The 57671-nt window shown below is 44.3% G+C and carries 57 protein-coding genes, 1 tRNA gene and 1 pseudogene (1 of these 59 running past the window's edge); 9 read left to right on the top strand and 50 right to left on the bottom strand.

Features of this window, described 5'->3' with window-relative positions; translation table 11 throughout:
* A protein-coding gene (locus O3A65_05555; protein MDA1331936.1) for an NAD(P)H-hydrate dehydratase crosses the window boundary here: on the top strand, nt 1–663 show its end. It extends 867 nt beyond the left edge of the window; the window shows 663 of its 1530 coding nt (coding positions 868–1530); the start codon falls outside the window, past its left edge; the stop codon is at nt 661–663.
* Nucleotides 664–674: 11 nt separating this feature from the next.
* A complete protein-coding gene (locus tag O3A65_05550; GenBank protein ID MDA1331935.1) occupies nt 675–2366 on the top strand; it encodes an NAD(P)/FAD-dependent oxidoreductase in 1692 nt (563 codons plus the stop codon).
* Nucleotides 2367–2396: 30 nt separating this feature from the next.
* Here O3A65_05550 and crcB read toward each other — a convergent pair whose 3' ends face one another.
* The 7 genes from crcB to moaD all read right to left on the bottom strand — a co-directional run bounded on the left by crcB (nt 2397) and on the right by moaD (nt 6324).
* On the bottom strand, nt 2397–2777 hold the full coding sequence (gene crcB / locus O3A65_05545) for a fluoride efflux transporter CrcB (GenBank protein MDA1331934.1): 381 nt from the start codon (nt 2775–2777) through the stop codon (nt 2397–2399).
* A 55-nt stretch (nt 2778–2832) separates the two neighbouring features.
* On the bottom strand, nt 2833–3603 hold the full coding sequence (gene modA, locus O3A65_05540) for a molybdate ABC transporter substrate-binding protein (protein MDA1331933.1): 771 nt from the start codon (nt 3601–3603) through the stop codon (nt 2833–2835).
* Nucleotides 3596–4363 (bottom strand): ATP-binding cassette domain-containing protein, encoded by a 768-nt coding sequence (locus O3A65_05535; protein MDA1331932.1) that lies wholly within the window; start codon nt 4361–4363, stop codon nt 3596–3598. The genes modA and O3A65_05535 overlap by 8 nt, the downstream gene beginning before the upstream one ends.
* 6 nt (nt 4364–4369) lie before the next feature.
* Entirely contained in the window at nt 4370–5029 is a 660-nt protein-coding gene (gene modB, locus O3A65_05530) for a molybdate ABC transporter permease subunit (protein MDA1331931.1), read from the bottom strand.
* Between the two features lie 212 nt (nt 5030–5241).
* On the bottom strand, nt 5242–5586 hold the full coding sequence (locus O3A65_05525; protein MDA1331930.1) for a LysR family transcriptional regulator: 345 nt from the start codon (nt 5584–5586) through the stop codon (nt 5242–5244).
* Nucleotides 5587–5597: 11 nt separating this feature from the next.
* On the bottom strand, nt 5598–6062 hold the full coding sequence (gene moaE / locus O3A65_05520) for a molybdopterin synthase catalytic subunit MoaE (protein MDA1331929.1): 465 nt from the start codon (nt 6060–6062) through the stop codon (nt 5598–5600).
* Nucleotides 6063–6066: 4 nt separating this feature from the next.
* A complete protein-coding gene (gene moaD, locus O3A65_05515) occupies nt 6067–6324 on the bottom strand; it encodes a molybdopterin converting factor subunit 1 (protein MDA1331928.1) in 258 nt (85 codons plus the stop codon).
* A 160-nt stretch (nt 6325–6484) separates the two neighbouring features.
* On the opposite strand from moaD, the gene moaA reads away from it, so the two are divergent.
* From moaA to msrB, 3 genes are read left to right on the top strand one after another with little or no spacing between them, the layout of a single operon-like run.
* On the top strand, nt 6485–7519 hold the full coding sequence (moaA, locus tag O3A65_05510; protein MDA1331927.1) for a GTP 3',8-cyclase MoaA: 1035 nt from the start codon (nt 6485–6487) through the stop codon (nt 7517–7519).
* 28 nt (nt 7520–7547) lie between these two features.
* Nucleotides 7548–8822 carry a molybdopterin molybdotransferase MoeA gene (locus O3A65_05505; protein ID MDA1331926.1) on the top strand — a complete coding sequence of 425 codons (1275 nt, stop codon included), beginning with the start codon at nt 7548–7550 and terminating at the stop codon, nt 8820–8822.
* Nucleotides 8819–9211, top strand: a complete 393-nt coding sequence (msrB, locus tag O3A65_05500; GenBank protein ID MDA1331925.1) for a peptide-methionine (R)-S-oxide reductase MsrB — start codon at nt 8819–8821, stop codon at nt 9209–9211. The genes O3A65_05505 and msrB overlap by 4 nt, the downstream gene beginning before the upstream one ends.
* 6 nt (nt 9212–9217) lie before the next feature.
* On the opposite strand, the gene O3A65_05495 is transcribed toward msrB, so the two are convergent.
* The 5 genes and pseudogenes from O3A65_05495 to O3A65_05475 form a co-directional block, all read right to left on the bottom strand.
* Complete coding sequence (locus O3A65_05495; protein MDA1331924.1) at nt 9218–9442, bottom strand: formate dehydrogenase subunit delta; 225 nt, start codon at nt 9440–9442, stop codon at nt 9218–9220.
* Nucleotides 9439–10257, bottom strand: coding sequence for a formate dehydrogenase accessory sulfurtransferase FdhD (gene fdhD, locus O3A65_05490; protein MDA1331923.1), 819 nt, complete (start codon nt 10255–10257; stop codon nt 9439–9441). Before fdhD ends, O3A65_05495 begins: the two co-directional genes overlap by 4 nt.
* Nucleotides 10258–10267: 10 nt before the next feature.
* A pseudogene (fdhF, locus tag O3A65_05485) lies at nt 10268–13099 on the bottom strand (formate dehydrogenase subunit alpha).
* A 38-nt stretch (nt 13100–13137) separates the two neighbouring features.
* On the bottom strand, nt 13138–14697 hold the full coding sequence (locus tag O3A65_05480) for a formate dehydrogenase (protein MDA1331922.1): 1560 nt from the start codon (nt 14695–14697) through the stop codon (nt 13138–13140).
* The gene (locus tag O3A65_05475) at nt 14687–15169 is read right to left on the bottom strand and encodes a formate dehydrogenase subunit gamma (protein ID MDA1331921.1); all 483 of its coding nucleotides are present in this window, start codon (nt 15167–15169) and stop codon (nt 14687–14689) included. Before O3A65_05475 ends, O3A65_05480 begins: the two co-directional genes overlap by 11 nt.
* Before the next feature lie 184 nt (nt 15170–15353).
* Between O3A65_05475 and O3A65_05470 the strand changes: the two genes are divergently transcribed.
* A complete protein-coding gene (locus tag O3A65_05470; protein ID MDA1331920.1) occupies nt 15354–16445 on the top strand; it encodes a LysR family transcriptional regulator in 1092 nt (363 codons plus the stop codon).
* Nucleotides 16446–16484: 39 nt separating this feature from the next.
* Here the strand turns inward: O3A65_05470 and O3A65_05465 are convergent, their stop codons facing one another.
* Together O3A65_05465 and O3A65_05460 are read right to left on the bottom strand one after the other, a co-directional pair.
* The gene (locus O3A65_05465; GenBank protein ID MDA1331919.1) at nt 16485–16610 is read right to left on the bottom strand and encodes a hypothetical protein; all 126 of its coding nucleotides are present in this window, start codon (nt 16608–16610) and stop codon (nt 16485–16487) included.
* A gap of 14 nt (nt 16611–16624) precedes the next feature.
* Nucleotides 16625–17962, bottom strand: coding sequence for an OFA family MFS transporter (locus O3A65_05460; protein MDA1331918.1), 1338 nt, complete (start codon nt 17960–17962; stop codon nt 16625–16627).
* Nucleotides 17963–18179: 217 nt separating this feature from the next.
* Here O3A65_05460 and mobA point away from each other — a divergent pair, with 217 nt between their 5' ends.
* Nucleotides 18180–18767, top strand: a complete 588-nt coding sequence (gene mobA, locus O3A65_05455) for a molybdenum cofactor guanylyltransferase (protein MDA1331917.1) — start codon at nt 18180–18182, stop codon at nt 18765–18767.
* A 51-nt stretch (nt 18768–18818) separates the two neighbouring features.
* Here mobA and O3A65_05450 read toward each other — a convergent pair whose 3' ends face one another.
* From O3A65_05450 to ppsA, 5 genes are all read right to left on the bottom strand, one after another.
* Nucleotides 18819–19112 carry a septum formation initiator family protein gene (locus tag O3A65_05450; GenBank protein ID MDA1331916.1) on the bottom strand — a complete coding sequence of 98 codons (294 nt, stop codon included), beginning with the start codon at nt 19110–19112 and terminating at the stop codon, nt 18819–18821.
* Entirely contained in the window at nt 19113–20396 is a 1284-nt protein-coding gene (gene eno, locus O3A65_05445) for a phosphopyruvate hydratase (protein ID MDA1331915.1), read from the bottom strand.
* A gap of 21 nt (nt 20397–20417) precedes the next feature.
* On the bottom strand, nt 20418–21269 hold the full coding sequence (gene kdsA, locus O3A65_05440) for a 3-deoxy-8-phosphooctulonate synthase (GenBank protein ID MDA1331914.1): 852 nt from the start codon (nt 21267–21269) through the stop codon (nt 20418–20420).
* A 55-nt stretch (nt 21270–21324) separates the two neighbouring features.
* Nucleotides 21325–22953 carry a CTP synthase gene (locus O3A65_05435; GenBank protein MDA1331913.1) on the bottom strand — a complete coding sequence of 543 codons (1629 nt, stop codon included), beginning with the start codon at nt 22951–22953 and terminating at the stop codon, nt 21325–21327.
* A gap of 115 nt (nt 22954–23068) precedes the next feature.
* A complete protein-coding gene (ppsA, locus tag O3A65_05430; protein ID MDA1331912.1) occupies nt 23069–25480 on the bottom strand; it encodes a phosphoenolpyruvate synthase in 2412 nt (803 codons plus the stop codon).
* A gap of 82 nt (nt 25481–25562) precedes the next feature.
* On the opposite strand from ppsA, the gene O3A65_05425 reads away from it, so the two are divergent.
* Nucleotides 25563–26387, top strand: a complete 825-nt coding sequence (locus tag O3A65_05425) for a kinase/pyrophosphorylase (GenBank protein MDA1331911.1) — start codon at nt 25563–25565, stop codon at nt 26385–26387.
* Nucleotides 26388–26396: 9 nt separating this feature from the next.
* On the opposite strand, the gene rnhB is transcribed toward O3A65_05425, so the two are convergent.
* The 17 genes from rnhB to rnr form a co-directional block, all read right to left on the bottom strand.
* Entirely contained in the window at nt 26397–26975 is a 579-nt protein-coding gene (gene rnhB, locus O3A65_05420) for a ribonuclease HII (protein MDA1331910.1), read from the bottom strand.
* Nucleotides 26968–28131 (bottom strand): lipid-A-disaccharide synthase, encoded by a 1164-nt coding sequence (lpxB, locus tag O3A65_05415; protein MDA1331909.1) that lies wholly within the window; start codon nt 28129–28131, stop codon nt 26968–26970. Before lpxB ends, rnhB begins: the two co-directional genes overlap by 8 nt.
* Entirely contained in the window at nt 28131–28904 is a 774-nt protein-coding gene (gene lpxA / locus O3A65_05410; GenBank protein ID MDA1331908.1) for an acyl-ACP--UDP-N-acetylglucosamine O-acyltransferase, read from the bottom strand. The genes lpxB and lpxA overlap by 1 nt, the downstream gene beginning before the upstream one ends.
* On the bottom strand, nt 28901–29335 hold the full coding sequence (gene fabZ / locus O3A65_05405) for a 3-hydroxyacyl-ACP dehydratase FabZ (protein ID MDA1331907.1): 435 nt from the start codon (nt 29333–29335) through the stop codon (nt 28901–28903). Before fabZ ends, lpxA begins: the two co-directional genes overlap by 4 nt.
* Nucleotides 29336–29372: 37 nt before the next feature.
* Nucleotides 29373–30425 (bottom strand): UDP-3-O-(3-hydroxymyristoyl)glucosamine N-acyltransferase, encoded by a 1053-nt coding sequence (gene lpxD, locus O3A65_05400; protein ID MDA1331906.1) that lies wholly within the window; start codon nt 30423–30425, stop codon nt 29373–29375.
* Nucleotides 30426–30452: 27 nt separating this feature from the next.
* A complete protein-coding gene (locus O3A65_05395; GenBank protein MDA1331905.1) occupies nt 30453–30962 on the bottom strand; it encodes an OmpH family outer membrane protein in 510 nt (169 codons plus the stop codon).
* 24 nt (nt 30963–30986) lie between these two features.
* Nucleotides 30987–33266, bottom strand: coding sequence for an outer membrane protein assembly factor BamA (bamA, locus tag O3A65_05390; protein MDA1331904.1), 2280 nt, complete (start codon nt 33264–33266; stop codon nt 30987–30989).
* A gap of 15 nt (nt 33267–33281) precedes the next feature.
* The gene (gene rseP / locus O3A65_05385) at nt 33282–34619 is read right to left on the bottom strand and encodes an RIP metalloprotease RseP (protein ID MDA1331903.1); all 1338 of its coding nucleotides are present in this window, start codon (nt 34617–34619) and stop codon (nt 33282–33284) included.
* Nucleotides 34620–34622: 3 nt separating this feature from the next.
* Nucleotides 34623–35843, bottom strand: a complete 1221-nt coding sequence (dxr, locus tag O3A65_05380) for a 1-deoxy-D-xylulose-5-phosphate reductoisomerase (protein MDA1331902.1) — start codon at nt 35841–35843, stop codon at nt 34623–34625.
* Nucleotides 35843–36670 carry a phosphatidate cytidylyltransferase gene (locus O3A65_05375; GenBank protein MDA1331901.1) on the bottom strand — a complete coding sequence of 276 codons (828 nt, stop codon included), beginning with the start codon at nt 36668–36670 and terminating at the stop codon, nt 35843–35845. Before O3A65_05375 ends, dxr begins: the two co-directional genes overlap by 1 nt.
* Nucleotides 36667–37428 (bottom strand): polyprenyl diphosphate synthase, encoded by a 762-nt coding sequence (uppS, locus tag O3A65_05370; GenBank protein MDA1331900.1) that lies wholly within the window; start codon nt 37426–37428, stop codon nt 36667–36669. Before uppS ends, O3A65_05375 begins: the two co-directional genes overlap by 4 nt.
* A 5-nt stretch (nt 37429–37433) precedes the next feature.
* Nucleotides 37434–37964, bottom strand: a complete 531-nt coding sequence (frr, locus tag O3A65_05365) for a ribosome recycling factor (protein MDA1331899.1) — start codon at nt 37962–37964, stop codon at nt 37434–37436.
* Nucleotides 37965–38015: 51 nt separating this feature from the next.
* On the bottom strand, nt 38016–38729 hold the full coding sequence (gene pyrH, locus O3A65_05360; protein ID MDA1331898.1) for a UMP kinase: 714 nt from the start codon (nt 38727–38729) through the stop codon (nt 38016–38018).
* Nucleotides 38730–38749: 20 nt separating this feature from the next.
* On the bottom strand, nt 38750–39634 hold the full coding sequence (gene tsf, locus O3A65_05355) for a translation elongation factor Ts (GenBank protein ID MDA1331897.1): 885 nt from the start codon (nt 39632–39634) through the stop codon (nt 38750–38752).
* 135 nt (nt 39635–39769) lie between these two features.
* Nucleotides 39770–40516 (bottom strand): 30S ribosomal protein S2, encoded by a 747-nt coding sequence (gene rpsB / locus O3A65_05350; protein MDA1331896.1) that lies wholly within the window; start codon nt 40514–40516, stop codon nt 39770–39772.
* Between the two features lie 181 nt (nt 40517–40697).
* The gene (gene rlmB, locus O3A65_05345; GenBank protein MDA1331895.1) at nt 40698–41438 is read right to left on the bottom strand and encodes a 23S rRNA (guanosine(2251)-2'-O)-methyltransferase RlmB; all 741 of its coding nucleotides are present in this window, start codon (nt 41436–41438) and stop codon (nt 40698–40700) included.
* Nucleotides 41428–43662, bottom strand: a complete 2235-nt coding sequence (gene rnr / locus O3A65_05340; GenBank protein ID MDA1331894.1) for a ribonuclease R — start codon at nt 43660–43662, stop codon at nt 41428–41430. The genes rlmB and rnr overlap by 11 nt, the downstream gene beginning before the upstream one ends.
* 67 nt (nt 43663–43729) lie before the next feature.
* Here rnr and O3A65_05335 point away from each other — a divergent pair.
* A tRNA-Leu gene (locus O3A65_05335) sits at nt 43730–43816 on the top strand.
* Nucleotides 43817–43853: 37 nt separating this feature from the next.
* On the opposite strand, the gene O3A65_05330 is transcribed toward O3A65_05335, so the two are convergent.
* From O3A65_05330 to ndk, 14 genes are all read right to left on the bottom strand, one after another.
* A complete protein-coding gene (locus O3A65_05330; GenBank protein MDA1331893.1) occupies nt 43854–45149 on the bottom strand; it encodes an adenylosuccinate synthase in 1296 nt (431 codons plus the stop codon).
* 36 nt (nt 45150–45185) lie between these two features.
* On the bottom strand, nt 45186–46367 hold the full coding sequence (locus O3A65_05325) for an ATP phosphoribosyltransferase regulatory subunit (GenBank protein MDA1331892.1): 1182 nt from the start codon (nt 46365–46367) through the stop codon (nt 45186–45188).
* Between the two features lie 45 nt (nt 46368–46412).
* Nucleotides 46413–46601: a DUF2065 domain-containing protein gene (locus tag O3A65_05320; GenBank protein MDA1331891.1), complete on the bottom strand. Its 189-nt coding sequence runs from the start codon at nt 46599–46601 to the stop codon at nt 46413–46415.
* Nucleotides 46602–46660: 59 nt separating this feature from the next.
* Nucleotides 46661–47518, bottom strand: coding sequence for a protease modulator HflC (gene hflC, locus O3A65_05315; protein MDA1331890.1), 858 nt, complete (start codon nt 47516–47518; stop codon nt 46661–46663).
* Entirely contained in the window at nt 47515–48690 is a 1176-nt protein-coding gene (hflK, locus tag O3A65_05310; protein ID MDA1331889.1) for an FtsH protease activity modulator HflK, read from the bottom strand. Before hflK ends, hflC begins: the two co-directional genes overlap by 4 nt.
* Nucleotides 48691–48738: 48 nt before the next feature.
* On the bottom strand, nt 48739–49851 hold the full coding sequence (gene hflX / locus O3A65_05305) for a GTPase HflX (GenBank protein ID MDA1331888.1): 1113 nt from the start codon (nt 49849–49851) through the stop codon (nt 48739–48741).
* Between the two features lie 101 nt (nt 49852–49952).
* A complete protein-coding gene (hfq, locus tag O3A65_05300; protein MDA1331887.1) occupies nt 49953–50186 on the bottom strand; it encodes an RNA chaperone Hfq in 234 nt (77 codons plus the stop codon).
* A gap of 105 nt (nt 50187–50291) precedes the next feature.
* Nucleotides 50292–51653 carry a ribosome biogenesis GTPase Der gene (gene der, locus O3A65_05295; protein ID MDA1331886.1) on the bottom strand — a complete coding sequence of 454 codons (1362 nt, stop codon included), beginning with the start codon at nt 51651–51653 and terminating at the stop codon, nt 50292–50294.
* A gap of 38 nt (nt 51654–51691) precedes the next feature.
* Nucleotides 51692–52822 (bottom strand): outer membrane protein assembly factor BamB, encoded by a 1131-nt coding sequence (gene bamB / locus O3A65_05290; GenBank protein ID MDA1331885.1) that lies wholly within the window; start codon nt 52820–52822, stop codon nt 51692–51694.
* Nucleotides 52819–53454 carry a tetratricopeptide repeat protein gene (locus O3A65_05285; protein MDA1331884.1) on the bottom strand — a complete coding sequence of 212 codons (636 nt, stop codon included), beginning with the start codon at nt 53452–53454 and terminating at the stop codon, nt 52819–52821. Before O3A65_05285 ends, bamB begins: the two co-directional genes overlap by 4 nt.
* 27 nt (nt 53455–53481) lie before the next feature.
* On the bottom strand, nt 53482–54768 hold the full coding sequence (hisS, locus tag O3A65_05280; GenBank protein MDA1331883.1) for a histidine--tRNA ligase: 1287 nt from the start codon (nt 54766–54768) through the stop codon (nt 53482–53484).
* 63 nt (nt 54769–54831) lie between these two features.
* Nucleotides 54832–56049: a flavodoxin-dependent (E)-4-hydroxy-3-methylbut-2-enyl-diphosphate synthase gene (gene ispG / locus O3A65_05275; protein ID MDA1331882.1), complete on the bottom strand. Its 1218-nt coding sequence runs from the start codon at nt 56047–56049 to the stop codon at nt 54832–54834.
* A 32-nt stretch (nt 56050–56081) separates the two neighbouring features.
* Complete coding sequence (gene rlmN, locus O3A65_05270; protein MDA1331881.1) at nt 56082–57251, bottom strand: 23S rRNA (adenine(2503)-C(2))-methyltransferase RlmN; 1170 nt, start codon at nt 57249–57251, stop codon at nt 56082–56084.
* Nucleotides 57252–57255: 4 nt separating this feature from the next.
* Nucleotides 57256–57671 (bottom strand): nucleoside-diphosphate kinase (gene ndk, locus O3A65_05265; protein MDA1331880.1); only part of this gene is annotated, 416 nt, incomplete at its 5' end.

Genomic DNA, 57671 nt, shown 5'->3' with positions numbered 1-57671 from the left:
CTCATGATGAGAAACGCTTCTGACCTCATTCAACTTGATAACACATCATGTATCGCCATCGGACCCGGTCTTGGCACTGAAAAGGTCGCGTACGATATTTTGTCACAGGTCTTGATCCTACCCATACCAATTGTATTGGATGCCGATGCGCTAAATCTTATTGCTCAGCGCCCCGGACTCGCAGCACTGATTAATAAAAGGAACAACTCCACTGTACTCACGCCACACCCAGGTGAAGCCTCTAGACTATTGCACTGTTCTATTAAGGAAATCCAAGCAGATAGAGTACAGGCAACACTAACCCTGGCAAATAAATTTAATGCAGAAGTGGTGCTTAAGGGCGTCGGTAGCGTGTGCGCGTTTCCCGATGGCAATTGGTTCATCAATACAACCGGGAACCCTGGAATGGCCAGTGCAGGCATGGGGGACGTCTTGACCGGTATTATCGGTGCGTTTGTGGCTCAAGGGGCCTATAGCCACACGGCTTTGTTAGCCGCAGTGCATCTGCACGGACTTGCTGCAGATAAATTATTAAACGATGGCTGTGGCCCAATTGGAATGACCGCCTCAGAAACAATTGATGCCGCAAGAATGATACTCAACAAACAAAAACAATCTAACGCTACACACTACTTATATACTGGTCAGCGACATAAAATCTAAAGGATATATAAATGCCAGAGCACAGTAACGCAGTCGATGCCATTATTATCGGCGCAGGATTCTCAGGACTGTATCAATTACATACCCTTCGAGATCAACTAAACCTTAGCACGATAGTATTAGAGGCCGGCGCAGATCTAGGGGGTACCTGGTTTTGGAATCGCTACCCTGGGGCGCGCTGTGATTCAGAGAGCCATTCCTATTGCTATATGTTTTCTGAAGAAATTTATAAAGAGTGGAATTGGTCAGAACGCTATCCGGGCCCTCAGGAAATTCGTAGCTATCTTGGTTTCGTTGCCCAAAAACTCAAGCTCAGAAGTCATATTAAGTTCAACACCCTTGTCAGCAGTGCGCACTTCATCGAAGAAGCGAATCAATGGGAGCTAACAACTAAAGGTGGAGACACCTACCGAGCGACCTATTTAATTACTGGAATTGGCTGCATTTCTTCTGCAAATATTCCAAATATCCCTGGCCTGAAAGATTTCAAAGGCGAGTGGTATCACACTGGTAATTGGCCACACGAGGAAGTCTCATTTAAAAATAAACGAATTGGGCAAATTGGAACTGGTTGTACCGGGATACAAGCCGCTCCCATAATCGCAGAAACTGCTGGCCATCTTCACATCTTTCAACGAACACCAAACTATAGTGTTCCGGCTCGCAACGCGCCACTCACTGATGAATGGAAGCAGAGTATCAATAAAAAATTTGAAGAAATCAAACAAATTATCCAATCGACTCCAAATGGACACCCATTTCGGATCTCAACAACCAACGTGTTTGAACATTCAGAGGATGAAAGACAAGCAGCCTATGAAAAAGCTTGGGAAAAGGGTGGTCTTCAATTTAGAGCGACCTATCAGGATCTAACGATAAACAAAGAGGCGAATGACACCGCAGCTGAATTTCTGAAGAAAAAAATTAGAATGGTAGTACAAGATGAAGAGACGGCCGCAGCACTTTCTACTATTGATTATCCCTATGCCGGGAAACGCCCACCTATCGATACAAACTATTTTGAAACATTTAATAAAGATAATGTGTCACTTGTTAATCTAAAGAAAGAAAGCATCGTCAAAATTTCAGAGGATGGAATACAAACTACGAAGCGACATATCCCGTTAGATATGATTGTCTTTGCGACAGGATATGATGCCATCACTGGAAAATTCTTTGAAATGGACATCAGAGGACGAAATGGACTCTCATTAAAAGAAGCCTGGAGAGAAGGACCTAAAACCTATCTGGGCTTGCAAACACCAGGCTTTCCTAACCTCTTCACCATCACTGGACCAGGAAGCCCATCCGTATTGTGTAATATGCCTGTAGCTATCGAACAGCACGTCGAATGGATTACTCAATGCGTTGAATATATGAGACGTCATGAGATTGATACGTGCGAGGCAAGTCAGGAGGCTGCTAACGAATGGGTGGAACATGTAAATGGGGCTGCGAATGCCACGCTACTAGTTACCGTCCCGCATTCTTGGTACTTAGGTGCAAACGTCGATGGTAAACCTCGTATATTTATGCCGTATGCAGGCGGCATGACGCGATACAGGGTGTTATGCGAGGATGTCGTTGAAAATCAGTATGCCGGCTTCATTATGACCTCTAAAACCGCCTTAAATCGTTCTACAAACAACCCAAACAATTATAATTTTGATGCAGCTAAAAAAATTACGACACCGGGCATTTGAACCGAGTTCACAAAGACAAAATTGAATCTACTAAGTCATAAAGGATTTACACAAACTCAGGCCCAGCACAGTCATTAGAATTGATCCAAAAACATGAATGCCGATCAGGATTACAGCCCAACCTACTCGACCACTTTGAATAAGCTGCACTGACTCAATCGAGAAAGTAGAAAACGTAGTCAGGCTACCCAGGAAACCAGTAATGGCCAACAACTTCCATTCTGGTGACAACTGAGTGTTATGAGAAAAAAACTCAACAGCCACGCCAATCAAAAAACCTCCAACCAAGTTGGCTAAGAAAGTTCCCAATGGAACGTTTTTAAGTGTGGCGTTAAAGATAAGCCCTAAAACCCATCGGATCCAGGCGCCTCCGACGGCACCCAGTCCAATCGCAACAAGTTTCGTGAACACGTGTCGCCCCCTACTTTTTAAAAATCTCTGTTCAAAAAAACATTTTACCCTAACGTCATGGCCCTAAAACCTTTACGAACCCAAGTGACTCGAGGATGCTTGTAACTTTAGTCGTTTTAAGGAATTCCAAGAAGCGTTGACTCTCTTTCAAGTGTTTCGTGCTATTCACAACGCCGAGTGGATACACTATTGTGGATGGTGAACCCAAAGTCAATAATCCATTCACACCGTCTCGCGGTATCCGAATATCGGTCACATACACGAACGCCAGATCCACTTCTCCACGAGCAACGTAATCAAGACACTGACGCACATTCTGCGTAAAAATTAATTTAGGAGACACACGGTCCCACAGATCTTCATCTATAAGTAAAGCTCGAGCATATCGCCCAGCTGGAACACTATCCGGATTGCCAATAGCAATACGTTTGACTTTCGAGCTCACGATATCAGAGATACGCGAGACCCTAAATGACAAATCATCCCGACCAACAAGAATAAGTCGATTTCTGGCAACGTGGTATACCGAGTCTTTATAAATTAATCCCTTACTTATTGCTTCTTGCATCGTTATCTGATCCGCTGATAAAAATAAATCGACCGGTGCTCCTCGCTCAATTTGCCTTAATAAAGTCCCCGATCCGGCAAAGTTAGTTGCTACTTTTATATCAGGATATATAGACTCAAATTCGACGATAATTTCTTGCAGCGCAGCTGTCATACTCGATGCAGCTGAAATCAGTAGTTCTGTCTTCGCAGCATAACCAGACCGACACATCACAAAGCACAACAAAGTGAAAGTCGCAATTTTTTTGAAACTAAACATCCGTAATTCCTGCCGCACTCCACAATATCTTTCTGATTTCTGGTCGCACGGGAGCGCCTAAAGAATCTCTGTAGGGTGCCCCACAAAGATCAACAGAATCTGTGACTAAACCCTGAGTGATAAGAATCAACCTTTGTCCTAATTCAGCAACATCCTGCGGGTCGTGCGTGATCAATAAAATCGGAATCCCGAAAATTAATTGAATTTTCTTAAGTTCTGCTCTCATCTGTATTCTTAATAATGGATCAAGCGCGGAGAAAGGCTCATCGAGAAGAAGAATCTCTGGTCGCTGTAATAGCGCTCGAGCAACTCCAACGCGCTGCCTCTGCCCTCCTGAAATTTCAGATGGATATTTTTTTGAGAAATCCTTAATTTGAAATATTTCGAGTAATTCTTCCACCCGATCCAAATCAATTCCATTCAATCTTTTTGAGAATATGGAACGTCGCGAAAATCCAATATTCTCAGCCACTGTCATGTGAGGAAATAATGCATAGTCTTGGAACAAATAGCCCACGTTACGATACCGTGATGCAATCTCTACGCCTTTCCCAGAATCAAATAGAACTCGATCATTAATCACGACCTTCCCAGATCTGACACTTTGCAAGCCTGCAATTATTTTTAGCAATAGACTTTTACCAGCCCCGGACTGCCCGAACAGCACCGTAATATCCTCATCGCAACTGAATCGAATATTTAAATCGAAGTCGTGTCCACCGGACCGAAATAGCTGCTGAACGTCTACGTCGACTCTCATCTCAGTTTAAGTCACACGATATTTAGGTCGGAGAAAATAGTTCGAGGCAAGCAACACGACAATGCAAACAATAGACGTAATAATCACCAGAAAATTAGCTATCTGATCATGACCTGCCTGCACTGCCTCATACACAGCAATTGAGAGAGTTTGAGTTCTCCCAGGTAAACTTCCAGCCACCATCAACGTGGCACCAAACTCTCCGAGCGCTCTCGCAAATGCCAACATCGCCCCTGCCAATATTCCTCGAACTGCGAGGGGAAAGGTCACCAGAGCGAAGACTTGCATCTCACTTTTACCTAAGACTCGCGAAGCATCCTCCAACTGTCGTGAGACACCCTCAAACGCTGATCGAGCAGATTTATACACCAAAGGGAAGGCAACTATCGAGGCAGCAATCACGGCCCCCTGCCATGTAAATATTAAATTGATACCAAATTCAGATTGCAACCAAGATCCTATAGGCCCGCGGCGCCCCAAAAGTACGAGCAGGTAATAGCCTAATACGGTGGGAGGTAGAACCACTGGTAAGGTCAGCACGGCATCCAAAAATTCCTTCCCCCAAAACTCGCGCTTAGCTACAAGCCATGCGACTGAAACTCCCGCGATTGTCGCAACAATAGTTGCCAGGCCCGCCACTTTTAGGCTTAAAAGTAGTGGAATCATCACAGCTTCAAGAGTTATTGGAAATGAAAACAAAATTTACAAAAGAACGTTAGCTTATATTCATAAATATTTGTTTTAAAATGAATTTTGGCGCCTTTATGGCGCCAAAACTAGACTTACTTTAAAGTGGTTTTTTAACATAGTCAGACCTGCAAACTTATGTTTCATTGTATTTAACTAGATATAACGCTGCATGTCAAGAATATTACGTGCTAACGCATGTATTCAGCGAATTCCGACATCTCAGCTCTGACGCTATTTGTCGCCTTACGCTCCATGGCTCGATAGCGCAAAAGTACCTCTTTACCAAAGTCGGTAACCTGAGCACCTCCCCCCCGAGTTCCACCAGTCAACGTTTCAACGAGCGCGGCAGCGAAACATTGATTCATAGTGTCAACGAGTATCCATGCCCTCCGATAAGACATTCCAAGCTCGCGCGCCGCCGCGGAAATAGACCCATTTTTTTTAATCGCGTCAAGTAAAGCGGCCTTACCAGGACCCATAGCAATAGACTTACGGAAACTAACTTTTAATTGTGGTTGTAGCGTATCAGACATATTCAATCAAACTACTTATTCTGGGCTCGAGCCCAACGCTCAGCTGCCTCAGTATCACTCGGCCGCGTCTCTACCCACCGCTCTCCTGAAGACGTTTGTTCTTTTTTCCAGAAAGGCGCTCGAGTTTTTAGATAATCCATTAAAAACTCACAAGCCTTAAATGACTCGCCACGATGCGCACTCGTCACAATGACTAGCACAATCTGATCTAACGGCTGAAGCTTACCTACTCGATGAATAATCAATGCATCATAAATATCCCAACGAGCTTTCGCCTCATTGACAATAAGCTCAAGTGACCGCTCCGTCATACCTGGATAATGCTCTAGTTCAAGCGTAGAAACATCTTCCCAATCATTTAAATCACGAACAACACCGACAAAGCTGGCTACAGCGCCGACTTTAGGATTCACTTTCCTCAAGGCCAACATTTCCTGGCTCACATCGAAATCTTCTGTCTGTACGCGCACACTCATGATGTCATCCGCCTGTGACCGGTGGAAAGAGAGCCATCTCATCAGCCTCATTTAAAAATACGTCGTCCGATACCATCTCCTGATTAACTGCGATACGGAAGGATTTTCTTTCGTCCAGTTCACGCCTCCAAACGTCACCTCTTTGACGCAACAAGTTAAGCACATCTGATACCTTGTTCTCAACATCCGCTAAGACAATAACTTCTTGACTTACCTTGAAGGTCTCTCGAAGTTTCGCAAAAAACAAAATTTTTATTTCCATATTAATCGACTCAATTGATGTGTTGGCCTTATTCTACATCTCTTGTAAATCACTCGTTTACTAACACGTCACTTTACGCAACAAAGAGAAAAAGATCGTTGTGTTCAATCGTATATAATGGGCAAGTATTACATAAAATAAAGAATATTAAGCTATACACATGAATTCAACTAATCCATTGATCATTGATACACCAGTTCAAGATACAAGACAGAGACATCTGCGAGACTTGCGCATCTCTGTAACGGATCGGTGTAACTTCAGATGCACCTATTGCATGCCTAAAAGCGTGTATGACAGAGATTTTAAATTTCTAGAGCGCGCGCAGTTGCTGTCATTTGACGAAATTAATCGGCTAGTCGGCGTTTTCAAAGATCAGGGCGTAGAAAAGGTACGCATCACAGGTGGCGAACCGTTGTTGCGGAAACAACTTGAAAAGCTAATTGCAATGATTTCCTCTTCGCATCAAGTCGACCTGACACTCACCACAAATGCTACGTTGCTTAAACAAAAAGCCGTCATCCTTCAGGATGCTGGACTACAACGGATCACGGTCAGCCTGGATTCACTGAACGATGGCACCTTTCAGATGATGAACGATATGAACTTTCCTGTTTCAAAGGTTTTAGAAGGAATCGAAGAAGCCGACAGAGTCGGCTTCAAACCAATCAAAATCAACATGGTTGTGAAACAAGGAGTTAATGACCATGACGTTTTAGAGATGGCCAAACACTTTAAAGGCACCGGACACATTGTTCGCTTCATTGAATTTATGGATGTAGGCTCAACCAATGGTTGGAAAATGAGTCACGTCGTATCATCACAAACCTTAGTAGATCGTATCAATGTAATCTTCCCAATCGAACCAATCGAACCCAATTATCTTGGGGAGGTTGCCGAGCGCTGGAGGTATACTGATGGCTCAGGGGAAATCGGGTTTATTTCATCAGTCTCACAAGCTTTTTGCCAATCGTGCACGAGAGCTAGATTGTCAGCAGAAGGATCGATTTACACCTGCCTGTTTGCCACGCACGGTACAGACCTTCGCATGCTACTTAGAACAGGAGCATCCGACAAAACAATCTCAAACGTCATCACTAAGCTTTGGCAGGCTAGAACCGATAATTATTCTGAAATAAGGACATCTGAGACTGCTAAATCACGAAAAATAGAGATGTCATATATTGGTGGATGAATATCTCAAAGTTCAAAACGTTAAACTCATGACCAAACAAAATAAATTAGAAATTATTACCCAAGATAATGACTACGACCCTAACTCAATGCCCGTAGATAAAGCCCGAAGCTATATAGGAGGATTCTTGGATCCTGTCACTAGCTCAGAGCGAGTGTTCATTCGTGATGCACTCGGGCGAATTTTGTCACAAGATGTAATCTCACCAGTAAATGTGCCTCAGCATGACAATTCAGCGATGGACGGGTATGCAGTTAGAGGCGTTGACCTAGAGGAAGGCAAGAAGATAGAACTGACTGTAGTTGGTACTGCCTTTGCAGGACAACCCTTCGAAGGAGCAATAAAAAAAGGTGAGTCAATTCGAATTATGACTGGTGCAGTTATACCCGACGGTGCTGACACAGTAATTATGCAGGAGCGCGCAGAGAGGGCGGCCAGCGTTGTCACTGTAGATTTCCTACCAACAGGATCGAACACGCGGAAGACCGGCGAAGATCTAAAACTTGGATCCGTAGCCTTACATAAAGGGCACAAAGTCAGGCCGGCTGATCTTGGACTTATTGCATCACTTGGGATACCCGAGATTAGCGTTTATCGAAAACTTCGCGTCGCCTTCTTTTCCACCGGTGATGAACTGGTTGGTATTGGAAATACACTCGGAGAAGGAGAAATTTACGACAGTAATCGTTATACGATTTTTGGAATGCTTACGGAACTCGGCTGCGAACTCATTGATATGGGTGTCATCAAGGACACACCTGAAGCTGTTGAAGTAGCGTTTAGGGATGCAACAAGCATTGCTGATGTAGTCATTACCAGTGGTGGTGTTTCCGTAGGTGAGGCAGATTTTGTAAAACCAATACTGAATCTACTCGGCGAGGTTCTATTTTGGAAAATAGCGATGAAACCAGGTCGTCCTTTAGCATTCGGCAAAGTAGGTCGATCGCATTTCTTTGGGTTACCCGGTAATCCAGTAGCGGTTATGGTAACTTTCTACCAGTTCGTGCAATCAGCTCTTAAAACACTCCAAGGACAAGTAATGCGAACACCATCACCCACGTTCAAGGCGCGTTGCACCGAGCCGCTTAAAAAAACACCTGGCCGCACTGAATTTCAGCGAGGAATTTTTAGCCAAACACTCACTGGTGAATGGACAGTCAAGCCGACAGGGGACCAAGGATCAGGAATCTTATCTTCGATGAGTCAGGCACACTGCTTTATTGTTCTCCCAACGGATATGGGCAAAGTTGATGCTGGCGAAATTGTTGATGTGCAGCTTATTAGAGGTCTAATTGATTCATGAGAAAACTTAGTAAAACAGATGAGCAATGGCGTGCGGACTTAGCACCTGAGGAATATCAAATTCTCAGAAAAGAGGGAACGGAGCGTAGCTTCAGTCATCCACTGAATCAGGAACAGCGCAAAGGAACCTTCGTTTGCATCGGTTGCGAGACACCTCTATTTACGTCAGATATGAAGTTTGATAGTGGTACGGGATGGCCTAGTTTTTTTACGCACATCCACGATGCATTCATCACCAAAGTCGATAAGAAGCTGTTTATGCCACGTACAGAGTACCGATGTGCAACTTGTGATGGTCACCATGGACACGTATTTCCCGATGGACCTCAACCCTCGGGACTACGCTATTGTAATAATGGTACAGCGCTGAAATTTATACCTGACGAATGAGGCAATCTAGGCCCGAGGCTTCTCTAAAGTTAAAATTGCCTCCCGGGATAAATCACTTAAACCCTCGCCTCCGTCATTAACCAAATACTCGATAATTTCCCTTCTCATTCTAGGATCCCAGAATCGAGTCATATGTCCGGCAACTCCGGTGATCGCTTCATTTTTGTCCTCTTCAGAAACAAAAAAATTAGAAATATCGTTAACCATCTTGACCAAATGAGACACATTCATAGCGCATTTCCTTCTGAAAAAATCCGCTCTTCGTGTGTATAAATCGTCTGACGTCCATTACGTGCGAAACCAACTAAAGTCACATCACTATTGGTCGCTGTCTTTATCGCCAGAGAAGTAGGACCTGATACGGCTACCAATAGACCAACATTAGCTCTAGCGACCTTTGTAACCATTTCATAACTTGCCCGACTCGTAATCAAAACAAACCCTGGATGTGCATATTCCGGACTTAGCAAAAGCGCCCCGATCAATTTGTCTAAGGCGTTATGCCGACCGACATCCTCTCTAATCAAGCTAATATTTCCATCTTTATCCGACCAAGCTGCTCCGTGTAGCGTGCCGACCTCATGATTCATAGTCTGCAACGTCTCAAGTGATTGAAGTGCTCGCTGTATCGCTTTTGTTTCAAACGAATCTGGAGCATTCACTTTAGACACTAACCGCATAGCAGCCTCAAGCGTTTCTTCACCACAGAGACCACAGCCAGTTCGACCGACTACATTCTTTTTACGTTTCCTCAAATCATCGCCTATACTTCTCGATACGCTTATATAAGCCGTAATTCCCTTCTCACTCTGAGTAAATTCAATGCCGTCTATCTCGCTGGCATTAGAGATTAAATCCTCAGTGAATGAAAAACCAACCACAAAATCAGTCAAATCTGAAGGACTCACCATCATCACGGCAAAAGACTCACCGTTAAAGACCAAAGCTAGAGGAACTTCCTCCGCGATTGAATTAAGCTCTAGCTTCGCTCCGCCATTGAGCGTCCATTTGAGCGCTTCATGCTCCATGATGGCGTTACCGGTCACGGATATATCTCTAAACCCGCTCAGGCTCAGCAGCCTTTACTAATAATTCAAGCTGTTGCTTATTAAACTGCACGAATTTCTGCTGCCACTGTGCTGGCTGCGTTACAGGCTCCACCTGCACAGCGGTAACTTTAAATTCTGGACAATTCGTCGCCCAATCAGAATTATCTGTCGTAATGACATTAGCGCCTGATTCCGGGAAATGGAACGTAGTATAAACAACACCCGGCTGAACCTTATCAGTCACATGCGCCCGAAGTACCGTCTCCCCTGCTCGACTGCGGATCCCAACCCACTCGCCTGTTTTAACACCACGTAATTCAGCGTCACTCGGATGAATCTCAAGTCGATCCTCGTCAAACCACACAATATTGTCAGTTCTCCGTGTTTGCACTCCGACATTGTATTGAGACAAAATTCTTCCAGTCGTTAAAATTAAAGGATATTTTCGCGTCGTTCGCTCACTAGTTGGGACGTATTCTGTAACCACGAATCGTCCCTTACCCCGCACAAACTTTGAGATATGCATGATTGGCGTACCGTCTGGCGCATCCTGATTACATGGCCACTGGATACTGCCTTCTTTATCTAGCTTCTCATAGTTCACCCCCTTGAACGTCGGGGTCAATCGTGCGATCTCATCCATGATTTCTGATGGATGCTTGTAATCCATTGGATAACCAAGCGCCTCAGAAAGCATGATAGTAGCCTCCCAATCTGCCTTACCTCCGAGTGGTTCCATAACTTTACGAATTCTAGAAATACGGCGCTCGGCATTAGTAAATGTGCCATCTTTCTCTAGAAAGGAAGCTCCCGGCAAAAAGACGTGTGCAAATTTAGCAGTCTCGTTAAGAAAAATATCTTGAACCACCACACACTCCATAGCTTCAAGCGCAGAGGTTACGTGTTGCGTATTGGGGTCGGACTGAGCAATATCTTCGCCTTGGATATAAATTCCCTTAAACTCATCTGAATGTGCCGCATCGAGCATATTAGGAATTCTAAGGCCCGGCTCAGAATCAAGCGATACATTCCATTCGCGCTCAAACATCTCTCGAGTCACAGTATCCGACACGTGACGATAACCAGGAAGCTCATGCGGGAACGATCCCATATCGCAGGCCCCTTGAACATTGTTCTGCCCTCGAAGTGGGTTTACACCAACACCAGATCGACCAATATTCCCCGTCAACATCGCGAGATTTGCGATACCCAGAACCATCGTTGATCCTTGGCTGTGCTCTGTAACGCCTAAGCCATAGTAAATTGCCCCATTACCTCCGGTCGCATATAACCTTGCTGCCTCGCGCAGATCAACTGCCGGCACACCTATAACCGCCTCCAAATCTTCTGGTGAATTTCTCTCTTGTGATATAAAAGCCACCCATTTCTTAAAATTTACCTCTTCACATCGCTCCTTAACGAACGCCTGATCATGTAACCCTTCAGTATAAATAACGTGCGCCAATGCATTAACAAGAGCGACGTTCGTTCCTGGTAATAACTTCAAGTGATAATTGGCTTTAACATGAGGTCCATCAACGAGATCAATTTTTCTCGGATCTGCAACAATAAGTTTTGCACCTTGTCTTAGTCGTTTTTTTAGCCGAGAAGCAAAAACAGGATGTCCGTCAGTGGGATTAGCGCCAATAACAACAACAACATCCGCATCTTCAACTGAATCGAAATCTTGCGTGCCCGCTGACTCGCCAAGTGTAGTCTTAAGACCATACCCTGTAGGAGAGTGACAAACTCGCGCACATGTGTCCACGTTATTGTTACCAAAAGCAGCCCGTACGAGTTTTTGTACAAGATAAGTCTCTTCATTCGTACATCTAGAAGAGGTAATGCCTCCGATAGAACCTTGACCGTAACGCTCCTGGATTCGCTTGAATTCGGATGCGGCGTAGATCATTGCCTCTTCCCAACTTACTTCATTCCAAGCATCTGTAATTTTTTTCCGAATCATTGGTTTCGTAATGCGATCTTTATGAGTGGCATACCCGAACGCGAACCGGCCTTTAACACAAGAGTGTCCATGATTGGCTTTGCCGTTGAAGTCAGGCACCATCCGAACAACATCGTTACCTTTGACTTCAGCCTTAAACGAACAACCAACACCACAATACGCACATGTAGTAATCACACTTCTGTTAGGCTGACCTTGCTTTATTACAGACTTCTCCATGAGCGTCGCTGTTGGACAAGCTGCAACGCAGGCACCACAACTCACACACTCCGAATCAAAAAATGATTCCTTTTGACCAGCTGAAACCGTTGAACCGAAACCACGCCCATCAATAGTTAAGGCAAAAGTACCTTGAGTCTCTTCACAAGCTCGGACACATCGAGAACACACGATGCATTTTGACGCATCAAAAGTAAAATACGGATTGGACTCATCTTTGGCCGCTTCTAAATGATTCTCTCCTTCGAACCCATAGCGAACTTCTCTTAATCCGACAGTTCCTGCCATATCCTGCAACTCACAATCACCGTTAGCAGAACAGGTTAAACAGTCTAAAGGATGGTCTGAAATGTATAACTCCATTACCTCTCGTCTTAATTTCGCTAACTTTTCAGTCTGTGTACGCACAACCATTCCCGACTCAGCGGGAGTGGTGCACGATGCTGGATAACCTTTCCTGCCTTCTATCTCAACCAAGCACAAGCGACATGAACCAAAGGCCTCGAGACTCTCTGTCGCACACAACTTGGGAATCGACAAGCCGGCTAGAGATGCAGCGCGTAATAATGAAGTGCCCACTGGAACAGAAACCGGCACACCATCGACCAAGAGATCAACACAACTCTCTGATTTACGCTCAGGAGTTCCTAGATCTTTCCATACTATCTTGCTCATAATTTTTCTCCAAAAATTTAAGCTGCTACCTTATTATCATGCGGTTCGAGGCAAAAGTCCTCAGGGAAGTGCTTCATTGCACTCAGAACAGGAAACGGAATCATTCCACCTAACGCACACAATGACCCATGTAACATCGTGTCACATAAACTTTTAATAAGATCGGCATTCGCAGATCTATCCTTACCAGCAATAATTTTGTCAATAGTCTCCATACCTCGAGTCGACCCAATACGACATGGAGTACATTTTCCACAGGATTCAATGGCACAAAACTCCATTGCAAAACGCGCCATAGACGCCATATTCACCGTTTGATCAAAAACAACGATACCACCATGACCAATCATAGCCCCCACAGCGGCGAATGCTTCGTAGTCCAATTTCAAATCAAAATCTTTTTCAGGAATGTATGCGCCTAGAGGCCCACCAATCTGAACAGTTCTAATGGGTTTTCCGGAAGCAGATCCTCCACCAAAGTCATACAAAATTTCATTTAGATTAACCCCAAAGGCCTTTTCAACAAGGCCACCACGCTTAATATTACCTGCCAGCTGTATAGGCAAAGTTCCCATAGAGCGACCTACACCATAGTCTTTATACGCCAACGCGCCATTAGCTAAAATAAATGGTACCGAGGAAAAGGTAATCACGTTATTCACTACCGTCGGCTGACCGAATAATCCGGAAATTGCAGGCAGTGGCGGTTTAGCTCTAACCAATCCTCGCTTACCTTCGAGACTTTCTAAAAGAGAAGTCTCTTCACCGCAAATATAAGCACCGGCTGCCCGCCGCAATTCAATATCGAAAGAACATTTGCTACCACAAACATTCTCGCCAAGATATCTGTGAGCACGCGCAATCAATAATGCTTCATTAAAAATCTCTTCGGCATGTGGGTACTCAGATCGCAAATACACGTAGCCCTTCGTAGCACCAACAGCTAAGGCCGCAATTGTCATACCCTCTATCAAGACAAACGGGTCTCCCTCGATAGTCATACGGTCAGAAAACGTACCAGAATCTCCTTCATCCGCATTACATACGATGTACTTCTGATTCGCAGGACAATTAAGAACGGTATTCCATTTGATACCCGTAGGAAATGCTGCCCCACCCCTTCCTCGTAACCCCGATTGAGTAACGATCTCTACTATCGATTTGCCATCCAAGCTGAGCGCTACCTTAAGACCCTTAAACCCATCATTACCTAAATAGTCCTCAATTGAGGTCGGGTCTGTTATGCCATTTCGAGCAAAACACAAACGCTCTTGATTCTTTAAGTAAGGAATCTCCTCAACAAGCCCCACACCCTTCTCATGATCACCACCATCGGTCAACACTTTTTTAAACAAACTTTCCACATCATCACTGGTGATGTTGGCATACCCTTCACGGCCAGCCTCCGTTTCCACCTCGACAAGAGGCTCCATCCAAATTAAACCGCGAGAACCATTTCTAACCACCTGGACATCAGCTTTAGTAGATTGCGCAACGCGAGTCAACGCTTCAGCAACCTTATTCGCGCCTAAACCTATTGCAGATGAATCACGAGGTACGAATATTTTAGTCGTCATGATTCGTGGCCCTTAATTCATTAAGGAGACTCTCAACCTGATCTGATGTCATTTTCGCCCTCGGCTCACCATTGACCATAAGAGCCGGTGCACACGCACAGTGCCCTAAACAATAAATCGGCTCGAGCGTAATCTGACCATCTAAGGTAGATTCATGAAAATCGATGCCAAGTGATAGCTTCAGCTTATCGATTATCTTCTCAGAACCTACTGCCTGACAGGCTTCTGATCGGCAAACTTGAATGATGTGACGACCTGGTTTCTGGGTTCTGAAGTGGTGATAAAAGGAAACTACTCCATGCACTTCCGCCCGTGACCGGTTAATACTCTTACCAATAACGTCAATGGCATCCGTAGGTATATAACCAAGCACATCTTGTATTTCATGCAGAATTGGCAACAAGGCCCCATTGGTACTTGCATGTTTTTCAAGTGCCGCACTAATTACGGCCTTATGATCCGTGTTTCCCAAAATAAAACCTCCCTGTGCGACAGGCCTCTCACCTACTTTATGCCGCAATTTCTGCTAGCAATTCAAATATGTACACATTTACATATTTATTAATAGACTTATAATAAGCAAACAAACAAGCTAGTCCAGTTTTAGCAACAATACAATATGTTCGATAGTTCATATGTTAGATAGTTCATATATTATGAGTAAAATCAAGCTGTCACCCTCCTGGTCCCTTTTGAACGAAGCTAATGAAACCTTAGGTGCAGAACTATTCGGGCTATTGAACTTGATTCACCGCGCTGGCACGCTGGCTGAGGCTGCTAAGCAAATGGGCATTTCTTACCGACATGCCTGGAATATAGTCAAGCACTGGAAAAACTTCTTTGGATCTGACCTTGTAAACTTCACTCGTGGCAAGGGAGCATCACTGACTGACCTTGGAGAAAAGCTTCTTTGGGCCGAACAAAGGGTTTCAGCGAGAGTTGGGTTACAGCTTGACTCCTTAGCCTCTGAAATCAATCGAGAAATTAACCGCGCACTGACATCAGCTAAAACCTCTCTGACCATTCATGCAACTTTTGGTTACGCCGTGGCCCATCTGCCAGGACTTTTCCTAAAAATGGCGCCTGATTTTCAGGTCGACCTGAGATACATTAGTGCAGCGGAAGCACTCGCCTCTCTTAATCGTGGCGATTGCGATCTTGCTGGATTCCATCTACCTACTGACGGAAATGGTCAAACCGTAATAGACAGTCTCGCCCCCCTATGGACTCCAAATAAGCATCGATTCATCCACCTAGTCACCCGTACACAAGGCCTCTTTGTCTTGCCTAATAATCCATTGCGTATTTCATGCATTAAGGATTTAGTAAAAAAAGACGTCAAATTTGTGAATAGACAAATTGGGTCAGGGACCCGAATGTTATTTGATCAACTTTTAACCAAAGATAACGTCCTTTCAACTGACATTAAAGGCTATCAATCCGAGGAATTTACGCACGCAGCAGTTGCGGCATTTGTTGCCTCCGGGATGGCGGACGCGGGCTTCGGCGTACAGCCGGCCGCAACCCAATTTGGCTTAGACTTCATCCCCTTAGCAAGAGAGAACTATATGTTTGCCTGCCAAAGCAAAGCAGTACACAAAAAAGAAATACTCGAATTAATCAAATTACTCAAGAGCGAGGCGTTTGCTAATTACGTGCTTAAGTTACCGGGATACTCTGCTCCTGAGGCTGGAAAAATTTTGACTTTAAAGCAAGCGCTATCGCAATCGAACACGAAATCCCACTGATTGCAGAAATTGAACAATCAGCAGGGACGCATGATCTACTTAAACAAATATCTGCATTGCTTTCTCAATGGTCTGCATTAGCCCCCAAACCAATGGAATGCCCACGAAACCCCAGGCCAACAACAGATGTAAACCGCTTGTTTTATCTTCGTTATTACCAGACATAATCTATTTCCCCCTTATTCCGCTAAGTGGTGACGTGAATCTACCGCTTTAATCAACGAATTAGCGATCAATCCAATGACCAATAAGCCAGAGATAATGTACATCGTTGTGTTATAAGCCTGAGCCTTAGGAATACCACTGTCTATTTGATATTGACGAATATAATTCACAAGTACTGGGCCTAAGATACCTGCAACTGACCAAGCAGTCAGTAGCCTTCCGTGAATTGCACCAACATACTTCGTTCCGAACATATCCTTAAGATACGCAGGCACCGTAGCAAAACCACCACCGTACATCGTCATGATGACCGCTGTGCAAATTACAAAAAGCGCCAAACTACCTAGAGATCCGGTTTGCGGTACTAATGAGTAGAGGCCGATGCCTAAAATGAAAAAACAAAAATAGGTGTTTTTTCTTCCGATCCAGTCGGACAATGAAGCCCAGAAAAAACGACCTAACATATTCGACAAACTCATAATACCAACAATACCTCCAGCTACCGCAGCCGTTACCCCAAACATTTCTTGGCTCATTGCAGAGGCCTGACCAAGGACACCAATTCCCGCCGTCACATTCATGCAAAGAACAGTCCAAATACACCAGAATTGCGGGGTCTTCCAAGCCTCATTAACATGCACGTTAGCAGAAGTCATTAACTTCTTAGGTTGTACCGGAGGCTCCCAGCCAGCTGGCTTCCAACCCTGAGCAGGAACGCGAACGAAAGCAGCACCCGCCATCATAAATACAAAATAGATCAACCCAAGACAAACAAACGTTTCAGCAACACCAACGTGCGTGCTCGAACTGAACATTTCCATTAGAGATACTGACAAGGGAGAAGCAATGAACGCACCGCCACCAAATCCCATAATCGCCATACCTGTCGCCATGCCTGGACGATCAGGGAACCATTTGATCAACGTCGATACAGGAGAAATATAACCCAGACCCAAACCGATACCGCCCAAAACACCATAACCAAGGTATACAAGCCAAATATTGTGTAGGTGCGTCCCTAGGGCCGAAACTAAAAACCCGCCAGACCAACAGAGCGCAGCAGCAAACATTGCTCTACGAGGCCCCCCCTCTTCAACCCAGCGTCCGAATACGGCAGCTGAAAGACCTAAGAAGACAATAGCTATGGAGAAAATCCAACCAAGTTGTGTCAGTAACCAATCCTCTGGAGCCGACTCTGTAATTCCAATGAGTTTAGTCATCGGCAGGTTGAATACACTCAAGGCATAGGCTTGACCAATACAAAGGTGAATACAGAGCGCTGCTGGCGGTACCATCCAGCGATTAAACCCAGGAGGTGCGACAGTTCTTTCCCGCGCTAAAAATCCAAACATACTTTCTGCCTCCTTTTCATGTTTACTTTCGGAATTATAATTTTTATCGTACATATTAGACGCGATTTATGCTTATTTGTCTAAAATCAGTTCCCACAATGTAAAAACCACCTCTCCCTTGAAGTACTTGATAGCATGTAACCAGATGGTATACGTGAGGTAAGCTTATTTCTATGGTCAAACAATATTTGCTATGTTTATTTTGAAAGAAGACAAAATGCCAATAAACGGGGTAACTTGTATCATCTTAGCTGGAGGGCAAGGTAAGCGAATGGGCGGTAGTAACAAGGCATTGATCCCATTCAAAAATCACACTCTAATTGAGCATTTAATAGAAGTCATGCGGCCTCAGGTTGACGAAATCATCATCAGCGCAAATCAAGATTTAGCGTACCTCAAAAAATTAGGTTATCCGGTCATAGAGGATAAGCTTAAGGATCAAGGACCTTTAATCGGCATTGTGTCTGTCGCCGATGAGATCAAAACTAATACGGTAGTAGTCACGCCCTGTGATGTAATCAACATCCCTATTGATTACGTAGAAAAACTAATCGCCAACATTAACACCAACGAATCAGACATCACGATTGCCAAAACCAGTAATGGCATACAATATTTAAACTGTGCACTAAGAGTACAAACGATTAATGATTTGAAAATAAAAATAGCACTGGGCACTCGAAAGGTTTCGGATTGGCAATCCCAGCTAAAGACTTCTTATGTTGAATTTAATGCTCGCGACGGGAGAACGCCTTTCATGAATCTAAATCAACCACGAGATTTTGTAAACTTAACTACTTTGTAATAGCACTGCGAAAAGTATATTTGAAGAGGTGTAATCATCAAGCTCACGCATTTAATTCGACTCATCGCTAGCCGGACTATCCAGTGTTTTAAAAAATACCTCGCCCTCTTTTATCATTCCTAGATCAGATCGGGCGCTCTCCGCATTCTCGTCTAACCCCGTCTTAAGGTCTGCGATTTCAGCCGCGATTTGAGAATTGCCAGATCGACCTGCTTCATTATGTTCAACTTGCTCATTTAGTACCTGGCGATAATCCAAAACATCACGCCAGCCACCTTTTCCGATCCAAAGTGGATACTGGAGTAAAAGTATTAGAACACCTAAAGCAATGATTACAATTTTCATTTAACTTAAATTATAGAATGCCCCACGCCCGGCATAGACTGCTCGATCTCCAAGCTCCTCTTCTATTCTAAGTAACTGATTGTATTTTGCTAAACGATCAGACCGAGAAAGCGAACCCGTTTTTATTTGTCCAGCATTCGAGCCGACAGATAAGTCAGCGATAAAAGTATCCTCAGTTTCACCAGAACGATGAGAAACTACAGCAGTATAGCGAGCCCGTTTTGCCATCTCAATAGCTGCCATCGTTTCGCTGAGCGTGCCAATTTGGTTGATTTTAATCAAAATAGAGTTGGCAATAGATTCATCAATCCCACGTTTTAGTATTTTTGTGTTGGTCACAAACAAATCGTCACCAACCAACTGAACCTTAGATCCTAAGCGTTTGGTTAGCATCCCCCAACCTTCCCAATCATCTTCTGACATTCCGTCCTCAATCGAGATAATCGGATATTTGCTAACCAACGTTGCAAGATAGTCACAGAATTCCGAAGAGGACAATAGAAGCCCCTCAGATTTCAGGGCGTACTTTCCGTCCTTATAAAATTCAGAGCTCGCACAATCTAGTCCAAGTGCTACCTGACCCCCAACCTCGTAACCCGCAGTACTTATCGCCTTGAGAATGAAATCAAGCGCTTCTTCATTTCCACAAAAATTGGGAGCAAAGCCACCCTCATCACCAACCGTAGTAGGCATGCCAGCAGCATCAACGTGTTGGCGCAATGTATGAAAAATCTCTATACCACACCTTAGCGCTTCACAAAAAGTATCGAACCCCAAAGGAATAATCATGAACTCTTGGATATTGAGACTATTATTCGCGTGCGCACCTCCATTGACGACATTCATCATTGGCACTGGCAACTCTGCATCACCTGCTCCACCCAAATAGCGGTATAGGGGAAGTCCTACGCTCAAAGAAGCCGCTTTTGCAGTTGCAAGCGACACAGCAAGAATTGCATTAGCACCTAATCGCGATTTAGTTTCAGTGCCATCTAACGCAATTAATGTTTGATCAATTAACGATTGGTCTGTCGAATCTAAACCAATTATAGCCTCACAAATCTCGGAGTTAACACCCTCAACCGCTTTCAAAACTCCTTTACCGAAATATCGACCCTTGTCTCCATCTCTAAGTTCAACAGCCTCTCTAACTCCCGTTGAGGCTCCGGAAGGTACTGCGGCCCTACCAAAAATACCCGTATCTAAATGAACATCAACTTCGACCGTTGGATTACCACGTGAGTCGATGACCTCTCTCGCCATTACATCAATTATTGAACTCATAATAGTCTGCCAATCTTTCCTTTAAATATTTAGAAGGCTCTTATCCATTTCATCAAATGTGCTAGATTTTACAAGATCATCAATTTTCTTCAGGTGTTTGAGTAATTTTTCCATTCGATTTAATGGCCATGCATTTGGGCCGTCTGATAATGCCTTTTCTGGATTTGGATGCGTCTCCATAAAAATTCCACTGACACCCGCAGCTACAGCAGCTCGAGCAAGAACTGGGACAAATTCTCTTTGCCCACCACTTGCATGTCCCTTCGCACCCGGCAATTGAACTGAGTGAGTTGCATCAAACACAACAGGGCAATCGGTATTACGCATAATCGCTAGAGAGCGCATATCTGCGACCAAATTGTTATAACCAAAACTCGAACCACGCTCACACACAAGAATGTTGTCTTGACCACTCGCGTCCTTTGCTTTTTTGACAACTTCCTTCATCTCATTCGGAGACAAAAATTGGCCTTTTTTGATATTAACCGGCAGACCTGTTGAAGCAACCGACCGGATAAAGTCAGTTTGTCGACACAAAAATGCGGGCGTTTGCAACACATCAACGACTGCAGCCACCTTTTCGATCTCATCAATTGAATGGATATCCGTCAATACCGGTAATCCAACTTGCGATTTTACTAATGAGAGCACGTCCAAGCCACGCTCAAGCCCGATACCACGATAAGAATCATTGGATGACCGATTCGCCTTATCATAAGACGCTTTGAAGATAATTGGTATTGATAGAGCTTGGCCAATATCTTTGAGCGCCTGCGCGATATCAAGCGTCATCTTTTCGGATTCAATCACACATGGCCCTGCAATTAAAAAGAGCGGGGCATCAAGGCCTACGGAAAATCCAGCTATCTTCACAGTACCCGCCCAAAGAGTAAATTTGATAATTCAAGCATGTAAATTAATTTGGCGCTCACTTAGTCTCTACATTATTTAGAGCTGCCGCCACAAACCCATTAAACAGAGGATGCCCCCTCCTAGGAGTAGACGTGAACTCAGGATGAAATTGACAAGCTAAAAACCAGGGATGATTCTCTAATTCAACCACTTCACACAATCCTTCGTTTTCAGATGTCGCAGAAACAATCAAGCCATGCGACTGAATTTTATCGAGATATTGATTATTAACCTCATAACGATGACGGTGACGTTCGCCAACGGATGAAGCACCGTAAATCTGCTCAACTCTAGATCCCGACTTAAGCAACGCTTTCTGTTCCCCGAGCCTCATTGTTCCCCCAAGATCAGAATCAATATTTCGTTTTTCCAATTCGCCCTCAGCGGTCATCCATTCCACAATAAGACCTACAACGGGATATTTTGTTGTGCTATCAAACTCAGTACTATGTGCCCCTGTCCACCCAATAACATTTCGAGCAAACTCTATGACAGCCAACTGCATACCCAAACAAATACCCAAATAGGGAACCTTATTCTCTCGAGCATACTTGATTGCTTGAATTTTCCCCTCAACACCACGATTACCAAATCCGCCAGGAACCAAAATCGCATTCATTCCGCCCAGGAGAGCAACCCCTTGGGTTTCTATCTCTTCCGAATCAATATAAGAAATATTGATCTTTGCATCACAGTGAATACCGGCATGAATCAACGCCTCAGACAATGATTTATACGATTCAGTAAGATCAACATATTTTCCAACAAGCGCTATATTTACGTGCTTTGATGGCTGCTCAAGTCGTTTAATTAAATTATCCCACTCAATCAAATTTGCCGGAGGTGCTTTAAGTTGCAGCTTCGTTAGGACAATCTCATCCAAATTTTGTGCGTGTAGAAATGAGGGGATTTTATAAATACTGTCCACATCAACTGCTGATATAACTGCGTCTACCGACACGTTTGTAAACAGCGCAATTTTTTGTCTCTCATTTTCCGGTACTTCTCGCTCAGAACGACATAGAATAACGTCTGGCTGAATACCAATTTGGCGAAGTTCTTTAACCGAATGTTGCGTAGGTTTAGTCTTGATTTCACCCGCCGAAGAAATATAAGGCACTAGTGTCAAATGAATGAAACACGTATTCTCTCGACCAAACTCAAGGCTCATTTGCCGGACCGCTTCCAAAAAAGGTAGCGATTCAATATCACCAACCGTACCGCCAATTTCCACAAGTGCGACATCAGCACCATCAGCACCGTTTATAATTTGATTTTTAATCTCATCTGTGATGTGTGGAATAACCTGAACAGTACCCCCTAAGTAGTCCCCACGTCGCTCCTTACGAATCACGGCCTCATAAATTTGACCAGTGGTAAAGTTATTACGCTTACCCATCCGCACATCCACAAAGCGCTCGTAATGGCCTAAATCTAAATCCGTCTCGGCTCCATCGTAAGTAACATAAACCTCCCCATGCTGAAATGGACTCATAGTCCCAGGATCAACATTGATATAAGGATCAAGTTTTAGCATGGTCAAGTGAATACCACGAGATTCGAGTATTGCCGCGAGTGACGCGGATGCAATGCCTTTACCTAGAGATGATACGACACCACCAGTAACAAAAATATATTTAGTCATTTCACATACATTGTATCTAAAGGTTTCGTAAGTCAAATTGTAACATCGGCTGTAAGTACACCGCGTCAAGATTTTGATGTAAGGGGTATATAAAATATTACTAAAAAATATTGATTTACCTCTCCTTTTTATTTGACAGGTGTTTACCAAGGTACATCCAAGTATCGACAACTGTGTCTGGATTTAACGATATCGCAGTAATACCTTCCCCAACTAACCACTCCGCAAAATCCGGGTAGTCAGATGGGCCTTGGCCACAGATGCCCACGTACTTACCTTTTCTAAGACAAGAATCAATGGCCATATGAATTAATCTTTTAACCGCAGGATCTCGCTCATCAAATTGACCGGCAACGATGCCCGAGTCTCGATCTAGACCTAACGTAAGTTGCGTCATATCGTTCGAGCCAATCGAGAACCCATCAAAAAACTCTAGAAATTCTTCTGCAAGCAATGCGTTAGTAGGCAATTCGCACATCATGATGATACGCAGTCCATTCTCTCCACGCTTTAAACCATAGGAGGCAATTATATCTATGACCTGTTTAGCTTCATCAACAGTTCGGACAAAGGGAATCATCATTTCTATGTTCGTCAACCCCATAACATCTCGTACGGTTTTTAATGCCCGACATTCTAGTTCAAAGCAGTCTCGGAAGCTGTCCGATATATAACGAGAAGCCCCCCTAAATCCCAGCATAGGATTTTCCTCATTGGGCTCATAAAGTTGACCGCCTATCAGGCTAGAGTACTCGTTTGATTTAAAGTCGGATAAGCGCACGATTACGGGCTTGGGAAAGAAAGCAGCACCTAACGTCGAAATGCCCTCCTTAAGCTTCTCAACGTAAAAGCCAATAGGATTCGCATAACCTGACGATCTAAGAGATATCAGTTCCTGGATGTCCTCCGGAAGCTTGTCAAACTCAATCGCAGCCTTAGGGTGAATTCCGATCATCCGAGCAATAATGAACTCGAGTCGCGCCAGCCCAATGCCTGCGTTAGGAAGGCGCTGAAAATCAAACGCCAACTCTGGATTTCCAACGTTCAATGAAATCTTAACCGGGATCTCTGGCAATTTGTCCAATTGAATTTTTAAAATTTCAACATCTAAAATCCCTTGATAGACAAATCCGGAGTCTCCCTCGGCACAAGAAACGGTCACGTGATCACCTTCGAATAGCACTTGCGTTGCAGTTGCCGTTCCTACAACTGCAGGAATACCTAGCTCTCTCGCGATAATCGCAGCGTGACAAGTTCTGCCGCCCCGATTTGTAACGATTGCAGAAGTTTTTTTCATGACAGGCTCCCAGTCAGGATCCGTCATATCAGTAACCAACACATCACCCTCAAGCACTCGATGCATCTCACTCGCATCTTTCACAAGCCGAACAACCCCAGAGCCAATTTTAGATCCAATAGCTCGACCCTCAACCAACACCTCCCCTCGCTTATTTAACTTGAATCGCTCTTGCGTTGTAGTGTCACCCTCCTGCGCTCTTACAGTCTCTGGTCGCGCCTGAAGGATATATATCTTTCCATCTTCACCATCCTTACCCCACTCGATATCCATTGGCCGGCCATAGTGCTTCTCGATTTTGATAGCCTGTACCGCAAGCTCGTGAATCTCTTCATCGGTTATTGAAAACTTACCTGCTGCTTCTTCGGAAACAGGAATTATTCGGGTCGACTTTCCCGCGGCCTGATTCTCAGAAAATTCCATACGCAGGGCTTTACTGCCTAAATTTCTGCGTAAAATGGCAGGCATCCCACGCTCTATCCCTGGCTTATAAACATAAAACTCATCAGGATTGACCTGCCCTTGCACAACAGTCTCACCCAATCCATAAGCAGAGGTAATAAACACCACCTTATCAAAGCCCGACTCAGTATCTAGCGTAAACATAACCCCACTGGATCCGGTATCCGATCGGACCATACGCTGCACACCAGCCGACAAGGCCACATTCGAATGCTCGAAACCTTTATGCACTCGATAGGAGATCGCTCGGTCGTTATATAAGGAAGCAAACACGTGTTTAATCGCCTCAAGCACGTTATCAAGGCCACGGATATTTAAGTAGCTCTCTTGCTGACCAGCGAATGAGGCATCAGGCAAGTCTTCAGCTGTCGCTGAAGACCGTACCGCAAAAGAAACTCCACTTCCCTGCGTCGCCATTAACTCCGTATAGGCTGCATCAATCTCAGATTGGAGTCGCGGAGTCAATGGAGAGTCTACAATCCACTTTCTAATTTTTGCGCCAGCCGTTTTTAACGCACTCAAATCCTCAATATCTAAAGAGGATAGCTCAGCGTTAATCTTCTGAGTTAAGCCTGATTCATCGAGAAAATCTCTAAACGCCTTAGCGGTCGTCGCGAACCCTCCGGGAACGGAAACCCCTACACTTGCTAGTTGATTGATCATCTCGCCTAAAGAGGCATTTTTACCTCCCACCTCCTCAACATCGGTATTACGTAATGATTGAAATGGGACCACGTAGGGAGGATTATTTTTATCTGTTATGCTCATTGGACTTTAAAATTTATTGATACAGTTGAGGACGTTAGTTTACTCTAACACCGCAGTATATCGCAGCACACTAACAAGAGAAATGACTACAAAGACAAGATCTGCTTTCTACATCTCTGACCGAACCGGTATTACCGCTGAAATGTTAGGTCATAGCTTATTGACTCAATTTGAAGAAATCACTTTCAATGAGATCACGCTACCCTTTGTGGACACGCCTAACAAGGCTACTGAAGCCGTCGATCGAATCAATCAAGCCCGCCTGCCTGATGGGAGTCGCCCTCTCATATTCAGTACGCTTGTCGATATGAGTTTATCGTCCATCGTAAAAACGGCAGACGCACTCTACATCGACTGTTTTCAAGTGTTCATCGCTCCAATGGAAGCAGAGCTGAAGGTTAAATCTAACCACTCAGTTGGCCGCTCCCATAGCAATCGTGGGTCAGGGTATCTGAAAAGAATGAATGCCGTGAACTACGCTCTTGCTTCAGATGATGGACAATCTACCAAAAATCTACAAGAAGCGGATGTTATCTTGGTTGGCGTTTCCAGATGCGGTAAAACGCCAACATGCCTCTATTTAGGCATGCAATTCGGCATCAAGGCAGCTAACTTCCCCTTAATTCCAGAGGACTTTGACCGCTTTGCCCTTCCAAGTGCTCTAGATGCATTCAGGCATAAGCTGTTTGGACTCACTATTCGCCCTGATCGCTTGGTGCGCATTCGTACTGAACGTCGTCCCGACAGCGAATATGCCTCATTAAAAAACTGCGAAACTGAAGTTCGTTTATCAGAAGCATTAATGAAACAGAGCAATGTTGACTTTTTAGACACCACCTCGAGATCTATAGAGGAGTTGGCCACCGTCATCATGCAAAAAGCCAAACTCAAACGACAGGCGTTTTGACACAAGCGCTCACTTCAGACCCATAGACTTAATGGGCTCAAAACTTTTCCTGTGAAACGGTGTTACTCCAAAAGTCCTAATCGCCTCAATATGAGATCTAGTTCCGTATCCTTTATGCGTACGGAAACCCCATTGAGGATACATTTGATCTAACACCATCAAACGCTCGTCCCGCGCGACTTTAGCGATAATTGAAGCCGCAGAGATACAAGGTTCCGTTTGATCACCCTTTATAATCGTTTGCGTCGCTACGCCATATACCGTGGGAGATCTATTGCCGTCAATCAGTACGAGTTCAGGGCGAATGCTCAAACTTTCCACCGCTCGTGTCATAGCTAAAAGTGTGGCGTGCAGGATATTCAGCATATCGATCTCCTCAACTGTAGAAAAAGAGATCGACCATGCTAAGGCTTCTTGTTTAATTTGGATGGACAATTCCGATCTACGTTTAGGAGACAGCTTCTTAGAGTCTTCTAATCCTAAGATTGGCCAATCAGGATTCAGGATAACCGCGGCGGCATATACCTCCCCCGCTAAAGGTCCTCTCCCCGCCTCGTCAACACCGGAAATAATTTGATTGTCACTCAATATTTAAGAACCTCTGAATTACATCAGCACTTCGTTTGGCCGCTCCCATCCTCAAGGATGACTTGATGACTCTAAATCGCATACGCAAAGATGCGAGTTGGTCTGGATTCTGGAACATCAAAATCACTTCTTTAGCAAGTAAATCTGGCTGCGCATCCTCTTGAATTAATTCACTGACCAATGATTCGTTCGAGATAATGTTAGGAAGCGACACAAATCTTGTACTCGCACGTCGACGTATCAGCCATGCCGTCAATTTAGACACCTTATAAGTCACAACCATAGGACACTCACACAGTAGGCCTTCCAATGTGACCGTACCAGAAGCAACAATCGCAATATCTACAGCTTTCAACGCGTTATGTGTTTGGGCAACAATAAAGTCAACTGCACCATTCAAAATAACGTCCCTCCCGGATAAAATCGAGCGCGCAAAGTCATGGGCTTCCTTATCTAACAAGGGAACCACAAAGCGTATCTCAGGAAACGCATTTTGAATCAACTTGGCGGCATCTATCATTAAACTAAGATGCTGCTTTAATTCGGACTTTCTACTTCCTGGAAGAAGTGCGACTACCTTTTCGCTCAACGAAAACCCGAACTCACTTCGATACTTTGACCGATCAACCTCAGGCTCAATCTCATCTGCAAGAGGATGGCCCACATAAGATACTGGGATACCCTCTTGCTCATAAATTTTTTCTTCAAATGGAAATAAAACCAACATATGGTCAACAGATTGACGGATTTTATGGATCCGCTCATATCGCCACGCCCAGATTGAGGGACTAACGAGATGGATCACTGGAATGCCACTATTCCGAATAGTTCGCTCAAGTGAAAGGTTAAAGTCAGGAGCATCGACACCAATAACTAAGTCAGGTTTATAGGCAACAATTTTTTTTGCGAGTGATGATCGGATTCTGAGCAAGCGAGGAAGCTTCAGAAGCACTTCGACATACCCCATAACTGAGAGCTCACTCATTGGGTACCACGCACTGAATCCTTGAATGGCCATCAGGGGCCCACCTATGCCAACGGATTCCAAACTCAAGAACCTTAGGTTGAGTTCTTTTAATAATGCCGACCCAAGCATATCACCCGATACCTCACCAACCACGATTACGACACGCAGAGTACGAGACGAACCCAACATTACCGAATAACACTTCTGCTTAAATTCGAGGATAGAAAATCCGATAATATCGTCAGCTCTGGTGCATCTTTTACCATATGACTGATCTCTTCTTTAGCTTCCTCTAAAGAAAGCGACGATCGGTACAAGACTTTATACGCCTCCCGTATCGTTCGTATCGACTCTCGACTAAAACCTCTTCTTTTAAGCCCCTCTGCATTGATACCGTGAGGCTTAGCCGCATTACCATTACACGTTACGTAAGGAGGCACATCAGAAAGCACGACTGAGCCAAGCCCCGTCAATGCGTGAGCACCCACGCGACAAAACTGATGAATACACGTAAAGCCACCAAGCATGGCAAAGTCTCCAATTTCGACATGCCCTGATAATTGCGTGCAGTTAGCCAAGATAACATCATCACCTACAATGCAATCATGGGCAACATGAACATAGGCCATGATCCAATTACGGCTACCAATAACAGTCTTCCCCTTATCCTGCACAGTACCCGTATTGAACGTACAAAACTCTCTGATGACATTCCCATCACCAATTTCTAGTGCCGTTTCCTCACCTGCATATTTTTTGTCTTGTGGTTGCTCCCCTAAAGAGACATGATGAAAAATATGATTTTTTGCACCAATCGAGGTCTTGCCAGTTATAACGGTATGAGAGCCGATACGTGTTCCCGAACCTATCGAGACACTTTTACCGATAATCGAGTACGCCCCAATTTCAACATCAGCAGAAATTTGGGCACCAAGATCAATGACCGCTGTCTGGTGAATCATACTTCCCTATGCGTACACATAAGGACAGCCTCAGAAGCAAGCTTCCCATCAACTTCAGCTCTAACCGAAAACTTCCAAATACCTTTCAAATTACGAACAATCTCTGCTTTGATGACCAACTGATCTCCAGGCACCACAGGCTTCTTGAAACGCGCTTTGTCTATTCCAACTAAATAAACAACATGGTTTTCAGGTTTCGTCGTGCCCGACGATCTAAATGCCAGTAGAGCAGTCGTTTGCGCCATAGCTTCGATAATCAGCACGCCGGGCATAACGAGATGCCCCGGAAAATGTCCTTGAAAAAACGGCTCATTATTCGTGATATTTTTAATTGCCACCAAGCTTTGATGAGGCTCAAAAGAAATTACTCGGTCAATCAGCAAGAAGGGGTACCTATGAGGCAACACCTTCATAATTTCATTAATATCCATAAATTTTTCCAATCTAATAAGCAATACTCTTAACGCATTATTGACTATCGCCGTCGCTTGAAGGTCTTGACAAAAGAACCTCTAATTCCTTAATTCGTGATTTAAGTTCAGATAAATGTCGAATATTAGCCGCATTTTTCTTCCATACCCCATGTTCGCTCAATGGGTAGACACTGGTATATCTCCCCGGTTTCAATATGCTCTTTGATACGAGTGAGCCACCAGATATATCCACATTATCACAGACACTCAAATGGCCGGAAACCATCGCAGCACCACCAATCCGGCAATTGTTTCCAATCTCAACACTGCCTGCAATCCCAACACATCCGGAAATAATGGTGTTGTCGCCAATACAACAGTTGTGTCCAATTTGAACTTGGTTGTCGATTTTGACTCCTTTACCAATCACGGTGTCATCAATTGCTCCTCGGTCAATAGTCGTATTACATCCAATTTCACAATGGTCTTTAATTACCACACGTCCAATCTGAGGAACCTTGATCCATTGGGCGTTATCGTGAACATAACCAAATCCGTCGCCGCCAATGACCGCCCCGCTGTGAATCACGCAGTTGTCACCAATCTCACACCCGTCAAGTACTATTGCCCCAGGGTGTAATATGGAATTTAAGCCAATTTTCGCTCCTTTACCAACATAAGCGCGTGCCCCTAGAACAACAGCTTCAGCAATCTCTGCCCCATCCTCAACAATCGCATGGGAGCCCACTGCAACGTTGTCCCCTAAAATAGCAGTATCAGCAATACTCGCTGTTACACTCACACCTCTTGCAAGATTAGAGATCGAAAATAACAAGTTCAATGTTTGGGAGAAATATAGATGGGGCTTTTCGACGATTATTTTAGTAATCGCCGTCCCGAATCTGTCGGCATTCTCAGCGGCAACGACTACCACTGAGGCTTCACTTCGAGGAATATATGAGGCTAATTTAGCATCAGAAAAAAAAGTTAGCTGCCCACTGCGTGCATTTTTAATGGATCCGATCCCGGTCACGGAAATAGTTGGATCGCCAACAACATCCCCACCCAACTGATCTATTATTTGCCGAACTGTCAGGGCCTTTAGCACTCTTTGATCTTTCTAATTTTGTATGCGTTAGTCGTCCGCAAGAGCCTCTATCACTTTATCTGTAATATCCACGCGGCTACTTCGATACACTGCCTCCTGCAATATCAAATCGTATTTTTCTTGTTTTGCGATCTTATCGATTTCTTCATTCGCGATACGCAAAATAACTCTCAGCTCTTCTTGTTTCCTAAGATTGAGCTCTTCCCTATATTCTCGTTGCAGCCTTTGTATCTCTCGTGACAGTCGAGAAAGCTCAGACTCAAGTTTTCTTTTTTCAGATTCAGCCATGATTAATCCGTCTTTCTCGAGCTTAACCTTTAACTCGTTCGCTTGGGCACCAACCACTTTTATTTCTTTATCACGAGAAGCGAATTCTTCCTGAAGCTTCTTATTGGAACGCAGCGCTGGTGCCGCCTCCTTAAAAACGCGTTCCGTATTAACAAAACCAATCTTTATATCTTGTGCAGCAACATTGGCAGCTAAACCAACCGAAACCATCAGAATCAAACCTTTAAAGTACACTGATACTTTTCTCACACAAAACTCCTCAAGTCTGTCAAATCAAAAACCTGTACCCAGAGTGAATTGAAATACATCTTTTTTATCAGTAACCTCGGCATTCAGTGCTTTCGCAATACTGAACCTCATCGGACCAACAGGAGAATACCAATTAAATCCTAGACCGGCAGAATACCTCATCTCATCCAACCCATCTTCAAAATGATTAGTAACCGAACCAGCATCTACAAAAAAAGTAAATCTCTGAGATTTATCCATATTGACCCCTGGAAATGGGAATATTACCTCTACCTGCGATAGAATTCGGCGCTTCCCACCTAATGCCTGACCAAGAGAATTAAGAGGTCCCATGGAACTAGACTGATACCCTCTGACTGAACTCGGACCTCCCGCATAAAGGTTTTTATAAAAAGGAAGTTGTTTTGAATCGTAGTCTTCAGCATACGCTACCGAACCGCCTAATCTCAGAGTCATGTCATTCGTTAGTGGCCGATACCACTCAGCATTGTACATAAGTGAATAATAATACAGATCTCCCGCAGGACTGGCTAACTCCGACCCAAATCGCTGCATCAGACCGTCTGTTGGATAGATTGCGCTGTCTCTCTTGTCACGACTCCAACCTATCGTAAAGGGAATGACCGTATTCTCGGTGCCATTAAGATTGACAAACTCTTGATATGTGGCTGTCGGATTTGCTCCTAAAGTAATTTGAGTTTGCTCTGCCCCAATGCCATAATAAATTTTGTCGTATTCTGTGAGCGGCACCCCAACGGTAACGGATCCATTGAGTGTTGATGTAGAAAAAGCAGACACCACTAAGCTGCTAACGTCGGTAGTTCTTTTCCCTGCCTTATAAGTGCGACTAACCCCGTCGTCTGTAGCATAGGGATTCGTATAGTCAATCTCATAAGTCTCATTAATCTTGCCTGAAGAAACGGTAAGACCCAGTGAGTTACCGGTCCCAAAAAAATTATTTTGAGACAATGCAAATTGCAGCAATAACTGCTCAGTGCTCGAAAAACCCACACCTAATGTCAAGTTACCCGTCAAACGCTCGACAACCTTCACTTCAAGATCAACCTGATCTGTAGCTCCCGGCACGGAATTTGTATTTATAATTACCTCAGAGAAAAAACCTAAAAGATTCAATCGCTGTTTTGAACGGTTGATATCTTTTATCGAATACCAAGCCCCTTCCATCTGTCTTAATTCACGGCGGATGACCTCGTCCCTTGTCTCAATATTTCCATTAATGTCTATCCGACGCACATATACCCGTTGCCCAGCATTGACGTAGAGGGTAAATCCGATTTTGGCTCCCTCAACGTCCTTTTCTGGCACAGCATTTACACTTGCGTTTGCGTAACCATACTCACCCAAACGATTTATTATTTTTTGGGATAGATCAGTCAGCCTTTTCCGCGAGAATACTTCCCCTGGGATTATATCGACCAATTGAAGCAAATCTTCAATACTAACAACCGAATCACCCGCCATAGATATGGAATCAAAAATAAATTTTTCACCTTCCGAAAAAGACATCGTTATAAATACGCGCTCTCGATCTGAAGATAACTGAACTTGGGTGGACTCGATTTGAAAGTCTGCGTAGCCATTATCAAGATAAAGCGACCGTATTGCCTCCTGATCCCCTTCGAGTTTTTGCTTAGAATATTCAAAAGCCCCCTTAAACACATTAATCCTAGCAGGAGATTTAAGGCTCATTTTCTTACCGAGCTCGTCATCTGTATAAAATGCATTCCCAACAAAATTTATTTTTTCAATGAGCGCTTTGGGACCTTCAAACACATCAAAATTAACCGCGACTCGATTCCTCTCAAGAGGCGTTGTCGTCGTTATAATTTCGACACCATACTTGCCCTTTGACATATAGAGATTCTTTAATTCCTGTTCGACGAGATCGAGTATTGCGCCGTCGAGTATGACAGACTCACGTAAACCCATTTGGCTTAACGCCTCAATGATTTTTTCTTCGGTGAGGAGTTTCGATCCCGAAACGGATATTTTATAAACAGCCGGCCGTTCGACAAGTTTCACAACAAGCACATTTCCTTCAGTAAAAACCTGAACATCATCAAAAAATCCCAACTTAAACAACGAACGAATAATTTGACCCGCTATTTCTGGCTCCATATTATCTCCAACTTGAACGGAAAGATTAGAAAATATTAAGCCAGCATCAGTCCTTTGAATTCCCTCGACCCTGATATCTTCAATAACAAACGTATCGAAGGCACTTGAGGCAAAGCTTAGGCTCATGAAAAATATCAGCACGACAACTTTATATAGGTTATTCATGCGCAACCACCTTCTCTAATCCCCGAAGTTCCGTAAAACATCATTAGCAATGACGAAAACCATTAGGCCAGTTAAAAATACCACTCCGATATGCTGAGCCTTAACTATAACTGTTTCTGGCAATTTTTTACCTAAAAATAACTCGTATAGATGAAAAACCAAGTGCCCGCCATCTAACGGGGGTAACGGGAACAAATTAATCAAACCTAAACTGACACTAAGTACAGCAAGGAAAGATAAAAAAGCTGCCAAGCCCAGTTCAGCCGTTTCACCTGCTTGATCAGCAATCACAAGTGGTCCAGCCAAATTGTTTAATCCAACATCACCAATAATGAGCCCTAAAATCATTCGTGACGTGAATCCAATTAAATCTGATGTCCTCTGCAAGGACTTCATGATCGAACCAAGAATGGTTATGCCATCTCGATTAATTAAAGCTTCTTGCATAATACCATCCGGATCAGGAGCTACTCCAATTCGACCCTCAGAATTCTCGTTTAAGCCTACTAAAAGAGAGATATTAACTACCTGGCCATCTCGCTCCACATCAACACTAATAGTCTGCCCCGGCTTCGATTTAATTAATTGGACAAAATCATCCCATATTCTTATCGGTGTCTTATCGGCTCTCATAATTCGATCGCCAACAACCAAGTCGGATTCGAATGCAGTACCCGTACGTTCAATCCTCCCTACTATGGGTGCCAAATCAATCCTCGGCATCGAAATGCCGATGACATCCCAATTGAGTGGCAAGCCTTGTTCCAAAAAATCAAGATTAATCGTTTGTGGAGTATTTGACCCATCTCGAAGCACGGTCAGACTAAAACGACCGCTATTAAAACGAGTCATCTCCCAACGTAAATCAGACCAACTACCCACGCTTCGACCATTGATTTGCAATACGGTCTCACCGCCTCTCAACCCAGAAGCAAAGAGCTCGGACTGAACACGCGGCTCACCTAAAACAGGTTTTAGTGCTGTGCTGCTGAAACTGAACACAATGGCGAATAAAACAAAGGTGAGCACGAAGTTGGCCAATGGGCCGGCCAAAACGATCAGACTTTTTTGCCAGGCTGGCTTTGAACTAAAAACGCCATGACGATTTTCTGGCACTACGTCATCGACATGATCCAGCATTTTTACGTACCCACCGAGCGGAATCATTCCAATTGAAAATTTAGTTCGATTCACACCACCACGTGTCGCCAATATAGATCGGCCAAACCCAATAGAAAACGTAAGCACTGTAACTCTAAATAATCTAGCGACAGAGAAATGGCCAAGCTCGTGAAAACCCACTAATACGGTAATCGCAATTAAGAACGAAAACAGAGTAAAAGCAGCACTCATTGGTTACCTGACTATCTCAGTATCTACGCACTTAAATTTGCTAACGCCATCTAAAGCAAATTCCCTGGCAGCAGCATTAACGCTAAAGACTTCTTCAATAGAGTTAGGGTTTGACGCACTAAAATCACTCATCATCGACCCGATGAGGATAGAAATATCAGAAAATCGAATTTTATTTTCCAGAAATGCCTCCACAACAACCTCATTAATTGCGTTGAGACCAACAACCGCCGCGCGTCCCTTACCCAAACTTTCATAAGCTAACGATAAACAAGGAAACCGCTCAAAATCTGGAGCGTGAAATTGAAGTGTGGATATATCTTCCAATCTCAGTGGTTTAGCATTAAGGGGGGCTCGATGAGGAAAATTTAAGGCATGACTAATTGGAACCCGCATATCGGGATAGGCCAACTGAGCTAGCGTTGATCCATCGATATACTGTACCATTGAATGAACAATACTCTGCGGATGAACAACCACCTCGATTGTGTCAAGTGGGGCGGCAAACAAATAGTGCGCCTCAATAACTTCGAGTCCTTTGTTCATCATGGTGGCCGAATCAATCGAAATTTTTCTACCCATCTGCCACTTTGGATGCTTAATCGCCTGAGACACGGAAACATTCTTGAGCTCATTGATAGGGGTGTTTAAAAATGGGCCTCCAGAGGCCGTTAATAGAATTTTTGATATACCCTGGTCGGAGAGATATGGTGGCGCGCACTGCGATAGACACTGAAATATTGCATTATGTTCACTGTCAATCGGAAGAATAGCCGCATGGTTTTGCTTTGCAACGTCAACTAAAAAATCCCCTGCCATGACCAAAGGTTCTTTATTCGCGACCAATACGGTTTTGCCTCGACAAAGCGCCTGATAAATAGACCCAAGTCCCGCAGCTCCCACAATACCCGCGACAACAATGTCAACATCATTATGAGAAACAATCTCACTGAGACTATCAGGGCCACTCATGACCACTGCATCAAGACAATCTGCTTTCACTCTAACAGATAAGGCTTGATACAAATCCGGATTTGTAATAACGAGATACTTAGGGCGAAATACACGACACTGCTCAATCAAAAGATCTATGTTTGAATGCGCAGTCAATGCAAACACCTGAAACCGATCGGACTGTTGCGTAATAACAGAGAGCGTACTTAGACCAATACTACCTGTGGATCCGAGTAAGCAGACAAACTTTTTATCTAAATTCATACTCATCAATAAAATAATTGTCCGACTAAAAAAGCAAAAGGCAAGAGAGCGGTCATACTATCGATTCGATCAAGTATGCCGCCATGTCCAGGTAAGATTCCCCCGCTATCTTTGACGTCTGTGACTCGCTTCAAGTAAGACTCAAAAAGATCACCGCCAACACAGATCGCTGCGAACGATAGGACGAGCACAAGCAAGAGACCCCAGTTTAATTTTAAAAAAAAGTCTGCATAGAAGAAACGTAAAGCCAAAGCATATACGGTAAGCAGAAACAGCCCACCTAGCACACCCTCAATGGTTTTCCCAGGGCTAATCGATGGTAGCAGTTTAGTCTTTCCTAAACTTTTCCCAAAAACATAACCACCAATATCAACGAGCCAGATACCAGACAACAGGAAGATTAACCCATAAGGCCACGGATGCAAGCCAACAAGGACATACCAAACTGGAACAATGACAAGGACACCCATTAAGGCATTGAGGACGTAAAGCCTCGACATAAGCCGATATCTGATTAAAACTGGAACAAGGAACATCCAAAAAAGAACTGCGCCCCAACAGATAAGTGTTGCAACTGAATTCAATACAACTACAAAATTAGTAATAAAAAGAAAAGGGATTGTGCAGACGGAAATGCATAGTAGGATAAAACCTATGCTGTAATGTCGATTCCAATTAAAGAGTCTCGAGTATTCAAAAGCGGTAAGGGCAAGGGGAATTAACAATATTAACCCCCACAGCCACTGGTGAAAACTGAAGATCATCAGCACTAGAACGCTGATCAGAATGACTGATGTGACTACTCTTGAGACAAAACCCGAGTATCTCGTCATAAATCTCCCTCAGTTTTAGATGAGACTCCAGTCTCAAATCCAGCTCTGCCAAATCGACGTTCCCGTCCAGAATAATAACGGATCGCCTTCTTAAACTCCTCTGTATCGAAATCCGGCCAGAGCACGTCAGTAAAATAGAGTTCGGTATAGGCCAAGTCCCAAATCAAAAAATTACTGATACGTACTTCGCCCCCTGTGCGAATGAGCAGATCAGGCTCAGGAGCAAAGTTTAACTGCATATACCGCGATAACACTTCTTCTGAAATACCTCCATCAACACCCTCTTCAATAGCCTTCCTAATCGCGGTTAAAATATCCCAACGCCCACCATAATTAGCTGCTATCGTGAGCGTCAGGCCAGAATTCGCCTCCGTTAATTTTTCAGACGCTGAGAACATATCTTGTAACTGCAGTGAAAACTTGCTTCGATCACCGATCACCTTAAAGCGAACATTATTTTCGTGAAGCTCAGCCACTTCTTCTTCCAAAGTATTTTGAAAAAGAGAGATCAAAAACGAAACCTCATTTGCCGGGCGCCTCCAGTTCTCACTAGAAAAAGCAAACAAGGTTAGAAATGGAATATTATTTTGGTGACAAAACTCTACCGATGACCGAACCGATTTTAGACCACTTCGATGACCCATTGCGCGAGGTAAAAATCTATTTTTTGCCCACCTGCCATTGCCATCCATAATGATAGCCACATGATTAGGTGTGAGCGCGCTATCAGGTATCTGTTGAGTTGTTGAGTTTTTCACTGCAGCTATACATCAAGCAAATCTTTTTCCTTATTCCCGAGCGCTAAGTCAACTTCAGCGATGTGCTTATTTGTAATTTTCTGAACCTCATCTTGAGATCGACGTTCGTCGTCCTCCGAGATTGATTTAACTTTCAATAAATTTTTAAGTTGTTCATTAGAATCGCGCCTGATGTTACGAATAGCCACCTTTGCTGCCTCCGCTTCTTTTCGAACCACCTTGACTAAATCTTTCCTTCTCTCTTCAGTCAAAGCAGGCATCGGAACACGAATTTGTTCTCCGAGTGACGCGGGATTTAGACCGAGATCAGATTCTCGAATAACCTTTTCCACAGCAGCTGTCATTGTCTTTTCCCAGGGAACTACTGATAATGTTCTAGAATCGATTGCAGTCACATTCGCAACCTGTGTCAGCGGTGTCATTGATCCGTAATAATCAACTTGGATATGTTCCAAAATTGAAGGGTGCGCACGCCCCGTCCGGATCTTCTGCAGATCTAATTTCAACACGTCTAAAGATTTTTCCATTCTCCCCATCGCCTCAGTCAAAACAATCGCAACATCTGACATTACGTTCCCCTTAATTCATCAATTGTGGACGAGCGTACCCTCTTTGCCACCCATCACAGCATTCTTTAAAGCCCCTGACTTCAAAATACTAAAAACACATAGAGGTAACTTTTGATCGCGACACAGAGTGAGGGCCGTAGCATCCATCACTTTCAATTTCTTCTCAATTGCTTCGTCGAAATGAATATCTTCATACCTAGTAGCATTGGCATTCTTCAGGGGGTCATCTGAATACACGCCATCTACTTTTGTAGCTTTAAACACAATATCCACATTCATTTCCATACCCCTAAGTGCCGCTGCCGTATCCGTCGTAAAATATGGATTCCCAGTACCCGCAGCAAATATCACAATTTGCCCTTGCTCCAGATAGCGTATCGATTTTCCTCTTACATAAGGCTCCGCAACTTGCTCTATGTTTAGCGCTGAGACGACGCGACTTTTCGTATTCAACCTTCTGAATGCATCCTGCAAGGCAAGCGCGTTCATCACTGTTGCCAGCATGCCCATATAATCTGCAGTCGCACGATCCATACCTGATGCTGCTGGCGCGACCCCACGAAAAATATTTCCGCCACCAATCACAATAGCCATTTGGACACCAAGCTTGGATACATCGACCAATTCAGAAACGATGCGGTCTATTGTGATGCGATTGACTCCGTAGGAATCCTCGCCCATAAGGGCCTCTCCAGAGAGCTTAACAAGAATTCGCTTGAACTTAAGATCCATAGAGGGTTTCATCGGCCTCGTTATGATTGATTTGCCATCTGCGCAGCCACCTCGGCTGCAAAGTCATCAACCTTCTTCTCAATACCCTCACCCACTACAAACAAAGCAAATGAATCAACGCTAGATTGCGTCTCATTCAGCAATTTTTCGACTGACTTCTTATCATCCTTCACAAATATTTGCCCATAGAGGGTGACCTCTGATAAGTACTTTTGAACGCTTCCTTCAACGATTCTATCGATAATATTCTCGGGTTTCCCAGACTCCATCGCTCTTGCTTTCGCAATCTCTCGCTCTCGATCCAACAAACTAGCAGCCACATCTTTAGACCAGAGAGCAACTGGTTTTGCTGCAGCTATGTGCATCGCTAAATCCTTACCCAACTCTGTCGAACCATTAACGACATCCACTAAGACACCAATTCTATTGCCATGTAAGTACGATGCAAGCGATCCTTTAGCGTCAAACTTTCTCGCTCTTCTCAGCGAAATATTTTCACCCAGCTTCATAATCAAAGCCTGCCGAACTTCCTCAACAGTTTCACCTTGAGAAAGTTTCTGCTGAGAGATTGAAGTAATGTCGGTTTCACCGGTCGCATTCACGACCTCGGCAAGACTATTGATGAAATTAAGGAAACTCGCATCTCTCCCAACAAAGTCAGTCTCGCAATTCACCTCGACTATCGCTCCTTGCTTAGCGTCAGCACTAATTGAAATAGCAATGGCGCCCTCAGCTGCGATTCGACTAGATACCTTACTAGCTCTAGAGCCACTTTTAATGCGCATTAAATCTTCAGCCTTAGCTAAGTCACCATCCGTCTCTGTGAGTGCTTTTTTGCACTCCATCATACCGAGGCCAGTCCTTTCTCTAAGTTCTTTTACTAATCTCGCAGTAATCTGTGTCATCGTGTTAGCTCCTTCATACGTTTTTCATGCATCCAATTACAAGATTTCATTAATTAAGAGTCACATTGACTAAAAATGCCGAAAAAAAATAAAAATATAGGGGCTGATGCCCCTAATCTTTATCCTTAAAGGATATTAATCCTCCTGTTTGGGTACAAACCCTTCAGTCTCCACAACTTGCTCAGCAGCAATCGCAGCAATAGATTGATCCCGACCCGCCAAAATCGCGTCGGCAATACCCCTTGCATACAATTGAATCGCCTTATTCGCGTCATCGTTTCCGGGAATAATGTAATCAATGCCCAAAGGCGAATGATTCGTATCGACAACGCCAATAATCGGTATGCCGAGCTTATTGGCTTCCTCGACTGCAATCTTTTGATAACCAACATCTACGATAAACAAGGCATCCGGCAAAGACGGCATATCCTTGATACCACCCAGGCTTTTGTCTAACTTTTCGATTTCGCGTTGGTAAAATAGACTTTCTTTCTTGGACATACGCTCATCACCACCGTCCGCCATTAGGGCTTCCATGTCTTTTAAACGCTTTGTAGACTGCTTCACCGTTTTGTAGTTAGTCAACATGCCACCCAACCAGCGATAATTTACAAAAGGAGCACCCGCTCGAAGGGCTTCTTCTTTAATGATATCGCGCGCTTGACGCTTCGTCCCAACAAAGAGGATTTTTCCCTTATTAGCAGACAATTGCTTTGCGTAATTAGCCGCTTCACGGAACATCGCTAAGGTTTTTTCTAAATTGACAATATGAATTTTATTTCTATGGCCGAAAATGAATGGGGCCATTTTGGGGTTCCAAAATTTGGTTTGATGACCAAAATGAACTCCCGCGTCCAACATTTCACGCATTGTGACTGACATTTCTACTCCTGTTTGGGTTATGCCTCCATTCGACGGAACTCTTCAACAGAGCACCCCAACAAATCGAATGTGCGAATTTCATCCAGAGCCTCACGGACTTTGAATGATAAACCAAATTATATATGAAAACCTCCAGAAAATCACGAATATAGAGGCTTTTTGGGCCTTTGGATGCTTAAACTCAAGACTCCATTTTGGTGGCCGCATACAAACATATACCCACAGATACAGCGACATTAAGACTCTCGATAACGCCCGTTATTGGAATAGATACCAAATGATCACACGTTTCCTTTGTAAGCCTCCTAGCCCCAGACCCCTCCGCTCCAAAGACAAGAACAGTTCGATTAGGAAAGCTGAAATCCCTAATCGACTCCTCAGCCTCGCCATCGGTGCCCACAATCCAAAAATCCGATTCTTTCAGTGAACGCAGAGTTCTAGCTAAGTTCGTCACACTGATTAACGGGATTATTCCCGCCGCACCACTGGCTACTTTTTCGACAACATCTGTGATTCCAACTGAGCGATCTTTAGGCACAATGATCGCAGCTACACCAAAAGCACATGCTGACCGCATGATGGCACCCAAATTCCTAGGGTCAGTAACCCCATCGAGCACCACGAAAAGCTGAGACTCCGATACCGGAGCAATGACATCCTCAAGACTCAAGACGGCTTGATCAACAGTAACCGAAGCCACTACACCCTGATGCGCCACACCAGGCAACATATTATTTAGGCGGTCTCCCTCACAGCGTGAAGTTTTCACATTTGCCTCATTCAGCCGCTCCTCTAATTTACGAATTCGGGCATCTCTTCTCTTACGATCAAGAAAGACTTCGCTGATTGTGGCAGGACTATGCCTCAACCGCGCGAATACCGCATGAAAACCAAAAATATAAGAATCTCCCTTAACGGACATGACGCCTACTCTTACCTCGATGAGCGCGTTTCAAAGTAACTCGCCCAGTCTCAACATTAGCCTCACTGATATAAACTGGGACACTGTCACCAAGTCGATAGGTCGCCCCTGTCTCACTGCCTGTAAATGATACAGATCCATCATCTAAGTAAAAAAATTCGTTACCCAGCTCTGAAACATGTAGTAATCCCTCCAAACAAAGGTCGTCCAAGAAAATGAAACAACCAAATGACGCAACGCTGACCACGCGACCAGCGTATTCTTCTCCGATATACCTACCCGCAACAGCTGCATTTAACCAACCATGTGTCCAGCGAACAGCCTCTTCCACCTTGCGTTCGTTCGAAGAACAATGTTCCCCTAATTCTTCTAAATCTGTGACCTTGTTGTAAGGATGTCCCAATTGGATTTTAATCGCACGATGCACCATTAAATCAGGATATCTTCTAATGGGAGAGGTGAAATGAGTATAGCTTTGATAAGCCAAGCCAAAGTGACCCGTAGGCGTAGGCGTATAACGTGCCTGATTCATCGTTCGTAGCACCGCAGTTTGGATAGACTCCGCCGCCGGATGATCACGGCTCGCTTCCAAAATACTCAAGAAGTCAGACGGTGTAGGACGGGACGAAATTTTCAACTCAAAATTAAGGCCCACTAAAAACTCCTCTAATTTGGCTATTTTGGCTAAATCTGGTTCCGGATGGGCTCGATATAAAAAAGGCTCATTATTGGTTTTGAGAAACTCAGCTGCTGCAACATTGGCGCAAAGCATCGCTTCTTCGATCATCCTGCTCGAAAAGAATCGCTCTTGCGCCTTTATCAAAGACACTTGACCTAGCTCATTAAACACAAACCTTGATTCGCGAGCATTAATTTCAAGCGCGCCTCTACCATGCCGATTTAAAAGAAGAGCCTGCGTGAGCACTTTGAGATTGATCAAACTATCAAATGTGCCTGACGGCAACTTATCTTCAGCACCAGATCGAGCCTCATCCAATAGCACATCAACTTCGCTATAAGTCAGCCTTTTTTTCGAGCGAATAACCCCGAGTATAAATTGAGATTCGATTACTCTTGCCTCACTATCCAGTTCAATCTTAACAACAACGACAAGTCGGTCTTGATTCGGCTTGAGAGAACAAATCCCGGACGACAATTCTTCAGGGAGCATGGGGCAGACCAATCTTGGAAAATAAACACTCGTACTTCTTTTACTGGCATCCTGATCAATCAAACTACGTTGCTTGACATAATGAGAAACATCCGCGATCGCAACATACAATGTGTACCCCGTTTCACAACGCTCCACATAAACCGCATCGTCAAAATCTTTGGCATCTGGTCCATCAATCGTAACAAAGGGAAAACCCCTTAAATCAACTCGGCTGGATAAACTTGCTTCATCAACTATTTCTGGAACACAAGTAACTTCAAAATCGAGCGATTCGTCCTGCACACCAGGAATGCCAAATTTATGTAACGCTATAGAAACCTCAATACCTGGATCATTAATTTTACCTAGACTCTGGATCATAGACGCTGACCAAGCCTCTGATTGAATATCGAAGCGTCCCAATTCTGCCAAGATCACATCCCCAGGGGAGACTGTGGATAACACTTCTCCGGCAAAACGAACCTGATCTTTTATTTCGTCGGCCAACACACGGGTTATCAATGTGTTTTTAAGCTCCTCAACAATCAGTATGACGCGGCGTGACCCTTGTTGCGTCAGCACTAAAGGAACCGCGAAGGGAGCACGATCAATACTAGAGTTCAGTATTCTTAGCGCAACCATTCGGTCACCATTCAATATGCCGCGAGCGTCAGATGGCCTGATATACCAATCCGCACCGCCATCATGCACAAAGAACCCAAAGCCATCTCGGTGTAACTCAACCGAACCCGAAGCCACATGAAATAAAGGCCCTTCCAGAACCTCAGCATCACTCTTAATCATTAGAAATCCAAGACGTTCTAATTCGCCAATTTTTTGCTGAATAATCGTTTTCTTATAACCGGCTGACAGACATTGCTCATAAATGTCACTGACAGATAAATCGCCCTCAGGACTGACCAGAGCGCATAAAATTTGCCGCTGAAGCGAGTCTGGGAAAAATTCTTCTTTGCGAGACAGCTTGCGCGAGAATTCCCGACCACGCTTCCTCACTTTTCCAGAACTATGCTGAGCAGAGGTCTCTAAACTTGCTCGTTTTCTTTTTACCAAAGTTTTACCTCGGCATAATTAAATAAATTGACAGGCTAATGACAGGTAGCTAGAGTCACGCCTCTTAGCCCGGATGGCGGAATTGGTAGACGCGTCAGGTTCAGGTCCTGGTAGTGGAAACACTGTGGAGGTTCGAGTCCTCTTTCGGGCACCAAAAGATGCAACTTTAGTTGACAGATATCAACTATCCTTTAAATGAAAAACGCTTGATTCAAAATCATAGTTTCTTCCCGATCAGGACCAGTCGATACAATATCAATCGGCACCCCAACAATACTCTCTATTCGTTTGAGATAATCCCTAGCATTCTTAGGCAATTTTTCCCAAGAGACTATGCCCGCTGTTGATTGTTTCCATCCCTTCACTTCCTCATAAACGGGGATGCACTTAGATAACGCATCAGCGCCAGACGGTGACAATTCAACAACTCCGTCGTCAGTTTGGTATCCCGTACAAATTTTTATCACGTCTAAGCCATCTAGAACATCAAGCTTCGTGATACATAATCCACTGAGACCATTGATTTGAGCGGATCGCTTCATGACCACTGCATCAAACCATCCACACCTTCTCGGCCGACCAGTCGTTGCTCCAAATTCTGCTCCTACCTCACCGATATAAGCACCAATCTCGTCCCGCAACTCTGTTGGAAACGGTCCACTGCCAACACGTGTAGTATAGGCTTTTGTAATTCCGAGTATATAGTTAAGAGCTCTCGGGCCCACTCCTGAGCCAAGTGATGCCGCCCCAGCAATACAATTACTGGAGGTAACAAAAGGGTATGTACCATGATCGATATCGAGGAGTGCGCCCTGAGCACCTTCAAACAAGTAATTATTTCCGAGCTCCAACCCCTCGTTCAGTAATTTGGAAACATCTCCTACCAGTGGCTTAAGAACAAGAGCCGCTGCCACCAAATCGTCCAACACTTGTGACAACTCTAACGTCACCACTCCATAGCGCTTCTCAAGCAGAAAATTATGATATTCCAATAAAGATGCGAGCTTTTGACTTAAGATCTGCTCGTCGAATAAATCATGTATGCGAAGACCTCGACGCGCGACCTTGTCTTCATATGCAGGTCCAATACCTCGACCTGTGGTACCAATTTTACCGTCACCTTTACTAAGCTCCCGCGCCTTATCAATCGCTATATGCGAGGGCAAAATTATTGGGCATGATTCGCTTAAGACAATACGGCCATCAATATCGACACCCGCAGATTTCAGCATGTTCATTTCTTCAATAAGAGCCTCTGGAGAGACGACCACTCCATTACCAATAAAACATTGAATACCAGGCCTAAGAATCCCTGATGGGATGAGATGAAGAACTGTTTTTTGACCTTCAATGACTAGTGTATGACCGGCATTATGTCCACCCTGGAAACGAACCACACCAGCCACTTGGTCGGTGAGTAAATCAACGATCTTACCTTTGCCTTCGTCACCCCACTGCGTCCCAACAACAACAACGTTCTTTGCCATGTATACCTTAAAAAATTTTAGTTAAAGATTCATACTTTAGTTTTTGTTGTCAATTGCTACGAGTGACCAACCACGTCCATCTTTCACTAAAGTGTGAGTGTATCCTTTAGCGCTTAAGTCCATAGATTGGCCCAAAAGGTCCTCTACAACAATATCTCCATCTCTGCGTAATTCTGTAATCTGTGTTTTGAGTTCAGGCTCATTTTGCACGCAAGGCGCCCATACTTTTCTCTGCGAACCTACTCGCAGAAATTCGCTCGCATACACGGAAAGTCTACGTAAATCAATAGTAAATCCGGTAGCTGGTCGCGACCTACCGAAGGCTTCACCCACGTGATCATACCGCCCACCTCGGGCAATTGGGGTCGGGTCACCCTCAACATACACAGCCACAACCAATCCGCTGTGATATTGGAATCCACGTAGCTCGGCAAGATCAAAGGCAACGTGATCAACATCATCTTTAATAGCCTGATAAACGCTCTCTAACTGATCAATACCTCGACTCGCACCAGGTACGTTCACAAGTACAGTACGAGCCTCGTCAAGAACTGAAAAATCCCCATAGAGCGTTGGCAAAGCCATAATGACTTTTCGTGCCTCATCATCAAAATCTTTAGAAAACTCCTCCAACGCAGCTGTATCTTTCGACTGCAATCCTTCATAGAAATTAGTCGATGCTTCAGAATTTAAGGCTAGCCAATTAGAAACAGACTGAGCTATGGAGACGCTGCCCAAATCGAGCGTTAACGAGCGCTTAACGACTGACCGAATACTTTGGATTAGGAGTCGGTTAATTTCAATATCAGCAAAAATCCCAGAACACCCAAATAACTCAGCACCTATTTGAACCACCTCTCGACTCATGTCACCTTCTATGGGACGCGTTCTGAGCACCCGATCAGCGTAACAAAGTCGTGTGACACCCTCCTCACCTAACAAATGGGAATCAAGACGAGCGATTTGGGGTGTGACGTCCGCTCTTATACCTAACATTTTCCCAGACATTTGATCAACCAACTTGAATGTCTGTAGCTCTAAGTCCTTGCCCGATCCGGTTAAAAGGGATTCCAAATATTCAATTAACGGAGGCGAAACAAGCTCATAGCCGTAGCTGGCGAATGAATCTAAGATCGTCCGCCTTATCAACTCGACTCTTTGTGCCTCCTTGGGAAGCACATCATCCACAAACTCTGGAAGCAACCACTTTGGATGCATGACTAACGCCTATTAATATCTATCTTCAGGTCCCACACAGCTTTATTAAGACAAAAACAGAAGCACTACTAAACCAACAAGCATAGACGACAAACCAAAAAATCGGATTTTCCCATTGGACATGCTAACCAATCTTTCAAATGTATCCCGCCAAATAGTGGGCGACAAGAACGGAAACATACCTTCTATTACGAGCACTAAAGCAATTGCAGTCGTAATATCAGTAGCGTCCAAATTCGTCAACCTCCATTTTTACACTACAGCAGACAAGATAACCCCGTCATACGATTAATTTATCTCATGTGCTTAAAGAATGGTGACTCCGGCTCAACGATTAACACGTCGCTCTTATTATTAAAAGTCTCTCTATAGGCATTCATACTCTTATAGAAAGAGTAAAAATCTGGATCTTTTTTAAATGCCTTAGCGTAAATACGGGCCGCCAAAGCATCTCCCTCACCTTTGATTCGTTGAGCGTCGCGATATGCCTCTGCTATGATAATCTCCCTCTCGCGATCAGCATTAGCTCGTATCTTTTCAGAATCTGCAAAACCAGTTGACCTTAACTCATTCGCAACTCTTTTTCGTTCTGCTTCCATGCGGGAAAAAACGGCCTCACTAATCTCCGTAGTCAAATCGACACGTTTCAAACGAACATCAAGCACTTCAACACCGATCTTCCGCGCATCAGCATCTACCTTCTTTCTCATAAGCTCAATAATTTCATCTCGCTCACCAGAGATTACTTGGTATACAGTCCGTTTACCAAACTCTCCCCTCAAGCTGTCATTAACCGTCTTATTCAATCTGTCTTCCGCACGAATTTCATCACCCCCCACACTAATGTAATACTGCTTGACATCAGAAATTCTCCACTTAATAAACGAATCCACCAATACATTCTTCTTTTCAGACGTCAAGAAGCGCTCCGGCTCTTCGGTATCAACGGTGAGCGTTCTAATATCAAAGAATCTGACATTCTCTATGAGCGGCAACTTCCAATAAAGCCCTGGCTCTGTCTTGATGCTGATAATCTCTCCCAACCTAAAGATCATTGCTTCTTGCCGTTCATCAACTGTAAAAAGTGACAGACTCGCCGAAAATAATAAAACGCCAATACTAAGTATTGATGCGGTCAATGAAATTCTCATCTTGCCTCCCTATCGCGTACGCGCAATGCGTTTCTAGCACTACTGTCTTCGTTACTTCCACTAATTCCTGAATCAATATCGTTGACCTGATCCAACCCGATACCAAAAGTACTGGATTTTTTAGTAACCCCGGAACCAATTAATTTGTCTAGCGGAAGAAATAACAGGTTGCTGTTCTTCTTCTGATCGATATACACCTTCGTGGCGTTCGTAAAGATCGATTGCATCGTATCAAGATACATACGCTCACGAGTAACTTTTGGCGCCTTGCTGTACTCAGTTAAAACACTCTGAAATCGAGCCGCTTCACCCTGTGCCGCAGCTACAACACGGGCTTTATAAGCTTGCGCCTCTAGCACTAGTCGTGCAGCCGCACCCTGCGCCTTAGGCACAATGTCATTATAGTAAGCTTGTCCCTCATTCTTTTGTCTCTCTTGGTCTTGCTTCGCTTTTACCGCATCATCAAATGACGCTTGAACTTGATCAGGCGGTTGAGCATTCTGCATCGTTACTTGACTCACTGTAATTCCAGTTTGGTAACGGTCAAGAATCGATTGCATCAAATCACGTGCGTTCACCGCTATTGCTTCACGACCTTCCTGCAGCACAAAATCCATTTTGCTTTTGCCCACGATCTCTCGAATCGCAGATTCAGCTACTTCCTTGACTGCCTGATCTGGGCTGCGATTAAAGAATAGATAACTCTCAGGATTAGTACGTACATACTGAACAGCAAACTGAAGATCAACAATATTCTCATCATCCGTCAACATAAGTGCTTCAGTGGGCACTTTGTTCTTGGAGCTGTTTCTATATCCTACCTCAACGGTTCTCACCTCAGAAACGTTCACAATCTCCCTACTGTCAACTGGCCATGGAATGTGCCAATGTGGTCCCGGTTGTGTCGTTTCCAAATACCGGCCAAATCGAAAAACAACTCCTCGCTCACTTGCATCTACAATATAAATGCCACTAGCCGACCATATGAGCAAAGCGATGATAATCACCATACCGCCGCCAATTGTAGGCAGCCGACTTGGCGACTCGTTACCACCCGCACCATTACCTTTTTTACCGAAAGAACTAAATCGTTTATTGAAACGACGCCATAGCTCTTCTAAATCGGGTGGGCCATCATTATTTTGTCCCCATCTTGGGTCATTCGTTGCCATAAGCTTAAATTCCAGTAAATGTATGTAAGAAATATATTAAGAAATTAATTAATCAACGACAGAAGGTGTTTTTTCAACGATGTTATTTGGCTGCAAACAGACCAAGAGTTCGGAACAAATATCTCTAAGACCTTCGACGCCCTCACCAGTTATTGCGCTCAACCTCACCTGACTTATGTTACCACATGGGGACCTATCAATTCCCGGCGTGATCTCAGTGAGATCTATTTTATTAAAAATCGTAATTTGCGGCACGCTATCTGCCCCAATTTCTTTCAAAACGGCTTGAACTTGTTCCATTTCAAATTCTCTTGACTGACTAGAGGCATCAACCACGTGAAACAACAAATCCGAATCCGCAGTTTCCTCTAAAGTCGCCTTGAACGCCTCCACCAAGGAATGCGGCAAATCTCTAACAAAACCTACAGTATCTGACAACACGAACTCAGTTTGATTCACATACGCAAATTTGCGAGTTGTTGTGTCTAAAGTCGCGAATAATTGATTAGCAGAGAATACGTTTGCCTTAGTAAGCCGATTGAACAAGCTAGACTTGCCCGCATTTGTATAACCAACCAATGAAATTTTAATCACGCCCCTTCGGTTCCTACTGCTACGTCTCGTTTTTCTTTGCCTTTGGATGACTTCCAACTTGCTTTTTAAGGATTTAACACGAAAACCCAATAATCGACGATCTGTTTCTAGCTGCGACTCACCCGGACCTCGCAGTCCAATCCCTCCTTTTTGGCGCTCTAAGTGCGTCCAGCCTCGAACTAACCGAGTTGCCAGATGGGACAACTGTGCCAACTCAACTTGAACTTTTCCTTCATGCGTTTTAGCTCGTTGGGCAAAAATGTCGAGTATCAAGCTAGTTCGGTCCAAAGTTCTACATTTAACGACGCGTTCAATATTTCTTTGTTGAACCGGTGAGATCGCATGATTAAACACCACCAAATCAGCCTCATTCTCCGTAACAATCCGCGCCAGCTCCTCGATTTTACCTTTGCCGGCATACATCGCAGCGTCTGGACGATCCCTTTTGCCCGAGAGAATATGCAAGACCTTGGCTCCAGCACTCGTAACTAAACGCTTTATCTCTTCGACAGATTCTTCAAATGACGGGTCTCGAAAATCAATACAAACGATTATCGCTTTATCCACGAATCATGATCACCAATTGACGGGACCTACAAGAAGGATTGAAATAGTCACATGAAGCTTTGAAATCAATAAAGCACACTCGCCATTGGCATGAGATCCACTTAAACCGATTCATCAGGCTCCAATGCTACCGCCTTAGATGGAACAATCGTCGACACAGCGTGCTTATACACCATCTGAGTAACATTACTTTTAAGAAGTATAACGTACTGGTCAAACGAATCCACGTAACCCTGAAGCTTGATTCCATTAACGAGATAAATTGCAACTTGTACTCGCTCTTTTCGTAGAGCGTTTAAGAATGGCTCTTGTAACATCTGCCCTTTCAACGACATGTGTAACTCCTAACGGTGCAATCAGCTCAACTTGGGACAAAGCAGAATATAAAACGTTCCTGAGAAAACCCAAATTGTACTACAACAAAAAATAAAACGAACATATTACGGTTTACTTCTCTTCGAAAACGGATTAGTCCCTTGTTTGAAGATTACCCTAACCTGCGCCCCTTGAAGTTTGAAAGCTGTGGTAAATGAACTCTCCAAATACCTCCGGTAACTCTCCGGTACACCCTCAATTGAATTACCATGGATAACAACCAAGGGAGGATTAATCCCTCCTTGATGCGCATAACGCAGCTTCGGTCGATTGTATCCCTTACGTGGAGGCGATTGGCGCTCAGTCGCTGTCTTAAGCACTCGCGTTAATTGCGGCGTCGGCAGATTCATTCTCGAAGACTTAAATGCAGTGTCTACTGACCGTAACAAACCAGTAATACCGGAGCCTGCGGTTGCAGAAATATGGTGCACTTTAGCAAAATCTAAAAACCGCAATTTACGCCGGTATGTTCTATCAACGACTTCCCTAGCTTCTTCGTCACAAATGTCCCACTTGTTAATGACAACAACCATCGCTCTACCAGCCTCCACCGCAAACGCAGCCAGATTAACATCTTGATCTGATATACCCTCTGTTCCATCAATAACCAAAACAACGACATTTGACTCCTCCATCGCCTGGAGGGCTTTAATGACGGAGAACTTCTCAATCACCTCATTAACCTTCCCTCTTTTACGCACTCCTGCCGTATCAATGATGGTGTAGTCTCTCCCCTCTCTCTGAAACTCAATTTCTATAGCATCTCGCGTTGTCCCTGGCTTATCAAACGCAATGACTCGTTCCTCGCCGAGGATAGAATTAACCAACGTCGATTTCCCAACATTGGGTCTCCCTATAATCGCCATAACTGGATGCCTGTCTTCAAGCTCATTTTGAGCCGTGACGTCTTCTTCCAAGTCCGATTGAAACTCAGTCTCAATCTCTGAGATAAGGTCTGATACTCCATCGCCGTGCGCAGCAGAGATTATCCGAGGTTCACCCAATCCAAGCTCGTAAAATTCAGCCAAAGCTAAACTCGAACGCGCCCCCTCTCCCTTATTCGCAATCACCCACAGAGGTCTTCCAGACCTACGTAGTTGATCAGCGATGAGTAGATCTTCGTTGATAAGGCCTGCTCGTAAATCAACAATAAAAAGAGTTAAATCACTTTCATCGACGGCTTGCGCCGCCTGTTTGGCCATTTCACCGAATATACCTCGCGTGAGATCCTTATCAAACTCAAGCCCACCAGTATCAACAACAATAAACTTTGACCGTTGTGTTTTTACAATACCGTAGTGTCGATCTCGCGTTAATCCGGGTTGACTGCCCACTATGGCGTTTCTGGTTCGAGTTAACCGATTGAATAGTGTCGACTTCCCAACATTTGGTCTACCGACAATTGCTACTGTTCTTGACATAGTCATAAATTTAACGCCGAGAATCGACGACCATTAACCCGCAATCAGAGATGTTGGTCGATACCGAAGGCATACAAATTACCCTCAGACGTTTGCACAAAGACTTTGTCTCCGATTACCAGTGGATTAGTCAAAATGGGGCTGCCGTCTGTTTTAACCCTTCCTGCAAAGGAACCGTCAGCCGAGTCTAATAGGGAAATCACTCCATCCAGATCTCCAACTATTACCCAAGGCCCAAGTGATGAAGGACCGGATATATTGCGATATTGGAACGATTCGTTACGCCACAACAAGGCACCTGTTTTACGATCCAGAGCCATAATGTGGCCGATTGAGTCAGATACAAAAATCTTATCACTGTCAAAACCTAAACTGCCCACAGCTGAAACCTTAACGCTCCAATTCTGACGCCCTTTTTCTAAGTCAAAACAAGCGGCTCTGCCTTGGAACGTCGCCATACAAACCGCTTCTTCCAAAACTATGGGAGTTCCAACAACATCCGATATGCGCTCAAGATCATTATCCCCAGAAGGAATGGAGACATTTACACCCCACAATTCATTCCCCGTAGCACTTCCAAGATTCATCGCGACACCCCCATGGAACCCGGCCACGATTGATTCTTTCACTCCAATTGCCAACCCCGGATTAGCACGCAAAATCAGACTTTGACTAGGCACCTGAAAATCCCATTTGAAAGTGCCCGTTGCACGATCCAAGGCAACCAATCTCCCCTGAACATCACGAACAACGACTACACCGCCAACGGCTAGAGGAGCACCGGTGACCGAATTACGCACGCTTGACTCCCATTTCACCGAACCGCTAGCATCAACCAGTGTAACTACACCGTCTTCTCCACCAACAATAATATCTCTATCTGCAGCACCCACGCCACCAGAAATTTGCTGTTCAATTTTCGTTTCGAATAATACTCGTCCTGTCTCCCAGTTGAAACACGAGATCGATCGAGCTGAAGCCCCGCACACTCGATCTGCCACAGCAATAGGAGACAATATTCCCCCACGAGGATTACCCAAAGAGTTATTCCAAATTTTTTGTAGCGACACTCTTTGTTCAAATTTTGGAAGATCTGCGGGTTCTCGACCCGGCGCGGCACATGCAGCTGCCAAGAGGAGCGATAAAATCGCTAAGCCGGTAATAAAAATTTTCACTGCGAACTTAAACTATCAATCTTGATTTGAACGATATCGACCCATGGATTGCCCTCTGGGAGTCGATCAAGTGCCTCCTCATAAGCTGCGCGGGCTTTATCGTTTAATTTCTGAGCTGCGTAGATATCCCCCCGCATGTCCGCAAACAAACCAGACATGGATGAATCAGCATCACCATCGAGAATACTCATTGCCAAATCAAATTGTTCTGTTATCAAATACAGCGCGGAGAGGCGCAGTTTTGCTAATGAAACCAAACTCGCATCACGATGGTCTGCAATAACGCCTTGAATAAGATCAATCGCCTGCTTATAGTCACCATTGTCACTAACTGCCTTCGCGAGATTCAGTCGAGCCAAATCAGCGTAGTATGTCCCACCATAATCAACAATAAGCTCTTTGGATAAGGAATCCACTAAATCCACCTCATCCCCAGTTTCCGCAGCCTCAAGTTTGTTAAATGTCGCGGACGCTGATTGCGCCTTGATAAACTTTTGATGTTGCCACCATTTCATGCCGCCAAACCCAATTGCTACCGCGAGCACTACCATGATCACCACGTTCCCGTAAGCACGCCAAAACTGCTTTATTGCATCTACCTGTTCCTGCTCGTCTGCGTCAAAAACTGCCATAATTAATTACCTAATTTATTTCTATGTCTAAACATCACTTCCACGAATTCTGCTAATCGCGTCAGTCACACTCAAGTCTTGTTGTTGGTCCGCCATAGCCATCTTCGCACCACGAAGAGATTTCAAGGAAATTCTTTTCCTAGCCATCTCACTATTACCAATGATGATAGCAAAATTGGCGCCACTCATATCAGCTTTCTTCATTTGAGATTTTAACGCACCACCACCGCAATGCAGTATTACTTTAAGACCATTATCACGCAATTCCCGACAAACATCCCAAGCATAAAGCTGAGCTTTTTCATCAGCAGACACCACATAGACGTCTGGGGTTATTTTTGGAATCAAAACACTACAACTCTCAAGAGTAGCTAGTACACGCTCGACACCCAAAGCAAAGCCGCAAGCTGGTATGGGTTTACCACCTATTTGCTCGGCCAAGATATCGTATCGACCACCCGCGCAAATGGTTCCCTGAGCACCTAGAAAATCCGTCTTCCATTCATATACAACGTCGTTGTAGTAATCTAAACCTCTCACAAGATTTGGATTAACTAAATATTCAATTCCAGCATTTTCCAGAAACAACTTGAACCGCTCCATCTTATCGATCGACTCAGTTGACAAGTATTCCAGCAATTTCGGAGCAGACGACACAAGCTTTTGCATTTCTGGATTTTTACTATCAAGGACCCTCAATGGATTTATATTGATCCGTCTCCGAGAGTCCTCATCCAAAAGCGTCTCGTTTACCTTTAAAAAAGTCACTAGCGACTCACGATATTTGCCACGGTCTTCTTTGCTACCTAAAGAATTAATCTCTAATCTAACTTCCCCAATAGCTATCCCTAAGCTTCTCCAAAGTTCTGAAGCCATCAAGACGTGTTCCGCATCAATATCCGGACCTTCAAAACCAAGGGCCTCTACCCCGACTTGATGAAACTGCCGGAAACGACCTTTCTGTGGCCGCTCGTGCCGAAACATAGGGCCGTAGTAGTACAATCTGCGGGCATCACCGTACGTCATATTGTGTTGTATGGCTGCACGCACTGCCGAAGCAGTACCTTCTGGGCGCAGCGTCAAAGAATCACCGTTTAATGTATCCATGAAGGTATACATTTCCTTTTCAACAATATCCGTTGCCGTTCCGATCGACCGTACGAAAAGATCTGTTCTTTCAAGGATCGGTGTTCGAATATTTTGATACCCAAACATTGCCAACCACTTTCTAATACGAGACTCAATCCATTCCCACTGGTAACTTTCTTCGGGAAGAATATCATTCATTCCACGAATCGCTTGAATCTTATCCATACGTATACTCATCCAAAAATCTACTCAGCAACCCACAGTTTGGCTACATCCTTAATGGCAACATTAACTCCCATATGTTTCGCGGACATACTTTTGCACAATACCTTCAAACTCTTGCGCAATCGTTACTCCTCTCAACGTTGTGACTTTATTACCATCGACATAAACGGGTGCGACGGGATTTTCGCCAGAGCCAGGCAAACTGATACCTATATTCGCATTTTTACTCTCGCCCGGGCCATTTACAACACAACCCATCACAGCAACCTTCATCTCCTCAACCCCCTGATATTGCTTTTTCCAATGAGGCATTTGTTCCCTCAAAAACGCTTGAATATCCTTTGCCAGTATTTGAAAGTAATCACTCGAGGTGCGTCCACATCCAGGGCAAGATATTACAAGCGGCATAAATGATCGAATACCCATAGTCTGTAATAATTCTTGAGCAACGTGTACTTCCTCTACGCGATCTCCGCCTGGTTCTGGAGTGAGAGAGATTCGAATCGTATCTCCGATTCCCTCTTGAAGCAAAATAGCCAATGCCGCACTAGACGAGACGATTCCTTTACTACCCATTCCAGCCTCGGTTAAGCCAAGATGAAGCGGGTGATCAGTTCTAAGACTCAAATCCCGGTAAACAGTTACAAGCTCTTGCACATCGCTAACCTTACAAGAAATAATAATCTTATCGTGACTCAAACCAATTGACTCAGCCAACTGAGCGCTTTGAATAGCAGATGAAATGAGCGCCTCGCGCACAAGCCCTTCATTACTTAAGGGCACCTCTTTTGCAGCATTGTCATCCATCAACCTACTTAACTGAACCTGGTCTAAACTCCCCCAGTTAGCACCAATTCTGATGGGTTTATTGAATCGGCAGGCATACTCTATAATAGAAGCAAACTGACTATCCTTTTTGCTTCCTCTACCCACATTACCCGGATTAATACGATATTTATCTAATGATTCGGCACACTCCGGGTGTTCTTTTAAAAGCCGATGACCATTGAAGTGAAAGTCACCCACTAGAGGACAGTCAATCCCTTTTTTTGCTAATGCCTCTTTGATGCGAGGTACTGCCGCCGCGGCTTCGACTGTATTAACAGTAACCCGCACGATCTCCGAACCAGATGCGTGCAAATCAATAATTTGGGAGACCGTGGCCAAGACATCCGCCGTATCCGTATCGGTCATCGCTTGAACTACTATGGGCTGACCGCCGCCAACCATGACAGAGCCCACGTGAACAGTATTAGTTTTTCTTCTCAGTATTTTATTCATAACTCGCCAAAGACCAATAAGATGAGGCGTATTTAAATTAACGCCGTCAATGTCGGATTAACATCTCCTCGAGGTGTTCGACGATTTTTCACTTTGCCAGCCAACTGACCACAAGCCCCAGCAATATCATCACCTCGAGTCTTTCTAACCGTAGTCACCAAGCCCGCATTCATAAGTATTTTTTGAAAATTAGAGACCACCTGTGCCGAGCTACGATTAAAACCCGAGTCATTAAAAGGGTTAAACGGAATTAAATTAAACTTACAAGGAACGCCCCTCGTCACGTTAATTAATTGTCTAGCATGCTCCGCCAAATCGTTAACTCCATCGAGCATGATGTATTCAAAGGTGACAAAATCACGAGGTGATCCCCGGCGCTGCCACTTAACACCTGAAATAATTTCCCCCTTTGAGCTATCAGTGTATCGCTTACACGCCTCCATCAAATCAACTATTGGATATTTTTTATTAATTGGAACGATCTTACTTCTCAATTCATCGTTAGGAGCATGAAGAGAAACTGCGAGCGATACCGGACAATCCTCTCTCAAACGGTCAATGTTCGGAACAATTCCGGACGTAGAAACTGTTACCCGCCTACGAGAGAGGCCATACGCAAAGTCATCCAGCATAATTCGAACTGCGTGAACTACGTTGTCATAGTTGGTTAGCGGTTCACCCATACCCATGAGAACAACATTAGATACGGGGCGCGATGCATCGGCACCGTCAAGTCTCGCTGATGAGCCATCGGATTGAGGGAATCTATTTTGCGCCAACCAAAGTTGACCAATAATTTCAGACACTTTAAGGTTCCGGTTGAACCCTTCGCGACCAGTCGCACAAAAAGCACACTCCAACGCGCACCCAGCTTGGGATGAAACGCATAAAGTTCCGCGCCCCTTCTCTGGTATGAAGACAGCTTCAACCGAATTTGCATTATCAACCGGAAATAACCACTTGAGCGTGCCATCATCTGAACGATTCTCATGACCAAACTTAGGGACTTTAATCGTAACAAGTTCGCCAAGTTTATCTCTTAAGGACTTGGAAAGATCCGTCATCAAGTTAAGGTCAACAACACCGCGCTGGTGAATCCACCTGAACAGTTGTTGAGAACGAAATGAATTCTCACCAATCCCTTTGAGAAACTCAGCGAGTTGACCACGGTCTAGATCAAGAAGATTGGTCTTCTCTGACATTAAATTAACGCTTGTAAACGTTCATGTTGGGGAAAAAGTATGCGATCTCAATCGCAGCATTTTCCATTGAATCAGATCCGTGAACAGCATTAGCATCAATACTCACCGCAAAATCAGCCCGTATAGTGCCTTTATCTGCTTTCGTAGGATCAGTTGCGCCCATTAAATCTCTATTTTTCTTAATCGCGTCCTCGCCTTCAAGAACCTGAATACAAACTGGTCCAGAGGTCATAAATTCAACCAAATCATTAAAAAACGAACGATTCTTGTGAACCGCATAAAAGCCTGCCGCATCGTCCTTCGACAAAACCGTAAACCTCATCGCTGATATTTTTAAGCCCGCATCTTCAAATCGGGATAAAACTTTTCCAATTACATTCTTCTCGACTGCATCGGGCTTAATGATTGAAAGCGTCCTCT

This window comes from Pseudomonadota bacterium (genome assembly GCA_027624715.1).
Taxonomy (GTDB): domain Bacteria; phylum Pseudomonadota; class Gammaproteobacteria; order Burkholderiales; family Eutrophovitaceae; genus Eutrophovita.
This window is presented reverse-complemented; position numbering and strand designations above follow the sequence as displayed.

Bases quoted from the DNA above. Each gene is read 5' to 3' on its own strand.
- O3A65_05460 (MDA1331918.1), bottom strand. From the start codon at position 17,962: ATGTTTGGATTTTTAGCGCGGGAAAGAACTGTCGCACCTCCTGGGTTT.
- tsf (MDA1331897.1), bottom strand. From the start codon at position 39,634: ATGACACAGATTACTGCGAGATTAGTAAAAGAACTTAGAGAAAGGACT.
- msrB (MDA1331925.1), top strand. From the start codon at position 8,819: ATGAGAAAACTTAGTAAAACAGATGAGCAATGGCGTGCGGACTTAGCA.
- O3A65_05495 (MDA1331924.1), bottom strand. From the start codon at position 9,442: ATGAATGTGTCTCATTTGGTCAAGATGGTTAACGATATTTCTAATTTT.
- modA (MDA1331933.1), bottom strand. From the start codon at position 3,603: ATGTTTAGTTTCAAAAAAATTGCGACTTTCACTTTGTTGTGCTTTGTG.
- frr (MDA1331899.1), bottom strand. From the start codon at position 37,964: ATGGGGAGAATGGAAAAATCTTTAGACGTGTTGAAATTAGATCTGCAG.
- dxr (MDA1331902.1), bottom strand. From the start codon at position 35,843: ATGAGTATGAATTTAGATAAAAAGTTTGTCTGCTTACTCGGATCCACA.
- moaD (MDA1331928.1), bottom strand. From the start codon at position 6,324: ATGGAAATAAAAATTTTGTTTTTTGCGAAACTTCGAGAGACCTTCAAG.
- rlmB (MDA1331895.1), bottom strand. From the start codon at position 41,438: ATGTCCGTTAAGGGAGATTCTTATATTTTTGGTTTTCATGCGGTATTC.
- O3A65_05550 (MDA1331935.1), top strand. From the start codon at position 675: ATGCCAGAGCACAGTAACGCAGTCGATGCCATTATTATCGGCGCAGGA.
- O3A65_05450 (MDA1331916.1), bottom strand. From the start codon at position 19,112: ATGAAAATTGTAATCATTGCTTTAGGTGTTCTAATACTTTTACTCCAG.
- O3A65_05330 (MDA1331893.1), bottom strand. From the start codon at position 45,149: ATGGCAAAGAACGTTGTTGTTGTTGGGACGCAGTGGGGTGACGAAGGC.
- ppsA (MDA1331912.1), bottom strand. From the start codon at position 25,480: ATGAGCATAACAGATAAAAATAATCCTCCCTACGTGGTCCCATTTCAA.
- O3A65_05470 (MDA1331920.1), top strand. From the start codon at position 15,354: ATGAGTAAAATCAAGCTGTCACCCTCCTGGTCCCTTTTGAACGAAGCT.
- O3A65_05535 (MDA1331932.1), bottom strand. From the start codon at position 4,363: ATGAGAGTCGACGTAGACGTTCAGCAGCTATTTCGGTCCGGTGGACAC.
- hfq (MDA1331887.1), bottom strand. From the start codon at position 50,186: ATGTCGTTGAAAGGGCAGATGTTACAAGAGCCATTCTTAAACGCTCTA.
- ispG (MDA1331882.1), bottom strand. From the start codon at position 56,049: ATGAATAAAATACTGAGAAGAAAAACTAATACTGTTCACGTGGGCTCT.
- hflK (MDA1331889.1), bottom strand. From the start codon at position 48,690: ATGGCAACGAATGACCCAAGATGGGGACAAAATAATGATGGCCCACCC.
- lpxB (MDA1331909.1), bottom strand. From the start codon at position 28,131: ATGTTGGGTTCGTCTCGTACTCTGCGTGTCGTAATCGTGGTTGGTGAG.
- mobA (MDA1331917.1), top strand. From the start codon at position 18,180: ATGCCAATAAACGGGGTAACTTGTATCATCTTAGCTGGAGGGCAAGGT.
- der (MDA1331886.1), bottom strand. From the start codon at position 51,653: ATGACTATGTCAAGAACAGTAGCAATTGTCGGTAGACCAAATGTTGGG.
- O3A65_05285 (MDA1331884.1), bottom strand. From the start codon at position 53,454: ATGGCAGTTTTTGACGCAGACGAGCAGGAACAGGTAGATGCAATAAAG.
- fabZ (MDA1331907.1), bottom strand. From the start codon at position 29,335: ATGGATATTAATGAAATTATGAAGGTGTTGCCTCATAGGTACCCCTTC.
- O3A65_05525 (MDA1331930.1), bottom strand. From the start codon at position 5,586: ATGTCTGATACGCTACAACCACAATTAAAAGTTAGTTTCCGTAAGTCT.
- rseP (MDA1331903.1), bottom strand. From the start codon at position 34,619: ATGAGTGCTGCTTTTACTCTGTTTTCGTTCTTAATTGCGATTACCGTA.
- O3A65_05505 (MDA1331926.1), top strand. From the start codon at position 7,548: ATGACCAAACAAAATAAATTAGAAATTATTACCCAAGATAATGACTAC.
- rlmN (MDA1331881.1), bottom strand. From the start codon at position 57,251: ATGTCAGAGAAGACCAATCTTCTTGATCTAGACCGTGGTCAACTCGCT.
- bamA (MDA1331904.1), bottom strand. From the start codon at position 33,266: ATGAATAACCTATATAAAGTTGTCGTGCTGATATTTTTCATGAGCCTA.
- modB (MDA1331931.1), bottom strand. From the start codon at position 5,029: ATGATTCCACTACTTTTAAGCCTAAAAGTGGCGGGCCTGGCAACTATT.
- pyrH (MDA1331898.1), bottom strand. From the start codon at position 38,729: ATGGATCTTAAGTTCAAGCGAATTCTTGTTAAGCTCTCTGGAGAGGCC.
- O3A65_05325 (MDA1331892.1), bottom strand. From the start codon at position 46,367: ATGCATCCAAAGTGGTTGCTTCCAGAGTTTGTGGATGATGTGCTTCCC.
- O3A65_05375 (MDA1331901.1), bottom strand. From the start codon at position 36,670: ATGACGAGATACTCGGGTTTTGTCTCAAGAGTAGTCACATCAGTCATT.
- lpxA (MDA1331908.1), bottom strand. From the start codon at position 28,904: ATGATTCACCAGACAGCGGTCATTGATCTTGGTGCCCAAATTTCTGCT.
- O3A65_05480 (MDA1331922.1), bottom strand. From the start codon at position 14,697: ATGACGACTAAAATATTCGTACCTCGTGATTCATCTGCAATAGGTTTA.
- hflC (MDA1331890.1), bottom strand. From the start codon at position 47,518: ATGAGAATTTCATTGACCGCATCAATACTTAGTATTGGCGTTTTATTA.
- eno (MDA1331915.1), bottom strand. From the start codon at position 20,396: ATGAGTTCAATAATTGATGTAATGGCGAGAGAGGTCATCGACTCACGT.
- rpsB (MDA1331896.1), bottom strand. From the start codon at position 40,516: ATGTCAGTCACAATGCGTGAAATGTTGGACGCGGGAGTTCATTTTGGT.
- O3A65_05435 (MDA1331913.1), bottom strand. From the start codon at position 22,953: ATGACTAAATATATTTTTGTTACTGGTGGTGTCGTATCATCTCTAGGT.
- moaA (MDA1331927.1), top strand. From the start codon at position 6,485: ATGAATTCAACTAATCCATTGATCATTGATACACCAGTTCAAGATACA.
- moaE (MDA1331929.1), bottom strand. From the start codon at position 6,062: ATGAGTGTGCGCGTACAGACAGAAGATTTCGATGTGAGCCAGGAAATG.
- O3A65_05425 (MDA1331911.1), top strand. From the start codon at position 25,563: ATGACTACAAAGACAAGATCTGCTTTCTACATCTCTGACCGAACCGGT.
- O3A65_05465 (MDA1331919.1), bottom strand. From the start codon at position 16,610: ATGTCTGGTAATAACGAAGATAAAACAAGCGGTTTACATCTGTTGTTG.
- hisS (MDA1331883.1), bottom strand. From the start codon at position 54,768: ATGGATAAGATTCAAGCGATTCGTGGAATGAATGATATTCTTCCCGAA.